The organism is Vicinamibacterales bacterium (assembly GCA_035699745.1).
Classification (GTDB): Bacteria; Acidobacteriota; Vicinamibacteria; order Vicinamibacterales; family 2-12-FULL-66-21; genus JAICSD01.
On sequence record DASSPH010000042.1, the window covers coordinates 1 to 57,671 of the forward strand.

The 57,671-nt window shown below is 69.1% G+C and carries 45 protein-coding genes (1 of these 45 running past the window's edge); 29 read left to right on the forward strand and 16 right to left on the reverse strand.

Features of this window, described 5'->3' with window-relative positions; translation table 11 throughout:
• Window positions 1–166: 166 nt before the first annotated feature.
• Window positions 167–604 carry a hypothetical protein gene (locus VFK57_08555; protein ID HET7695742.1) on the reverse strand — a complete coding sequence of 146 codons (438 nt, stop codon included), beginning with the start codon at window positions 602–604 and terminating at the stop codon, window positions 167–169.
• Between the two features lie 30 nt (window positions 605–634).
• Here VFK57_08555 and VFK57_08560 point away from each other — a divergent pair, with 30 nt between their 5' ends.
• The gene (locus tag VFK57_08560; protein ID HET7695743.1) at window positions 635–2,581 is read left to right on the forward strand and encodes an ATP-binding cassette domain-containing protein; all 1,947 of its coding nucleotides are present in this window, start codon (window positions 635–637) and stop codon (window positions 2,579–2,581) included.
• Window positions 2,582–2,638: 57 nt separating this feature from the next.
• On the opposite strand, the gene VFK57_08565 is transcribed toward VFK57_08560, so the two are convergent.
• Both VFK57_08565 and VFK57_08570 read right to left on the reverse strand, forming a co-directional pair.
• Window positions 2,639–4,336: a hypothetical protein gene (locus VFK57_08565; protein ID HET7695744.1), complete on the reverse strand. Its 1,698-nt coding sequence runs from the start codon at window positions 4,334–4,336 to the stop codon at window positions 2,639–2,641.
• Window positions 4,337–4,440: 104 nt separating this feature from the next.
• Complete coding sequence (locus tag VFK57_08570) at window positions 4,441–5,007, reverse strand: sigma-70 family RNA polymerase sigma factor (GenBank protein HET7695745.1); 567 nt, start codon at window positions 5,005–5,007, stop codon at window positions 4,441–4,443.
• A gap of 34 nt (window positions 5,008–5,041) precedes the next feature.
• On the opposite strand from VFK57_08570, the gene VFK57_08575 reads away from it, so the two are divergent.
• The 3 genes from VFK57_08575 to VFK57_08585 all read left to right on the forward strand — a co-directional run bounded on the left by VFK57_08575 (window position 5,042) and on the right by VFK57_08585 (window position 10,090).
• On the forward strand, window positions 5,042–7,864 hold the full coding sequence (locus tag VFK57_08575) for a serine/threonine-protein kinase (GenBank protein ID HET7695746.1): 2,823 nt from the start codon (window positions 5,042–5,044) through the stop codon (window positions 7,862–7,864).
• Window positions 7,865–8,577: 713 nt separating this feature from the next.
• A complete protein-coding gene (locus tag VFK57_08580) occupies window positions 8,578–9,477 on the forward strand; it encodes a hypothetical protein (GenBank protein ID HET7695747.1) in 900 nt (299 codons plus the stop codon).
• Window positions 9,478–9,544: 67 nt separating this feature from the next.
• Window positions 9,545–10,090, forward strand: coding sequence for a GyrI-like domain-containing protein (locus VFK57_08585; protein HET7695748.1), 546 nt, complete (start codon window positions 9,545–9,547; stop codon window positions 10,088–10,090).
• 31 nt (window positions 10,091–10,121) lie between these two features.
• Here VFK57_08585 and VFK57_08590 read toward each other — a convergent pair whose 3' ends face one another.
• From VFK57_08590 to VFK57_08600, 3 genes are read right to left on the reverse strand one after another with little or no spacing between them, the layout of a single operon-like run.
• Window positions 10,122–10,676, reverse strand: a complete 555-nt coding sequence (locus VFK57_08590; protein ID HET7695749.1) for a hypothetical protein — start codon at window positions 10,674–10,676, stop codon at window positions 10,122–10,124.
• A complete protein-coding gene (locus VFK57_08595) occupies window positions 10,673–11,470 on the reverse strand; it encodes a DNA polymerase ligase N-terminal domain-containing protein (protein ID HET7695750.1) in 798 nt (265 codons plus the stop codon). The genes VFK57_08590 and VFK57_08595 overlap by 4 nt, the downstream gene beginning before the upstream one ends.
• A gap of 12 nt (window positions 11,471–11,482) precedes the next feature.
• Complete coding sequence (locus VFK57_08600) at window positions 11,483–12,988, reverse strand: peptide MFS transporter (GenBank protein HET7695751.1); 1,506 nt, start codon at window positions 12,986–12,988, stop codon at window positions 11,483–11,485.
• A gap of 24 nt (window positions 12,989–13,012) precedes the next feature.
• Here VFK57_08600 and VFK57_08605 point away from each other — a divergent pair, with 24 nt between their 5' ends.
• The 3 genes from VFK57_08605 to VFK57_08615 all read left to right on the forward strand — a co-directional run bounded on the left by VFK57_08605 (window position 13,013) and on the right by VFK57_08615 (window position 17,483).
• The gene (locus tag VFK57_08605) at window positions 13,013–14,608 is read left to right on the forward strand and encodes a beta-N-acetylhexosaminidase (protein ID HET7695752.1); all 1,596 of its coding nucleotides are present in this window, start codon (window positions 13,013–13,015) and stop codon (window positions 14,606–14,608) included.
• A 61-nt stretch (window positions 14,609–14,669) separates the two neighbouring features.
• Window positions 14,670–15,998, forward strand: a complete 1,329-nt coding sequence (locus tag VFK57_08610; protein HET7695753.1) for a CUAEP/CCAEP-tail radical SAM protein — start codon at window positions 14,670–14,672, stop codon at window positions 15,996–15,998.
• A 198-nt stretch (window positions 15,999–16,196) separates the two neighbouring features.
• Window positions 16,197–17,483 carry an ATP-grasp domain-containing protein gene (locus VFK57_08615; GenBank protein ID HET7695754.1) on the forward strand — a complete coding sequence of 429 codons (1,287 nt, stop codon included), beginning with the start codon at window positions 16,197–16,199 and terminating at the stop codon, window positions 17,481–17,483.
• A gap of 35 nt (window positions 17,484–17,518) precedes the next feature.
• On the opposite strand, the gene VFK57_08620 is transcribed toward VFK57_08615, so the two are convergent.
• Window positions 17,519–17,809 carry an oxidative damage protection protein gene (locus VFK57_08620; GenBank protein HET7695755.1) on the reverse strand — a complete coding sequence of 97 codons (291 nt, stop codon included), beginning with the start codon at window positions 17,807–17,809 and terminating at the stop codon, window positions 17,519–17,521.
• Between the two features lie 349 nt (window positions 17,810–18,158).
• Here VFK57_08620 and VFK57_08625 point away from each other — a divergent pair, with 349 nt between their 5' ends.
• The 5 genes from VFK57_08625 to VFK57_08645 all read left to right on the forward strand — a co-directional run bounded on the left by VFK57_08625 (window position 18,159) and on the right by VFK57_08645 (window position 27,115).
• Window positions 18,159–18,419, forward strand: a complete 261-nt coding sequence (locus tag VFK57_08625) for a KGG domain-containing protein (GenBank protein ID HET7695756.1) — start codon at window positions 18,159–18,161, stop codon at window positions 18,417–18,419.
• A gap of 88 nt (window positions 18,420–18,507) precedes the next feature.
• The gene (locus tag VFK57_08630) at window positions 18,508–20,244 is read left to right on the forward strand and encodes an OmpA family protein (protein HET7695757.1); all 1,737 of its coding nucleotides are present in this window, start codon (window positions 18,508–18,510) and stop codon (window positions 20,242–20,244) included.
• An 87-nt stretch (window positions 20,245–20,331) separates the two neighbouring features.
• Entirely contained in the window at window positions 20,332–20,520 is a 189-nt protein-coding gene (locus VFK57_08635) for a hypothetical protein (GenBank protein HET7695758.1), read from the forward strand.
• A 67-nt stretch (window positions 20,521–20,587) separates the two neighbouring features.
• The gene (locus VFK57_08640; GenBank protein ID HET7695759.1) at window positions 20,588–22,501 is read left to right on the forward strand and encodes a BamA/TamA family outer membrane protein; all 1,914 of its coding nucleotides are present in this window, start codon (window positions 20,588–20,590) and stop codon (window positions 22,499–22,501) included.
• A 3-nt stretch (window positions 22,502–22,504) separates the two neighbouring features.
• Window positions 22,505–27,115, forward strand: coding sequence for a translocation/assembly module TamB domain-containing protein (locus VFK57_08645; GenBank protein ID HET7695760.1), 4,611 nt, complete (start codon window positions 22,505–22,507; stop codon window positions 27,113–27,115).
• Between the two features lie 92 nt (window positions 27,116–27,207).
• Here the strand turns inward: VFK57_08645 and VFK57_08650 are convergent, their stop codons facing one another.
• Both VFK57_08650 and VFK57_08655 read right to left on the reverse strand, forming a co-directional pair.
• Entirely contained in the window at window positions 27,208–29,232 is a 2,025-nt protein-coding gene (locus VFK57_08650) for a molybdopterin-dependent oxidoreductase (protein HET7695761.1), read from the reverse strand.
• Between the two features lie 34 nt (window positions 29,233–29,266).
• Window positions 29,267–29,506, reverse strand: coding sequence for a hypothetical protein (locus tag VFK57_08655; GenBank protein HET7695762.1), 240 nt, complete (start codon window positions 29,504–29,506; stop codon window positions 29,267–29,269).
• Between the two features lie 82 nt (window positions 29,507–29,588).
• Here VFK57_08655 and VFK57_08660 point away from each other — a divergent pair, with 82 nt between their 5' ends.
• The 3 genes from VFK57_08660 to VFK57_08670 are packed head-to-tail and all read left to right on the forward strand — an operon-like array spanning window position 29,589 to window position 34,078.
• Window positions 29,589–30,137: a YIP1 family protein gene (locus VFK57_08660; protein HET7695763.1), complete on the forward strand. Its 549-nt coding sequence runs from the start codon at window positions 29,589–29,591 to the stop codon at window positions 30,135–30,137.
• A 51-nt stretch (window positions 30,138–30,188) separates the two neighbouring features.
• The gene (locus VFK57_08665) at window positions 30,189–30,875 is read left to right on the forward strand and encodes an energy transducer TonB (GenBank protein ID HET7695764.1); all 687 of its coding nucleotides are present in this window, start codon (window positions 30,189–30,191) and stop codon (window positions 30,873–30,875) included.
• Window positions 30,872–34,078, forward strand: a complete 3,207-nt coding sequence (locus tag VFK57_08670; GenBank protein HET7695765.1) for a tetratricopeptide repeat protein — start codon at window positions 30,872–30,874, stop codon at window positions 34,076–34,078. Before VFK57_08665 ends, VFK57_08670 begins: the two co-directional genes overlap by 4 nt.
• On the opposite strand, the gene VFK57_08675 is transcribed toward VFK57_08670, so the two are convergent.
• Window positions 34,079–34,345, reverse strand: a complete 267-nt coding sequence (locus tag VFK57_08675; GenBank protein ID HET7695766.1) for a hypothetical protein — start codon at window positions 34,343–34,345, stop codon at window positions 34,079–34,081.
• Window positions 34,346–34,390: 45 nt separating this feature from the next.
• Between VFK57_08675 and VFK57_08680 the strand changes: the two genes are divergently transcribed.
• Window positions 34,391–35,635, forward strand: coding sequence for an NAD(P)/FAD-dependent oxidoreductase (locus VFK57_08680; protein HET7695767.1), 1,245 nt, complete (start codon window positions 34,391–34,393; stop codon window positions 35,633–35,635).
• Window positions 35,632–36,645, forward strand: a complete 1,014-nt coding sequence (locus tag VFK57_08685) for a DUF3810 family protein (protein ID HET7695768.1) — start codon at window positions 35,632–35,634, stop codon at window positions 36,643–36,645. Before VFK57_08680 ends, VFK57_08685 begins: the two co-directional genes overlap by 4 nt.
• A 32-nt stretch (window positions 36,646–36,677) precedes the next feature.
• Here the strand turns inward: VFK57_08685 and VFK57_08690 are convergent, their stop codons facing one another.
• On the reverse strand, window positions 36,678–36,920 hold the full coding sequence (locus VFK57_08690) for a hypothetical protein (GenBank protein HET7695769.1): 243 nt from the start codon (window positions 36,918–36,920) through the stop codon (window positions 36,678–36,680).
• Window positions 36,921–36,963: 43 nt separating this feature from the next.
• On the opposite strand from VFK57_08690, the gene VFK57_08695 reads away from it, so the two are divergent.
• Window positions 36,964–38,058, forward strand: a complete 1,095-nt coding sequence (locus VFK57_08695; protein HET7695770.1) for a hypothetical protein — start codon at window positions 36,964–36,966, stop codon at window positions 38,056–38,058.
• On the opposite strand, the gene VFK57_08700 is transcribed toward VFK57_08695, so the two are convergent.
• Entirely contained in the window at window positions 38,039–38,845 is an 807-nt protein-coding gene (locus VFK57_08700) for a DUF4097 family beta strand repeat-containing protein (protein ID HET7695771.1), read from the reverse strand. The genes VFK57_08695 and VFK57_08700 overlap by 20 nt on opposite strands.
• Before the next feature lie 72 nt (window positions 38,846–38,917).
• Between VFK57_08700 and VFK57_08705 the strand changes: the two genes are divergently transcribed.
• The 4 genes from VFK57_08705 to VFK57_08720 all read left to right on the forward strand — a co-directional run bounded on the left by VFK57_08705 (window position 38,918) and on the right by VFK57_08720 (window position 43,528).
• On the forward strand, window positions 38,918–39,370 hold the full coding sequence (locus VFK57_08705) for a hypothetical protein (GenBank protein HET7695772.1): 453 nt from the start codon (window positions 38,918–38,920) through the stop codon (window positions 39,368–39,370).
• An 8-nt stretch (window positions 39,371–39,378) separates the two neighbouring features.
• Window positions 39,379–42,207: a prolyl oligopeptidase family serine peptidase gene (locus tag VFK57_08710; GenBank protein HET7695773.1), complete on the forward strand. Its 2,829-nt coding sequence runs from the start codon at window positions 39,379–39,381 to the stop codon at window positions 42,205–42,207.
• Window positions 42,204–42,611 (forward strand): VOC family protein, encoded by a 408-nt coding sequence (locus tag VFK57_08715; GenBank protein ID HET7695774.1) that lies wholly within the window; start codon window positions 42,204–42,206, stop codon window positions 42,609–42,611. Before VFK57_08710 ends, VFK57_08715 begins: the two co-directional genes overlap by 4 nt.
• Window positions 42,612–42,868: 257 nt before the next feature.
• Entirely contained in the window at window positions 42,869–43,528 is a 660-nt protein-coding gene (locus VFK57_08720) for a transposase (protein ID HET7695775.1), read from the forward strand.
• Window positions 43,529–43,572: 44 nt separating this feature from the next.
• On the opposite strand, the gene VFK57_08725 is transcribed toward VFK57_08720, so the two are convergent.
• The gene (locus VFK57_08725; protein ID HET7695776.1) at window positions 43,573–44,535 is read right to left on the reverse strand and encodes a threonine/serine dehydratase; all 963 of its coding nucleotides are present in this window, start codon (window positions 44,533–44,535) and stop codon (window positions 43,573–43,575) included.
• Window positions 44,536–44,570: 35 nt separating this feature from the next.
• On the opposite strand from VFK57_08725, the gene VFK57_08730 reads away from it, so the two are divergent.
• A complete protein-coding gene (locus tag VFK57_08730) occupies window positions 44,571–45,128 on the forward strand; it encodes a hypothetical protein (GenBank protein HET7695777.1) in 558 nt (185 codons plus the stop codon).
• A gap of 20 nt (window positions 45,129–45,148) precedes the next feature.
• Here VFK57_08730 and VFK57_08735 read toward each other — a convergent pair whose 3' ends face one another.
• Complete coding sequence (locus VFK57_08735; GenBank protein HET7695778.1) at window positions 45,149–45,292, reverse strand: hypothetical protein; 144 nt, start codon at window positions 45,290–45,292, stop codon at window positions 45,149–45,151.
• A gap of 57 nt (window positions 45,293–45,349) precedes the next feature.
• Window positions 45,350–46,099 (reverse strand): ABC transporter ATP-binding protein, encoded by a 750-nt coding sequence (locus tag VFK57_08740; GenBank protein ID HET7695779.1) that lies wholly within the window; start codon window positions 46,097–46,099, stop codon window positions 45,350–45,352.
• Window positions 46,100–46,257: 158 nt separating this feature from the next.
• Between VFK57_08740 and VFK57_08745 the strand changes: the two genes are divergently transcribed.
• From VFK57_08745 to VFK57_08755, 3 genes are read left to right on the forward strand one after another with little or no spacing between them, the layout of a single operon-like run.
• Window positions 46,258–48,681: a fused MFS/spermidine synthase gene (locus VFK57_08745; GenBank protein ID HET7695780.1), complete on the forward strand. Its 2,424-nt coding sequence runs from the start codon at window positions 46,258–46,260 to the stop codon at window positions 48,679–48,681.
• A gap of 60 nt (window positions 48,682–48,741) precedes the next feature.
• On the forward strand, window positions 48,742–49,644 hold the full coding sequence (locus tag VFK57_08750) for an alpha/beta fold hydrolase (protein HET7695781.1): 903 nt from the start codon (window positions 48,742–48,744) through the stop codon (window positions 49,642–49,644).
• A gap of 5 nt (window positions 49,645–49,649) precedes the next feature.
• Window positions 49,650–51,506, forward strand: coding sequence for an amidase family protein (locus tag VFK57_08755; protein ID HET7695782.1), 1,857 nt, complete (start codon window positions 49,650–49,652; stop codon window positions 51,504–51,506).
• A 141-nt stretch (window positions 51,507–51,647) separates the two neighbouring features.
• On the opposite strand, the gene VFK57_08760 is transcribed toward VFK57_08755, so the two are convergent.
• Window positions 51,648–54,119: an ABC transporter permease gene (locus VFK57_08760; GenBank protein HET7695783.1), complete on the reverse strand. Its 2,472-nt coding sequence runs from the start codon at window positions 54,117–54,119 to the stop codon at window positions 51,648–51,650.
• A gap of 157 nt (window positions 54,120–54,276) precedes the next feature.
• Here VFK57_08760 and VFK57_08765 point away from each other — a divergent pair, with 157 nt between their 5' ends.
• The 3 genes from VFK57_08765 to VFK57_08775 form a co-directional block, all read left to right on the forward strand.
• The gene (locus VFK57_08765) at window positions 54,277–55,695 is read left to right on the forward strand and encodes a serine hydrolase domain-containing protein (GenBank protein HET7695784.1); all 1,419 of its coding nucleotides are present in this window, start codon (window positions 54,277–54,279) and stop codon (window positions 55,693–55,695) included.
• A gap of 99 nt (window positions 55,696–55,794) precedes the next feature.
• Window positions 55,795–57,198, forward strand: coding sequence for a M48 family metallopeptidase (locus VFK57_08770; protein ID HET7695785.1), 1,404 nt, complete (start codon window positions 55,795–55,797; stop codon window positions 57,196–57,198).
• Window positions 57,199–57,671: the 5' portion of a metallophosphoesterase gene (locus VFK57_08775; protein HET7695786.1), read on the forward strand. The gene runs 385 nt beyond the window's last position; the window shows 473 of its 858 coding nt (coding positions 1–473); its start codon is at window positions 57,199–57,201; the stop codon falls past the right edge of the window.

Consider the following 57,671-nt stretch of genomic DNA (forward strand, 5'->3'; position numbering starts at 1 on the left):
GCCGGTAGCCGGTAGCCGGTAGCCGGTAGCCGGTAGCCGGTAGCCAGTAGCCGGTAGCCAGTAGCCGGTAGCCGGTTACCGGCAACTGGCAACTGGCAACTGGCAACTGGCAACCGGCAACTGGCAACCGGCAACTGGCAACCGGCAACTGGTTACCGGCAACTGGTTACCGGACGACTGCTCCTGTTGCGGTGATCTGGTAATCGGCGGACGCTTTCGCATCGTGCCTGGCGTGTTCGGCCGCGGCGTCCTTCGCATGGGCGTCCTGGGCGCCGATCGCTTCGAACCGGCCTTGCGCGGACACCTTCCTGCCCTTCGCGGTCATCGGGAACTTGATCGTGCCCTCGTGCTCGACCTTGAGGCGGATCGTCGGCGCGTTCTTCTCGCCGCTCTCCGCGACCGCCATCCAGCATCCCATGGCCTCGCACACGGCCGTGGCGACACCGTCGATGCGGACGGTCTTGCCGGCGTAGTCCTTCGGTGCCGCGATGATGGCGCTGATGGGCGTGGCGGTGTCGAGCGTGACGCCGGCGCCGATTTTCTCTTCGGCGGCCGCGGCCGCCGGCAACGCCGCCGCCAGCACGGCGGCGAGTAATACCTTCATCGAACCTCCTGATATTCTGCGACTTACGTCGTGCCCATTCTACATCTGCAGCAGGGATCGCTGGCCTTCGGCCACGTGCCGCTCTTCGAAGACGCCGATCTCCGGATCGAGGCCGGCGACCGCATCGCGCTGATCGGCCGCAACGGGACCGGGAAGTCGAGCCTGCTGAAAGCGCTCGCCGGTGAAGTGCCGCTCGACGCCGGGACCCTCTGGCGCGCGCCGGGCCTGCGCATCGCGCGGCTCGAGCAGGATGTGCTCGGACGGGAGCCCGCCGGCGGCGCCTCGGCCGCGCCGCGCGGCGACGGCGAATCCGTATTCGACGTCGTGTCCGGCGGCCTGGGTGCGCTCGGCGACCTCGTCGCCCAGTACCATCACGCCGCCGTCGACGTCGCGGAGCACGCGGGCGACGCGGCGCGGCTCGCGCGCCTGTCGGCGCTTCAACACGCGCTCGAGCTGCAGGACGGCTGGCGTCTCGAACAGCGCGTCGAGCTGGTGATCGATCGGCTCGGGCTGCCGGCGGATCGCCCGATCGGCGAGCTGTCGGGCGGGTGGCGCCGCCGCACGCTGCTGGCGCGCGCGCTGGTGTCCGAGCCGGATCTGCTGCTCCTCGACGAGCCGACCAATCACCTCGACGTCCAGGCGATCGAGTGGCTCGAGGCGTTCCTGCGCGACTTCCGCGGCGCGGTCCTGTTCGTCACGCACGACCGCGCGTTCCTGTCGAGCCTCGCCACCCGGATCGTCGACATGGACCGCGGACGCGTCACATCGTGGCCGGGCTCGTACGCGGCCTATCTCGAGAAGAAGAGCGCCGCGCTCGACGCCGAAGAACGCGATCTCGATCGCCTGGACAGGAAACTGGCGCAGGAGGAAGCGTGGCTGCGGCGCGGCGTCAAGGCGCGGCGGACGCGCAACGAGGGACGCGTCAAGGCGCTGCTGGCGCTGCGCGCCGAGCGGGCGGCGCGCCGCGCGCAGGTCGGCAGCGCGCGCATGGTGATCGACGGGGCCGCCCCGACCGGGAAGATGGTGTTCGAGGCCAAAGGGGTCAGCAAGTCGTACGGCGGCGTCCCGGTCATCCGCGACTACTCGCAGCGGATCCTCCGCGGCGACCGGGTCGGCCTCATCGGACCGAACGGTTCCGGCAAGTCCACCCTGCTGCGCCTGCTGGTGCAGGAGATCGAACCGGACGCCGGAACGATCCGCCACGGCACGCGCCTCGAGATCGCCTATTTCGATCAGCAGCGCGAGCAGCTGGATCCCGATCGGACGGTGGCCGACACGATCAGCGACGGCAACGATGTCGTCATCATCAACGGCGAGCCGAAGCACGTGATCGGCTATCTCGGCGACTTCCTCTTCCCGCGGGAACGGGCGCAGTCGCCGGTGCGTTCGCTCTCGGGAGGGGAGCGCAACCGGCTGCTGCTCGCGCGCCTCTTTGCGCGCCCGGCGAACGTGCTCGTGCTCGACGAGCCGACCAACGATCTCGACATCGAGACGCTGGAGCTGCTCGAGGAGCTGGTCGGCAGCTTCGACGGCACGGTCCTGCTCGTCAGCCACGATCGCGTGTTCCTCGATCGCGTCGTCACCAGCACGCTCGCGTTCGAAGGGGAAGGCAGGGTCGTCGAATACGTCGGCGGTTATGGGGATTACCTGCGCCAGCGCCGCGCCGGGGGCGCCGAGCACGCGGCCGCCGCCGACACGGCCAAGAGTGCGGCAGGCGGGGAGCGCCGGCGAGAGCGGCCGCGCAAGCTGTCGTTCAAAGAGCAGCGCGAGCTGGACGCGCTCCCCGATCGGATCGCGGCGCTGGAGGAGGAGCAGCGGCGGCTGAAGGAGGAATCCGCCGCGCCGGAGTTCTATCGCGCCGGCGCGGCGCACATCGACGCGGTGCTCGCGCGCATCGATGCGGTGCAGCGGGAACTGGATGCGGCGCTGGAGCGATGGATGCAGCTGGAGGCGGTGAAGGAAAGCTCTGCACGCTGAAGCCGCACCGCGAACGACTGCCCTGACACAGGCTCGTCAGGGCAGTCGCCTCGGCCATCACTTGGCCAGCAGCGTCTTGGTGAATGACGGTCCGCCGATCACTTTCACCTCGACGACGAGCTCCTCCGTGTCGTAGAGCGCGCGCCACGCATTCAGCGCCAGCCTCGCCGCATCCACCTTCTCAGAGGTGTGGAGTGACAGCGGATCGTCATCATTGGTCGGCAGCAGCGCCATCCACCCCTTCGGATCCTGAACCGGGTCGAGCGTCAGGGCGATCCGCATCGTCTTGCCGGGACGAATGGGCGGGATGAAGAACAGCTCGTCCTTGTAGCGGCCGCTCGGATCGTGGATCCGCAGCGTGTCCGTCATCGACAGATGCTCGCTGCTCGGGTTCGTCAGATTGAGCACGACGATCGGACCGTGGAACTGGTAGCTGACGTCGGGAATCAGCTGTTCCGAGCCGTCGCCTCCGGTGAACACACTTGCGACCGCGTTGTCGATCAACTTGGCCGCCTGCTTCCGCAGCTCCTCCCTGACTGGCTCTGGCACCGGGACACCCTGCGCTTCGGCGTAATTGGCGACGGCATCGACGAGGTACCCTTCACCCATCGCCTTCAGCTGCTCGACGTCGGGAATTTCCGGCGGCATCCCGGCCGCGGCCATCGCGGTGCTCAAGGCGATCGACGCGCACGTCTCGTTGCAGGGAATGCCGAGATCGGTCAGAACGCCCGACATCTGCGACGCCGCCTCCGCCTTGATGTCGCTGTAGGTGTCGGCGACCCAGTCGGCGAAGTCGGCGGCGAATTCGAAGAAATCGGCAAACGCCCCGAACACGTCTTCGAAAATGCTGGAGTCGTCGTCACAAATGTTTGCTGTGGTGCCTTTCTCGATGACACCGCCGAGGTAGGGGACGTCCCTGCTGTAGATGACATGGCAAGTCCAGTCGAACGTGTAGGGACGCACCGGGTAGTACTCGACAAGGTCGACCCACGGGTGGACGAACACGACGGGGGGCAGCACGTTCGTCGGATCCGGTTCGAAGAACTCCAGGATGACGACGTTGCTCGGCGGCCCGCTGGTTTTGCCGTCGGCATCCAGCGGGACGACGCGTGCGTACAGGGACATCGACTGGGCGATGACCGGATCCGCCTGGACGGCGTAGGCCTGCGCCGATGCGCGCGAATCATCCGGGATGATGGCGCCGGGGAACCGGACGTTGAGAGCGCCCGATCGCGTGATCCGCGTGGTCGGCGTAATCTCCGTGGGCGGCAAAGCGATTCCGCCCGAAGTGAACGCCCCGGCCAGTCCCTGGAAGGCGAGCTTCGGGGTCCAGTTCGGCGGCCGCGGCGCCAGCAGATTGAGATCGACGAAGAACAACTGGGTGGACGACGTTCCGGTGAGACCAAAGCCTGGCGCCGGGACGAAGTCGCCGGCGGCCGGGAACGGGTACTTCGAGAGCTCCCAGCGGACGGATGTGACCGCCGTGGTGTTCGCGCTCCAGAGGAACCGCCAGTCGAGATCGGTCCGGTTCCAGTCGATCTGCACCGGCCCGGCGACCAGATTGAACTCGTGATCGGGAAGAAGGTGGCCGTCCCAGGCCCGCAGCGTGACCTGCGGGGGCGGAGGAGCGAGGAACGAGAACTTCAGGACTTCGGTCGGCAGGCCGGTGCCTTGCGCGAAGGCCGCAGCGGTGGTCAGCCCGATGGTCGCGACCGTCAGCGCTGCGCGCTGCGAGAGACGGGTACATGGCTGCATGAGACCTCCAATGGCGGCGCGTCCGCAGTCGCGCCGTCATCAGGACAAACGCAATCGGCGAGCGGGACGGGCCACGTGGCCCCGCCGTCTCGTGAAATGCGTTCTTACAGGCGGGGGGTCAGTTCGGCGTGGAGCAGCGCGCGCGCCTTGCGCCAGTCTCGTTTCACCGTGCGCTCGGAACACCCGAGGACAGCGGCGGTTTCTTCCACCGAGAGACCGCCGAAGTAGCGGAGCTCGACGACCCGGCTGAGCCATTCGTCCAGCTGTGCGAGACGCTCCAGCGCGGCATCCAGTTCGACGATCTGCTCGGCGCGCTCGACGGCCGGCAACTCGACATCGTCAGCCGGCACGAGATGGACGCCGCCTCCGCGCTTGTTCGCCGCGCGCCGCCGGGCGTAGTCGACGGTGAGCTGGCGCATGGCCCTGGCCGCCAGCGCGAAAAAGTGATGACGATCGTGCACCTGCAGTTGCGACTGGTCGGCCAGCTTCAGATAGACTTCGTGGACCAGCGCGGTCGTCTGGAGCGTCTGGTCGCGCCCGTCCCGGAATCGACGACGCGCCAGCGATCGCAGCTCCTCGTAGACGAGCGGCATCAGCCGGTCGATGGCGTCTCGATCGCCATGGCGCCAGGCGGCGAGCAGGCCGGTGATCGTCGTCGCGTCAGGCGACATCTTCTGGACTCTGACAGGATTCTACGGCGGCTTCATGCAGCCTGCTGATGCGGATCGCTGGCGGCGTCTCCAGTCCCTGCTGGACGGGGCTCTCGATCTGCCCGCCGAGCAGCGGGCCAGCTGGCTCGCGGCCGCCTGTCCGGCCGACCCCTCGGTGCGGGAGGAGGTCGAGCGGATCCTGGCCCAGGACGCGGCGACCGGCGGCATCCTGGATGTCAGCCCCGACCCGCTCCTCCAATCGGCGCTCGATGAACACAAGCGCGACGATACCGGCGGGGGGCGCTTCATCCCCGGTGTCGTCCTCGCCGGCCGCTACCGTGTCGTGACGCTGCTCGGCCGCGGCGGCATGGGTGAGATCTACCGCGCCGACGATCTCAAGCTCGGGCAGCCCGTCGCCCTCAAGTTCCTGCCGTCCCGGCTGACGGACGACGAGCGCCTGCTGGCCGCACTCGTCCGCGAGGCGCGCATCGCGCGGCAAGTGTCGCACCCGAACGTCTGCCGGGTGTACGACATCGGCGAGGCCGATCGGCACACCTTCATCACGATGGAGTTCATCGACGGTGAGGACCTCCGATCGCTGCTGAAGCGCATCGGGCAGCTGCCGGCCGCGAAGGCGCTCGACATCGCGCGGCAGTTGTGTGCGGGGCTGCAGGCCGCGCACGAGCTCGGCGTGCTGCATCGCGATCTCAAGCCCGCCAACGTGATGCTGGATGCGCGCGGGCGCGTGCGGATTACCGATTTCGGGATCGCCGTCGCCGCCGGCGACCGTGCCGCGGACCGTTTCGCGGGGACGCCCGCCTACATGGCCCCGGAGCAGCTCGATGGCCGGCCGGCGAGTCAGCGGAGCGACGTCTATGCCCTCGGCCTCGTCATCTACGAGTTGTTCACCGGCGTGCGCGCGTTCGACGCCGCGAACGTCGATGACGTGCGCCGCCTGCACGAGTCCGCTGCGCCGGCGAAGCCGAGCGCGCTCGTCGCGCATCTCGATCCCCGGATCGAACGCGCGCTGCTCGCCTGTCTCGAGACGGATCCGGAACTGCGTCCCGCTTCGGCGCGCGCGCTGCTCGCCGCGCTCCCCGGCGGCGATCCCATCGAGGCGGCGGCGGAAGCCGGCGAAACACCGTCGCCGGAGCTGATCGCGCTGTCCGGTCCGGATGGATCGCTCCGGCCGGCAGTGGCGTTCAGTGTCCTCGCGGCATTGGTGATGGCGATGGGCGTGTCGTGGCGGCTCGCCGATCGCGCGTCGGTGCTTGGCTGGGTGCAGTTTCCGCGCGGGGCAGAGGTGCTCGAGGATCGCGCGCGCGGCATCCTCCAACGATTGGGATACGCCTCGGACCCGCTGGACCGTGTGGGTTTCATCATCGCCGGCATCGATCGCTACCGCCGGTACGTCCGCGCCCATGACCGGTCGCCGCGGCGCTGGGATCCGCTGCGCGAGCCGGGGCAGTGGGACGTCCTGTTTGGCTATCGCGAGTCACGTGGAACGCTGCTGCCATGGAATCCCGACGGTCAGGTCAGGGGCGATGATCCCGCGCCGCGCCCGGGGGATGCGCAGGTGCTCACCGATGTGCGCGGCCACCTCGTCGCGCTGCTCGTGCACTCTGACGCGGCGGACGCGCCGGCGCCGAATCCCGCCGCAGCCGACTGGACACCGCTGTTTCAAGAGGCCGGCCTCGACCCGTCATCGTTCCAGCCCGCCGCGCCGACGCGAAATCCTGAGGTGTTCGCCGAGACGCGTGCCGCGTGGTCGGGCACCGGCGCCGGCGGGTATCCGATCCGCGTCGAAGCGGCGGCGCATCGCGGGCGGCCGGTGTATTTCGAGCAGGTGGTTCCCTGGGATGCGTACTGGGATCCGTCGAACCCACTCGAGGGGGCCGCTATTCTCAACCGCCAATCGACGCTGATGCATCGCGTGCTGGCGCTCCTGTCACTGATCGCCATGCCGCTGGCGGCGGCGGTGCTCGTGGCGCGGAACTGGCTCAACGGCCGCGGGGACCGGGCCGGCGCACTCCGGGTCGCCGCGCTCGTGTTCGCGCTGCGGATGACCTCCTGGTTTCTCGGCGCGCACCACGTTCCGAGTGTGCGCGACGAATGGATCCTGTTCACCATCGGCCTGGGCAAGGCGCTCGTCGATGCCGCGGCGGGCTGGGCCCTGTATCTGGCAGTCGAGCCGTACGCCCGGCGCCTGCACCCGCGGTTTCTCGTCTCATGGACGCGGCTCCTGCGCGGCCGCTTTCGGGATCCGCTCGTCGGTCGAGACCTGCTTTGCGGCATCAGCCTGTCGGCGGCGACCGTGTTGTTGACGGTGCAGCTGCCTGTCGTGCTGCCGCACGCGCTCGGCGCGGAGGCGCCGCCGCCGCCGATGTTCCACCCGATCGGCAACCTGCCCTATCTCTTCGTGCTGAACGCGCCTCCGCCTCAGGCGCTGCTCGGCGGCCGCCACGCCCTCGCCGCCGTCAGCTCGGTCGGCTTGATCACGCTCGGGATCGCGCTCGCCTTCCTGGTCGTGCTCCTGGCGCTGAACATCCTGTTGCGGCGGCTCTGGCCGGCGATCGCGGTCTTCGCCGGGCTGTTGATCGCAATCAACCCGATCGCGGAAGCCTCCGGCTACAGCGCCGTCAGCGTCGCGGCGTCGCTCGCTTCGACCCTGGTCTTCGTGCTGGCCTTGCGTTTCGGGCTCGTCGGTGTCCTCGCACACTGGTTCGGCGCGATGATGTGGATGAACTTTCCCGTCACGAGCCGAGTCGACGCCCCGTATTTCGCCATCGGCCTGTTCGGCCTCGCGGTCGTTGCCGCAGCCGGCGCATATGGGGCGGTGATCGCCTCGCGTCTCTCTTCGTCACGACGCGCTGCGTGAACCGAGAAGGGCGCGCGGGGCAGTAGATACACCCCGTGGCTCAGGTCACCATCGAAAGCCCGATCCTGAATTCCCCCTTCGAGGCGCCCCATACGGCACTTCAAGTTCGATCACGGCGGCATCACGACGGACGTCGAGATGGACGCTCGATCGGATCAACCCGAACACGGAGATCAACCGCATCCGGGAACGCGTCGATCGCTGGCGGCAGGGTGGATACGTCGACGTGACACCGCCGACGCGCCGGCTGCTGGCCTGCTGGAACGACCCGGCGAGAGAGCGGAAGCTGTTCTTCTGCCAGCGCGAAGCGGTCGAAACCGCGATCTATCTCTCGGAGGTCGCTGCGCGCTACGGTGACGCCTGGATCGAGAACTACCTGCGCGACACCGACGCCGAGTACAATGCGTCGACCGAGAAGCCCTCGGGCCCCTGCGCAAGCCACTCCGCGATGGCGACCCCGTCGTTTTCTGAACGTCGCCCCAGTGCTCATCGCGCTTTTCGTCGCCGTTGCACTGCTGCAGTCCTTACGCCTTCGAGGGGGCGGCAAGCGAGGCGAACATCCAGCTGCGTTGCCGCGCCCACAACCAGCACGAGGCGCGCGAGGTGTTCGGTCCCTTCGTGCTGCGCGAGCGGGCGGCGGAGGGTTACGATGTCGCCAAATCAGGGACGTCCGGCTGGCCCGTAAGCGGCGGGTATGGAGCGAGCGTCGGGCCATGAAATTGATCCTCAGCCGGAAGGGCTTCGATTCGTCGCCGCAGTACGGCGCCTGCGCGAGTCCGATTCTGCCCGACGGCCGGATGGTCTCGCTGCCAATCCCGCACGCGAGCGGAACGACAACGTTTGGCGAGCTGGGCTACGTGCGGCTGGATGTCGGCCAACTCGTTTCAGACCTGACCGGAGGGAAACTGACGGGGGCGGAGCGCGCGCATCTCGACCCCGATCTCGATCCGGCTGTCCGCCCGAGACGTCGTGGTTGGCGAGCCGCGTTCGGCCAGGCCGGCGCGGCGCAGCGACATCTCGAACGGCAGGGCGTCGGCGTCGGCGACCTGTTTCTGTTCTTTGGCTGGTTTCGTCGAGTCGAGAAATCCGGCGAGTGCTATCGCTATCGAGATGCGCCCAGCGGTGCGCACGTAATCTTCGGCTGGCTCCGCGTCGGCCACGTTCTGCGAGTCGGCCTTGACGATCTTCCCGACTGGCTCGGCGACCATCCCCACGCCGGGCGGGATTGGGCGCACAATACGATTTACGTGGGGGAGCCCTCCGGCGGTGGTGGTTCGTTCGAACGATTCCACCCCTGCCTGCAGTTGACCGATCCGGCCGCGACGCGCCGATCGATCTGGCGGCTCCCTTCTGACTTTCTGCCGGGATCGCGGCCGCCACTGACCTATCACGGCGATGCGAGGCGATGGGTGGACGATGGCGATTCCTGTCGGCTGCAGAGTGTGGCGAAGGGGCAGGAATTCGTGCTGGACCTGGCCGACTATCCCCGCGTCCGACAATGGGCAGGGGATACCATTCGAGGCGGGAGCAGCAGCTCGCCGGCGTCGGCGCCGGTCTTTACCGCACGACGAGCCGGCCGTTCGCCGCGCCGGAGTCCGGCAGGATTGCCGTGAAGGTGATCAACCACTACGGGGACGAGGTGCTCAAGGTCTACGACGTCTGACACCGGCGGAGCCGTGCATGAGTGAACCGGCCCTCCACACCATCAAGCTCGAACGCCTCGCTGCCGTGCCGCTCGCCGTCGTCCGGCGGCAGGCGCAGGGCGCCGCCCTCGCGCGCGTCGTGCCGGAGTGCTGCGGACTGGTGTGGAACGCGTTGCGCGCGCAAGGCCTCCGCGGTGGACGGCACGTCGCGGTCTACCGGGACGACGCGATCACGCTGGATGTCGGCGTCGAGTTCGACGGGCCGTTCGACGGCGCCGGTGAGGTCGTGGCGTCGGCCACCCCGGCGGGATTGGCCGCTTCGACGATCCACCTCGGCCCGTATGGCGGCCTTGGCGCCGCGCACGACGCGGTCCGCCAGTGGTGCGAGAGCCACGGCCATCGGCTCGCGGGTCCTCGGTGGGAGATCTACGGCCACTGGCAGCCCGAGTGGAACGAACATCCGTCGCGCATCCGCACGGATGTCTTCTACCTGCTGGGCGAGTCGCCGATCGTGAACGCGATCGAGACCACGTCCCGGCCGGAGGCGGGGCGCCACACAACGAGGCTTGCGTCCGGCGCGTAACCTGCGCGAACCTCGAACCTCGAACCTCGCCCTACTTGAAGCTGTTCGCGAACAGCGCTTCGATCGCGCCCTTCCCGTTGTCATGAATCTTGCGCGTGCCGGTGCCCGTGAAATGCGCGTGCGTGATCGTCGGCACCCCCTGCGCTTTCCAATCGCGCCCCGTCCAGCAGAACCAGCTGTCCTTCTCCTCGTCGAACACGCAGAGCGGCTTGTTGCACAGCTTGGCGAATTCCGCCCCCCAGCCGGTGCCGCCGCGGACCGTGCCGTCTTCGAGGATCACCCCGACCACGTAGACTTCCTGGCCGTTGTTGACCTGATACCAGATCGACTGCAGCACCTTCCGCAGCGTCGGGCTGTCGGTGTAGCGCCGGTTCATCAACCGCCCGACGTATTCGAGGCTCACATCGCCGGCCTGCAGTTCCTCGTGGTTGAGGACGCGGATCCCGCGGCGCCGCGCTTCGGCGTGTCCGTCGAACGTGAAATTGACTTCCTCGATGCCGTAGCGCTCGGCGCAGGCGCCGAACTCCGCTTCCGCGCCCGGCGCCGCGCCGCTGAACAGGATGTAGTCGCTTCTCTGCATGATCACCGCTTCTTCGTGGACTTGGTCGAGGTCCTGGCCGCGCGCGGACGGGCTGCCGCCTTGCGCCTGGCCGTCTTCGCGGGCGCCGCCGGTTCCGGCGCCGCCCCTTTCATCTCCAGCGCGCGCCGGACGATCTTCTCGAACATCGCGCCGGTCTCGCCGCCCTGTGCCGGACGATTCGAGATCCAGATCTCCGGGTCGCCGTCGGCGAGGATGTCGGCGAAATCCCCGTCGCTCTTCACGCTCTTCGGCGCGAACTCGGTGATGTCGACGTCCCCCGCCCAGTCATCGCGGTGCTTGATCAGCAGCCACGAGCGCGCTCCGTCGCCGCCGCGCGCGCCGGGGTACCGGCCGCCGGTCCGCACCAGCACCCACGATCCCTTGAGCTTGTAGCCGTCCAGCGTGAACTTCAGATCCCCCTTCTTCAGCGCCGCATCCACATCGTCGACCTGCGGCGTCCACGTGCCCTGATCCCACAGCATCACGATTCCGGCGCCGTAGCCGGACGGGATCACCCCCTCGAAGGTGCCGTACTCGATCGGATGATCCTCGACGTGCATCGCGAGCCGCTTCGTCTTCGGATCGAGCGACGGACCCTTCGGCACCGCCCACGAGAGCAGCACGCCCTTGTATTCGAGGCGGAAGTCGTAGTGCAGATGGCTGGCGAGGTGCTTCTGCACGCAGAAGAACAGCCCCGCCGCCGGCTCGCGTCCGGCACGCTCGGCCGCCAGCGTCACGTCGCCCGCGGGCTCGGGCGTGGAGGTGAAGTTCCGCTTCTGTTTGTATTTCTCGAGAACCATGGCGCGCCCGCTTCAGTTGACGCGGCCCATGAGCCGCTTGATGGGCGGCGTCAGCGCGAACATCACGATGGCGACCGCCAGCCCGAAGCTCGCCACGGCGCCGAACAGCGAGGGCAGCGGAAACGATTCGTAGAAGCCCGACACCCGCCCGCCGATGTAGTTGCCCACCGAGGTCGCCAGGAACCAGATGCCCATGACGAGGCCGGCAATGCGGACGGGCGCCAGCTTCGTCATCGCGCTCAATCCGACCGGACTGAGGCAGAGCTCGCCGATCGTGTGCAGGATGTAGGTCGCCGTCAGCCACATCGGGCTGACCTGGATCCCCTGCTGGGACATCTGCGCCGCAGGGATCAGGATCGCGAACCCGGCTGCCACGAACACCAGCCCGATCGCGAACTTCGCCGGACTGGAAGGTTCCTTGTCGATCGCCCCGAGGCGAATCCAGATCCAGGCGAAGACGGGCGCGAGAAGCCACAGGAACAGCGAGTTCGCCGACTGGAACCAGCTGCTCGGGAACGGCATCCCGGCGAACGAGGTCCGCGTGTTGCGATCCGCGAACAGATTGAGCGTCGAGCCCGCCTGCTCGAACACCGACCAGAACACGCCGGCCGCCAGGAAGAGCGCGGCGATCGCGTAGAGCCGCCGGCGTTCCTCCGGCGTCCACTCGCTGGTGCTGAAGAGCCATCCGAAAAAGCCGAGCGTCAGGAACAGCAGGAAGTAGCCCGCCGCATCCGAGATCTGCGTGGCGGTCACCGGCAGCGCGCCGGTGTACGTCCCGATCGCGAAGCCGGCCGCGAGCGCCAGCAGGATCGCGCCGAAAATCAGGGCCCGCGTGCGGAGGCGGGCAGCGGCAGCCGGGCTCTCCGACGGCGCCGGCCTCAGGCCGACGTCTCCGAGGTGCTTGCTGCCGAGCACGTACTGGATCAACCCCACGGTCATTCCGACGCCCGCCGCGGCGAAGCCGATGTGCCAGCTGATGTTCTGTCCGAGATATCCGCAGATGATCGGCGCGAAGAACGCCCCCATGTTGATCCCCATGTAGAAGATCGAGAACCCGGCGTCCCGCCGTTTGTCCTCCGGGGCGTAGAGATAGCCGACGATGACGCTGACGTTCCCCTTCAGCAGACCGGTGCCGATCACGATGAGGAACAGGCCGAGATAGAACGTGGCCAGCGACGGGAACGCCATGCAGAAATGCCCCGACGCGATGAGGATGCCGCCGTAGAGCACGGCGCGTCGCTGCCCGATCAGCCGGTCCGCCACCCACCCTCCGGGCAGCGTCATCATGTAGACCATCGAGGTGTAGAGGCCGTAAATCGCCCCGGCGGTCGCGGTGTCGAAGCCGAGCCCGCCCGCCGCGAGCGGCGCCGTCATGAACAGGATGAGGAGCGCGCGCATCCCGTAGTAGCTGAAGCGCTCCCACATCTCCGTGAAGAACAGCGTCGAGAGCCCGCGGGGGTGCCCGAAGAACCGGGTGTCGAGCGCGACGGCCGCGGCATCCTTCACTGGGGTCGGCATCCGGGCGAGTGTAACCTATAGCCAATGGCGATTGACCATCGCACTCTGGCGATCGCGCTGGTCCTTGCACTCGCGGCCGGCGCCTGCGCGCGCGCGCCGCGCCCGAACATGCCGCGGCCGTCGCCGGTCCGCGAGCCCGCCGCTCCGGCCATGCAGCAGCTCATTCCGCTCCCGAAACAGCTCGACCTCGCCAGTGGCGCCCCCTTCGCGATCGGCGCGTCCACCGTCATCGGCGTGACCTCGGCGGATCCCGCGGCCGCGCGCAGCGCGCGCGAGCTCGCCGAATGGATCCGCCGCGCCACCGGACTGCGCCTCGGATCGCAGGCATCGGCCGGCAACCGGATCGACATCGCGATCGATCCGGCGCGGCAGGCGCTCGGCCCGGAAGGGTACGAACTGACCATCGAGGCGCAGCGCCTGGCGCTGAGCGCCGCGGCGCCGGCAGGGCTCTTCTACGGCGTTCAGACGCTCCGGCAGCTGCTGCCGCCGTGGGCCGAGCACGAGGCGGTGCTGTTCCCGCAGCCGCGCACGGTGACGCTGCCGGCGCTCCGCATCGTCGACACGCCGCGGTTCGCCTGGCGGGGCGCGATGCTCGACGTCGCGCGCCATTTCTTCGCCCCGGACGACGTCAAGCGGTACATCGACCTGCTGGCGCTCCACAAGATGAACCGCCTGCACCTGCACCTCTCGGACGATCAGGGCTGGCGGATCGAGATCAGGAAGTGGCCGGATCTCACGGCGAAGGGCGGCGCGACCGAGGTCGGCGGCACCCCGGGCGGGTTCTACACGCAGGAGCAGTACAAGGATCTCGTCGCCTACGCCGCCGAGCGGTTCATCACGATCGTGCCCGAGATCGACATGCCCGGGCACACCAACGCGGCGTTGTCGTCCTATCCGGCGCTCAACTGCAACCGCCAGGCGCCGCCGCCGTTCACCGGCACCGACGTCGGGTTCAGCTCGCTGTGTGTCGACAACGAGGACACCTACCGGTTCATCGACGACGTGGTGGGGGAGATCGCCGCGCTCACGCCTGGTCCGTACTTCCACATGGGCGGCGACGAGGTGAAGACCCTCGAGCCGGAGAAGTACCGCGCGTTCGTGGAGCGGGTGCAGAGCATCGTGCAGAAGCACGGGCGCGAGATGATCGGCTGGGACGAGATCGCGGCGGCCACGCTGCTGCCGACGACGATCGTGCAGCACTGGCGCCCGGACGCGGCGAGGACCGAGCTGGCGCGCGCGCCGCGTCTGATTCTCTCGCCGGCGAACCGCCTGTATCTGGACATGAAGTACGACGCCGACACCGCGCTGGGCCTGCGGTGGGCGGCGCTGATCCCGGTGGAGGCGGCGTATGGCTGGGATCCGGCGACGCTGCTCCCCGACGTCCCGCCCGGCAGGATTCTCGGCATCGAGGCGGCGCTCTGGTCCGAAACGCTCGCCACCATCCGCGACGTGGAGTTCATGGCGATGCCGCGGCTCGCCATCGCCGCCGAGAAGGCATGGGCGAGTCCGGTGGAACAACAGGGGTGGCCGCAGTTCCGCGAGCGCCTCGGCGCGCAGGGCCCGCGCTGGACCGCCATGGGGATCAACTTCTACCGTGCCCCCGGCGTGCCGTGGAAGTGACGGTGTCGGCTCCCAGTCGCCAGCGTCCGCGGGACGTGACAGGATCACGAGTGTCACGCGAATGAACGTGGTTCTGATCAGCACCTACGACCTCGGACGGCAGCCCTTCGGCCTGGCCTCGCCGGCGGCGTTCCTGCGCGGCGCCGGGCACGAGGTGCGGCCCGTCGACGTGACGCGGGAGAAGCTCCGCGAGGACGACATCCGGCAGGCCGGTGTGGTCGCGTTCTACCTGCCGATGCACACGGCGACCCGCCTCGCGCTGCCGGTGATGGATCGGGTGCGCGCGCTGAATCCGTCGGCGCATCTCTGCGCCTACGGGCTGTACGCGCCGCTGAATGCCGACGTCCTGCGCGAGCACGGCGTACACACGATCCTCGGCCCCGAGTTCGAGCGTGCCCTGGTCGATCTCTGCTCCCCCGGCGGCTTTCGCGTTCAGCCGGACGATCCGCTCCCGCGGATCACGTTCGTCACACCCGATCGCTCCGATCTCCCGCCGCTCACACGCTATGCCTCGCTGCAGATTGGCGACGAGCGCCGCGTCGCCGGCTACACGGAAGCGACGCGGGGGTGCAAACACCGCTGCCGGCATTGCCCGATCGTGCCCGTGTACGACGGACGGTTCCGCGCGGTGGACGCCGGCGTGGTCCTCGCCGACGTCCGCGCGCAGGTCGCCGCCGGGGCGCAGCACATCACGTTCGGCGACCCGGACTTCTTCAACGGCCCGACGCACGCGCTGCGCATCGTCGAGGCGCTGGCGCGCGAGTGTCCGGGTGTCAGCTACGACGTGACCATCAAAGTCGAGCACCTGAAGAACCATGCCGCGGTGCTGCCGCGGCTCCGCGACACGGGCTGCGCGTTCGTGACCTGCGCGGTCGAGTCGTTCGACGACGAGGTGCTCGAGAAGCTCGAGAAAGGGCACACCCACGCCGATTTCGCCGCCGTGGTCGAGCACTGTCGCGCGATCGGCCTCACGCTGTCGCCGACGTTCGTCGCGTTCACGCCGTGGACGACGCTCGACGGCTACGCCGCGATGCTGCAGGAGATCGATCGGCTGCACCTGGTGCCGGCGGTCGCCCCGATCCAGTACGCCATCCGGCTGCTGATTCCGCAGGGCTCGCGGATGCTGGAGCTGCCGGAGGTGCGTCGGGTGGTGACCGGCTTCAACCCCGCCTCGCTGGCGCATGGCTGGCGCCATCCCGATCCGCGCGTCGACGCGTTGCAGCAGGAGATAGAGCGGCTGGTCGGGTCGCGCCTGAACGCACCGCGGGACGAGATGTTCGGGCGGGCCTGGGATCTCGCGCACGCCGCGGCGGCCTCGGTGCCCCCGGCGCGCGAACCGCTGGTGTCCCGCGCCGCGGTGCCCTACTTGAACGAGCCTTGGTACTGTTGAGCGGAGCCCAGCACAGAGCAGGTGGCTCTGATATAACCAATTGCCGATGGCCGATTGCAGATTGCCGATCGAAAGCTGCCGATTGCAGAGTGCCGATCGACGGAGTGACGACTGCCGATTGGCCAATCGCCAATCCGTCGATCTTCAATCCCCCAATCTTCAATCCGTCGATCTGCCGTCTGCAATCGTCGATCGGCAATGACACGAGTTCTCCTCTTCTCTCACACGACCGGATACCAGCTGCGCGCGTTCGACGACGCGGCGGCGCGGCTCGGGATCGAACTGGTGTTTGCGACCGATCGTTGTCATCGGCTCGATGACCCGTGGCAGGACCGCGCAATTCCGGTGCGGTTCTACGACATCCCGCTGTCGCTGGATCGGATCTTCCGCCGCGCGCGGGAGTTTCCGGTCGGCGGCATTCTCGCCGTCGGCGACCGTCCCGTCGTCCTCGCCGCGCACGTTGCGCAGGCGCTGGGCATCCGGTGGCACTCCGTCGCCGGCGCCGAGGCGAGCACCGACAAGTGCCGGTCGAGGGTGCTGCTCGCGACCGCGGGGCTGCCCGCGCCCCGCTTCGCCATCCGCAACCTGCGCGCCGCGCTGAGAGACCTGCGACCCGGCCTCGGCGATCCGCGGCCGGACGTCAGCTTTCCCGTCGTCTTGAAGCCGGTGGGGCTCTCCGGCAGCCGCGGCGTCATTCGCGCGAACGACGACGAGGAGTACGCGGAGGCGTTCGACCGGATCAGGGCGCTGCTGGCGCGGCCGGACGTGCGCGCCGCGCGGACCGGCCTCGAAGACGAGATCCTGGTCGAGCAGTACATCGACGGCGACGAGTTCGCGCTCGAAGGCGTCCTGACCGACGGCGTCCTGCGCGTGTTTGCGCTGTTCGACAAGCCCGATCCGCTCGTCGGGCCGTTCTTCGAGGAAACGATCTACGTGACGCCGTCGCGCACCGCACCGGAGCTCCAGTCCCGCATCGCGAAGGCGGTGGAGGCGGCGGCCCACGCGCTCGGCCTCGGACACGGCCCCGTTCACGCGGAGTGCCGTATGACACCACAGGGTGAGATTTACATACTCGAGGTGGCCGCACGTCCGATTGGCGGACTCTGTTCGCGCGTGCTGACGTTCGCGTCCCCCCCGGTTTCGCTCGAGATGGTGCTGCTGCAGCACGCGATAGGGCAGTCGATCGATCGCTACACGCGTGAACCGGACGCCGCGGCGGTGATGATGATTCCCATCCCGCGGCGGGGCATCTTCAAGCGGATGAACGGCGTCGAGGCCGCGTCGCGGGTGGCGGGCGTGAGCGAGATCCGCATCACCGCCAAGGAGGGACAGATGCTCGAACCGCTTCCGGAAGCAGGCAGTTATCTCGGCTTCCTCTTCGCGCGGGGCGGGCGCCCCGAAGACGCGGAGCGTGCGGTTCGCGACGCGCACGCGCTGCTCGATCCCGAGATTGCGCCGGCGCTGTTGGCCGACGCGCGGGGGTGAGTGCGATTCGCCGGGCCAGGGCAAGCCTGGAGCTGCTACTGTTTGCCTTGTTGTGGAACGTATCCGGGCGGGAGCGCCGCGCCTTCGCCGAAGAAGAAATCCTCCATGTGCTTGGCCACGAGCTGCTGCGCCTCTTTCTGCCAGGGCATGAGGCGGTACTCGTTCAGGATCATCTTCATCCGCTCTTCCCACATTTTCCACGCGTCCGCGGAAATATTCTCGTAGACGCGCTGACCGAGCTCGCCTGGCCAGGGCGGGGTGTCGAGTCCGGGAAGTTCACGCTGCAGTTTCTTGCACATCACGATGCGGGGCGCCATGCCGCCCATGGTACCCCATCCCGAACCTCATGTATTGCCTTACAGCCGCAGGTGTAGCGATTCGCTCCAGCGTTCAGTCGGCTCCGTACGGGTCGTCCGCTATCCCCGCGATTTGCTTCGACTTGCGGGAGGCGCAGCCCCTCCGCGCCGGCCTTCGGCTGGCACAGCCTTTGAACTACAGCCCGGCCGGAAGGTTTGTGTGATGGAGACCAGACAGGGCGGGGACCCGTCGAAGGAACCCCAGGACGCCCCCGAGACGCCCCCGACCGAGCCGGAGCCCGCGCCGGTCCAAGATCCGCCGGCAGAACCGAACCCCGCTCCGTACGTTGTGCGGGGCACGAACGCAAAGGACCGTATGATGAATAACGGAGAACGCAAGGAACGCCGCGGCTTCGCCTCGATGTCCCCGGAGAAGCAGCGCGAGATTGCCAGCAAGGGGGGACGCGCCGCGCACCAGAAGGGAACCGCGCACGAGTGGACGTCCGACGAGGCCCGCAATGCCGGGCGCAAGGGCGGACAGATCAGCCGCGGCGGCCGCGGCCGCCTCGTCGAGCCGGCTCCGGAGCCCTCGCCGGCACCGGTGAGCATGACCGACGAGACGATGCGGAGCGGCGAGTAGTGCGCCGCGGGCCGGAACGCTGATCCGGCCCGTGAACGGGGCCGGCATGGGCCGGCCTGTGCGAGTTTGTTGGGAGGCAGATGTGCGCATGTTGAATCGGGTAGCGATCGCCGCCGCGTTGACCGTGGCCGTCGCGTCAAGTGCCGCCGGCCAGAGCACTGCGACGACTCAGAGCGGCACCACGGGCGGTACCACCGCCGCGCAGCCGGCCGCGTCCACCACCACGTCGGACAGCGAAACACGTCCGGCGACGACGACGTTCATGGGCGATACCGGCCTGTGGTACGTGCCCACCGGCGAGGTGCTGCCGCGCAAGAAGTGGTCGCTCAGCGCCTACCGCGTCAACTTCGACGACAACCAGGGCTTCACCGACGTCTCCAACTGGCCGCTGACGTTCGGCGTCGGCGTCGGCGATCGGGCGGAGATCTTCGGCTCGTGGGTGCTCGTCTCGCGCATCGATCGCGACATCCGTCCGCTGTTCCTCTCGTCGATGCCGCGCGCCGGCGGCGTCGTCCCGCAGCATCCGCTGATGAACGACACCTGGAGCGGCAACCAGCTCGGCGATCTCTGGCTGGGCGCGAAGGTGAACTTCACCTCGCAGTGGCGGCAGCAGCCGGCAGCGTTCGCGCTGCGCGGCATGGTCAAGGTGCCGACCGGTGACAAGGACGGCGGCGTCAGCACCGGCAAGGCGGACTTCGCCATCGACGCGATCCTGAGCAAGGAATTCAACCAGCGCGTCGAGTTCTCCGGCTACGGCGGCTACATCGTCCGCGGCAGCCCGGCCCAAGTCGAGACGACCAACGCCTTCCGCTGGGGCATCGGCGCCGGCATGCCGTCGCGCCGCTCGCTGCGCCTCACCGCCGAACTCGATGGCGAGCTCTACGCGGACGACACGCTGCGCACCAAGCAGGTGATGCTCGCGACGGACGGATCGTTCCTCCCCGTCGGCTTCGAGTCGGACGTCAAGAACCCGCTCAACTTCAATCTCGGGCTGACCTGGCAGGGCAGCAACGGCGTGTTCGCCGGTCTGGGCTGGACCTATCGCTTCACCGTCGACAAGCGCGACGAATACCTCGGGCAGTACACCAACGGCGCCGGCGATCGCATGGACATCGTCGGGCGCATTGGGTATCACCCCGGCGTGCGCGTCTACGTCCCGCCGCCGCCGCCCCCCCCGCCGCCCCCGCCCCCGCCGCCGCCCACACACGATCTGTCGGTGCGCGCCAACTGCAATCCGTGCACGGTGGAAGTCGGCAAGACCTCCACGGTGAGCGCGGTGGCGAACAGCTCGATCGGCTGCACGGTCACCTACGCGTGGACCGCGCCGACCGGCACGTTCACCAACCCGAGCGGCCAGAGCACGCCGTGGACGGCGCCGAACCAGGAAGGCCCGGTGCCGGTGACCGTGACGGTGACCTGTCCGAGCGACGGCAAGACGGCGCGCGACACCGTCAACATCCAGGTGGTGCGCCCGGTGGTCCAGCAGGTCACATTCGAGGACGTGCACTTCGACTTCGACCGCTACAGCCTGCGGCCGGAAGCGGTGCGCGCGCTCGACGAGGCGGTCGCGGTGCTGCAGAAGAACGCGGACGTCAACGTCGAGATCGAAGGCCACACCTGCAACATCGGCACGGCGGAATACAACCTGGCCCTCGGCGAGCGCCGCGCCAACGCGGTCCGCGACTACCTGTCGAGCCGCGGCATCGCGGCGAGCCGGTTCCGCACCGTGAGCTACGGTGAGGAGCGGCCGAAGCACGACAACTCCCGCGAGGAGACGCGCCGGCTGAACCGCCGCGCGGCGCTGGTGGTGAGGCTTACCAAGTAGGACGCTGGCAACCGGCGGTGGGCGGTCAGCGGTCCGGCGATGGACCGCTGGCCGCCGGCCGCCGGCGCCGAACAACCGAGAGGTACCATGCGCTTCATCAACATGTATCTGATCGGGTATTTCATCCTCCTGGGGGGCGCGGTGGCCGCGCTCTGGTACGGAGGTGTCCTCAGCCAGGTGTCCCCCGTCTGGGTCGTCATCGGCCTCGTGATTGCCGTCGGGCTCGGCATCATGCTCTCGGTCTCGGGCGGAAAGCCCGAAATTACGCGCGAATAGCCGGCCTGCCCGGGGCAGACCGGAAGGCTCCCCAGCCTTGGCACGTGATGTGGTAGCACCCCATCACGTGCCTTTTTTCTTTGCCCGCCGCAGCCTCGCGGTTCTCTTTTTCGCGCTGGCGGCGGCCACCGCGGGCTGTGTCGAGGGGGAGCAGGGGGCCGTCAGGGTCAATTCGGTGAAATTCACCGGGGTCAAGGCGGTCAAGGAAGGGCAGATCAAGGACGTCCTGGCCACGATCCAGAGCTCGAAGCTCCCCTGGGGAGCCAGGCACTACTTCACCCGCGAGCAGTTCGAAGCCGATCTGAAGCGCATTGTCGCCTTCTACCGCGATCGCGGCTTCCCCGATGCCAAGGTCGCGTCGTTCGACGTGAAGATGAGCGACAAGCAGGATGCCGTCGACGTCACCGTGAACATCGAAGAAGGTGAACCGATCGTCGTCGAGGCGCTCGAATATCAGGGCTTCGAGGTGCTGCCGCCGGGGGAGCTGGACGAGTTGAAGGGGCGGCTCCCGCTCAAGACCAGCGCGCCGCTCGATCGCGCGCTGGCGCAGGCGTCGCGCGAAACCGCGCTCGACGAGGTGAAGGATCACGGGTACCCGTATGCGACGGTCCGGTTGACCGAGCGTCCCGGCACCACCGAGCGCGCCCGCGTCGTCACGCTGGCGACCACGCCGGGGACGCTGGCGCGCTACGGCGAGATCGACGTCGAGGGGAACACGTCGGTGTCCGACAACGTGGTCGTGCGCCAGTTGACGTTCCGCCCGAACCGTCGCTTCCGCCTGTCGCAGCTGCAGGAGAGTCAGCGCCGCCTCTATTCGCTGGAGACGTTCCAGTTCGCGAACATCGAGCCGGTGATCCGCGAGGGGGAGCAGCCGGAAACGGTGCCGGTGAAGGTGACGGTCACCGAAGGCAAGCACCGCAAGGTGAATTTCGGCCTCGGCTACGGCAGCGAAGAGAAGGGACGCGCGTCGATCGACTGGCGCCACGTGAACTTCTTCGGCGGCGCGCGCACCCTGCAGCTCGAAGGCAGCTACTCGGCGCTGAGCAAGGGAGGGCGGGTCAATTTCCGCCAGCCGTACCTGTTCGGGCCGCGCTACAACATGGTCGCGACCGCGCAGTCGTGGTTCCGCGACGAGCCCGCCTACACGCTCAACACGCGCGGCGGCCGCGTGTCGTTCGAGCGCACGTTCGCGCGCCGCGGGCCGCTGTCGCAGCGCCAGGGGCAGACTTCGCTGTCGCTGACCTACACGAACGAGTTCCAGAGCTATGACGTCGCGGAGATCGCCTTGCGCGATCCGACCGCCCACGATCTGCTGATTTCGCTCGGCCTCGATCCGTTGAACGGGAAGGCGCGCGGGCGGCTGTCGTCGGTGGACCTGGACGTCCATCGCAGCACGGCGGACAGCACCGTCAACGCGCGGCGCGGCTACACGCTCGACGCGCACCTCGAACGCGCCGGCAGCCTGCTGCGCGGGGATTACGACTTCGCCGAGTTGATCCTCGAGGGGCGCTACTACCTGGCGCTGGGGGATCTCGCGGTGATTGCGGTGAAGGCGCGGGGCGGATCGATCGGCACGCCGCGGGGCGAGAACCTGCGGGTGCCGTTCTTCCGCCGCTATTTTCTCGGCGGCTCGAGCAGCCTGCGCGGCTGGGGCCGGTTCGAGGTCTCGCCGCTGTACAACGGCTTCCCGATCGGCGGCCACACGATGTTCGAGAGTTCCGCCGAGCTGCGCGCGCCGGTGTGGGGGAATCTCAGCGCCGTGCTGTTCGCCGACGCGGGCAACGTGTGGAACAACGCGTGGGACTTCAACGTGAACCAGCTGCGGTACGACGTCGGCCCGGGGCTGCGCTACATGACGCCGATCGGGCCGATCCGCGCCGACCTGGGGTATCAGGTCAATCCGGTTCCGGGACTGCTCATCGACGGCAAGGAGCAGTCACGCCGGTTCCGCTTCCATTTCTCCATCGGCCAGGCGTTCTGACCCATGCTGCAACGGCGCATCACTCCGGCGAAGAAATACATGCGGCGCACGCTGCAGATCGTGGCGCTGGTCGGCACGCTGTTCATCGGCATCATCGCCCTGGCGCTGATCGTGTCGCAGACGCCGTGGTTCCGCGACTGGCTGCGCAAGTACGTCGTCCGCCAGGCGGGGCAGTACGTCAACGGCACCGTGTCGGTCGGCAGCCTCGGCGGCAATCTCTTCTACGGGGTGCGGCTCGGCGACGTCGCCATCGACGTGGACGGCGAGCGCGTGCTCACGCTGAAGTCCGTCGAGATCAAGTACAGCGTCGCCGAGCTGGTGTCGCAAGGCGTCACCGTGCGCGAGATCCGGCTCGAGGAGCCCTACGTCCTCGCCCGGCGTGATGCGCGGGGCTGGAACCTGGCGCGGCTGCCCAGGAAGCAGGCGCAGGAAGCGGACCGGCAGGGACCGCGGCGCCCGGTCTCGCTGCCGTCGATCGAGATCGTCAACGGCAGGGCGGTGGTCGACGACCGCGCGCCGTCGCCCTCCTTCCGGATTCCCTCGCGCATCGACGCCCTCAACGTGAAGGCCGGCTTCGAGTACGCGCCGGTGCACTACAGCGTCACGCTGGATCACCTGTCGTTCAGCGGCAAGGCGCCGGACCTGACGCTGCAGAAGCTCGCCGGACGGGTGGGGACGCGAGACGACGATCTCAACGTCGAGAAGCTGTTCGTGCAGACGGGGCAAAGCTCGCTGACGGTGGACGGCGTCGTCCGCAACTACCTGAGCGCGCCGTCGCTGCAGATCACCGCCTCGTCGCCGTCGCTGTCGCTCCCCGAGTTCGGCGGCGTGCTGCCGGTGGTGCAGGGATACGACCTGCACCCCTCGTTCGACGTCAGAGCCGACGGACCGCAGGATGCGTTGAAGCTCGCGCTGAACGTCAAGTCCGAAGCGGGCGACGTGAGCGGAACCGTGACCGCCGACGTCAAGGCTCCGGACCTCGGCGTCAAAGGACACGTCACGACGCAGCACCTGGACCTGGCGCCGCTGCTGAAGAACCCGGCGCAGAAGAGCGACATCACCGGCCGTGCCGAGGTCGATCTCCGCGTCGCCAGCGCCCCGGCGCAGGCGCCGGCCCTGGATCGGCTGCGCGGACGCGTCGTCTTCGAGGGGCCGCGGGTCGTCGCGGCGGGATACACGGCCAGCGGCGTCCGCGTCAGGGCGGACCTTGCCGGCCGGCGCATCGGGCTCGACGGCCGGGCCAACGCGTATGGCGGGAGCGCCACCACGAGGGGGTTCATCCTGCTGCCGCCGGCCGCCGGGCAGCCGCTCCAGTTCGATCTCGCCGGCAGCGCGTCGCGCATCAACCTCGCCGGACTGCCGCGGAACCTCAGCGCGCCGCGCATCGCAACCGACCTGAACGCCACGGCCTATCACGTCAAAGGGTCCGCCGGCCGGACGACGGCGATCGAGGGCAGCGCGACGCTGGCCGAGTCTTCGCTCGCCGGTGGAACGATCGTCAGCGGCACGTCCGCCGAATTCGCGATGACATCCGGGCCGGGGAAGGCGGGATTGCAGTCGCTGGCCTATGCGGCGCGCGGCGAAGTCCGCAACGTCAACCTGCGCCGGGTCGGAGAAGCGTTCGAGATCGCGGCCCTGGCGAAACCGGAGTACGACAGCCGTCTCGACACGACATTCGAGGTGAAAGGCGGCGGAGCCGGACCAGGGCAGGCGCGAATCGATGCGAGCGGCACCGCGACGGACTCCGAAGTGTTCGGCGGTTCCCTGCCGCGCATGCAGTACGAGGCGCACGTCGCCGGCACCCGCCTCTCCGGCCGCGCGAACGGCGAGTTCCGCGGGTTCGACCCGGGGCGCATCGCCGCCAATCCGCGATACCACGGCAATGTCAGCGGCACCGTCGACGCCAGCTTCTCCGTCGCCGACACGTCCGCGCCGATCACGCCCGACGCGGTCACCGCGGACGGACGCGTCACGCTGGCGAAGAGCGAGGTCGGCGGCCTGCAGATCGATACCGCCGACGTCCAGGGGCAGTACGCGAACCGCCGCGGCACGCTGCGTCAGGCGAGCGTCAAGGGGCCCGACATCGAGGTCACCGCGTCCGGGCCGATCGCGCTCGATCAGAACGGGCAGTCGAATCTCCAGTACCACGTGTCCGCGGCGAATCTCGAGCGGCTCGGCGCCCTCGCCAACCAGAAAGGGCTCGCCGGATCCGCCGTCCTCGACGGCACCGTCACCGGCAACGCCTCGTCGCTGACGATCGCGGGCACGGTGAACGGGTCGAACGTCGGATACGAGGACAACAAGGCGCTCGACCTGAACAGCCGTTACACCGTCACCGTGCCGAACCTCGAGTTCCCGCGCGCCAAGGTGCAGGCCGAGACGAGCGGCACGTTCGTGCAGCTCGGCAACGTGCAGATCAATACGCTCACCGCGACGACCACGTACGCCGACAGGACGCTCGATTTCACGACTCACGTCGCGCAGGGGCCCTCGGGCGGCGCCGCGGCGGCCGCGGCAGGCGGCGACGCGAGCGGCACGCGGGAGCTCGACGCGTCCGGCAAGGTCATCTTCCATCCCGATCACCAGGAGCTGCACCTGCCATCGCTGGCCCTGCGCACGCAGGGAGTCGAATGGCGGACCGCGCCGGGCGCGGAGGCGACGGTCAAGTACGGCGCCAATCGCGTCGAGATGCTCGGCGTGAAGCTGGTCAACGGCGATCAGTCGCTCGACGTCGACGGCAGTTTCTCGCTCGGCGACAATCCCGAGATTGGCGCCATCAAGGTCCGCGCACAGAACGTCGACGTCGCGCAGATCGAAAAGCTCGCGCTGCAGAACCGCGGCTTCACCGGCCGGTTGAATGCCGACGCGACGATTGCCGGATCGGCGAACGCGCCGTCGGTGACCGGGCGCGCCTCGATCCTGGACGGCGCCTTCCAGCGGTTCACGTATCAGTCGCTGACGGTGGACGGCACTTTCCAGAACGATCGCATCGGCGTGGACGCGCGGCTGGTGCAGGGGCCGGGAGTCGAGTTGACCGCGAAGGGCACCGTGCCGATGAGCGCGCTGCGATCGCAGCCCTCCGCGCCCGGCGCCCACGTGGCGACGGCCCCCGGCGATCAGATCGATCTGCAGGTGCAGTCCTCGCGGATCGATCTCGGCCTGATTCAGGGGTTCACCAATCAGCTCACCGGCGTCACCGGCACGCTGCAGGCCGACGTCCGCGTCACCGGATCGGGCCGCGACCCGCATCTCAACGGTTACGTCGACATCCAGAACGGCGCGTTCCAGGTGGTGCAGTCCGGCGTCGGCTTCAGCGGCCTGACGACCCGCGTCGATCTCACCGGCGACCGGGTGCGCGTCGCCAACCTGCGGGTGCTGGACGAGAACGGACACCCGCTGACGATCAGCGGCGAGCTCGCCGTGCACGAACGCCAGCCGGGCGCGGTGAACATGTCGATCGACTCGGACGACTTCCAGGTGCTCGACAACGAGCTCGGCGAGCTGAACGTGCAGACGCGCCTCAAGCTCACCGGCGAAGTGCGGAAGCCGCGCCTCGAAGGGGAGATCCGGACCGATGCGGCGCGCATCGAGCTGGACCGGGTGCTGCTGCTGTTCAGCAACGCCTACTCCGAGGAGGCGCTGCCCGACGTGGTTTCGGCGCAGGAAACGGTCGTCAGCCACAAGGGGGCCGACGAGGCGACGCGCGAGGCGTTCGCGCGCGGCCGCGACATCGGCGCCGGCGCCGCGCCGGCGCAGGAGGCGAGCGCGCCGGCGGTTGCGCCGCAGACCGGCATCTTCTCGGCGCTGGAGCTGAACCTCCGGGTCATCGCGCCGGACAACTTCATCGTCCGCGGCGACGACATCCGGCCGGGCGGGGCGAATGCGTCGCAGGTCGGCAGCGTCAACGCGACGATCGGCGCCGACCTGCAGGTCGACAAGCGCGAGAACGGACCGCTGCTGGTGCGCGGCACCGCCAACACGGTCCGCGGCTTCTACGAGTTCCAGGGGCGGCGCTTCACCATCCAGCGCGGCGGCGAGGTGCGCTTCGACGGCCTGCCGCAGATCAATCCCGACCTGAACCTCACCGCCGAGCGGCTGATCCCGAACACCGGCGTCACCGCCCGGATCAACGTCACCGGCACCGCCCGCGCGCCGCAGATCGCGCTGAGCAGCAACCCGCCGCTCGACGAGGCCGACATCCTCTCGCTGATCGTCTTCAATCGATCGGTGAACGAGCTGGGCACCGGCGAGCGCGCCTCGCTGGCGGAGACCGCCGGCGGCATCGCCAGCGGTTTCGTCGCCTCGTCACTGGGCAAGTCGATCGGCCGCGCCCTGGACGTGGACCTCTTCGAGATCACGACGTCGGACCCGGAGACCGGCGAGACGGCGGGCGGCGTGACGCTCGGCAAGCAGGTCGGCGATCGCGCCTTCGTCCGCTTCCGGCAGCAGTTCGGTCAGCGCAGCTTCACCGAGTTCATGCTCGAGTACCAGCTCGCGAGGTTCCTCCGCGCCGAGACCCGCATCTCGCCGGAAACCAGCGGCGTCGCCAACCGGTTGACGCAGCGCCGCGTCGAGCGCGCCGGGATCGATCTGATTTTCTTCTTCAGCTATTAGGGAATCGCAGCGCCGTTCGCGGTCGCGACCTGGCCTCGGATCGGTGGCAGTCGTGATCGCGATCGCACTCAGCGCCCGCGCTCACGACGTGCTCAGTGCCGGCCGAGCAGCGCGACCTGGACGCGGGCGTCGTTGAAACAGGCGCCGCCGCCCAGATCCGTCAGCGTGTCCGGCACCAGCGCGTTGGACGTCGATCCGTTGTAGGTGTTCTTGCGCCAGACGCCTTTGGAGAAGGCGACCGTGCCGGGGCGCACGTCGGCGGTGATGTTGGCCGGGCAATGCAGCTCGCCAAGGTGATTGAAGACGCGCACCGCGTCGCTCTGCGAGATGCTGCGCGCCGCCGCGTCCTCCGGGTTCATGTGCAGCACCGCCGCGCGCTCGCGCAGCTCGCCCAGCGTCGACGAGATCGTCTTCTCGGACGCCGGCGAGATGAGCGCGAGCGGGAAGCGCTCGGTCGCCGGATCGCTCTGATACCCGTACAGCCCGGCGGGCGCATCCCCGGCGATCGCCTCCGGGAACAGGTGCACCTTGCGATCCGGCGTGAGCGGGAACACGTCGACGAACTGAACCGGCGCGCCGTCGTGCGGCGGGGTCGCGACGCCGCGCTCCATCAGCTCGCGGCCGGCGGTTCCCATCCGCGACGTGATCCGCAGCAGGGTGTCGATGTCGTCCTCTTCGGTGCCGATCCCCAGGCGCTCCGCGATGGCGGAGAACACCTGCGCGTTGGTGCGCGCCTCGCCGCGCGGCTCGATCACCGGCCGCACGAGCTGCAGGCTGATCGGCCCGTACGATTTGGCGATGTCGTACTGCTCGAGGAACGTCGTCGCGGGCAGGACGACGTCGGCGTAGCGCGTGGTGTCGGTGAACACCTGCTCGAACGCCACGGTGAAGAGATCCTCGCGCTTCAGCCCCTCCAGCACCCGGTTCTGGTCCGGCATCGTCGCCAGCGGGTTGCAGTTGTAGGCGAACAGCATCTTGACCGGCGGATCGGAGTACTCGGTCAACGCGCGGCCGAGGTGGTTCATGTTCACGAGCCGCGTGTCCGGCTCCGGGGTGTCGATCCACTGCGCCGCCTTCAGGCCGAAGGCGAGGGAGTTGCTCATCGAGAAGCCGCCGCCGCGCACGCCGAACTTGCCGCCGACCGCCGGCAGCGCGAGCACCGCCGCGGCTGCGCTGCCGCCGTTGCGGTTGCGCTCGAGGCCCCAGCCGCAGCGCACCAGCGCGGGCGACGCCGCCACGTACAGGTCGGCGAACCGGCGCAGGACGGCAGGGTCGATGCCCGCCTCGGCCGCGGCGCGTTCGATCGTCCACGGCGCCGCCGCCGCACGCAGCCGCTCGCCGCCGTCCGTGTGCCGGGCGAGGAACGCCAGGTCGGCGTGCCCCTCTTCGAACATCACCCGGTGCAGCGCCAGCGCGACGGGCAGATCGGTGCCGGGACGGATCGCGAGGTGCAGATCCGCCTTTTTCGCCAGCGACGTGGTCCGCGGATCGATGACGACCAGTGTCGCGCCGGCCGCCTGTGCTTCCTTCACGTACGGGACGAGATGGATGCCCGAGGCCGAGGGGTTGACGCCCCATAGCACGATCAGCCTGGCGTGCGGATAGTCCTGATAGACGACGCCGGCCATCTTGCCGTACAGCGCCAGATTCGCCGCGCCGGTCGGCGCCGCGCAGACGGTGGTGGCGAGTCGCGACGTTCCGAAGCGCCGCCACAACTCGGCGTCGTTGGTGTTCTGGGTGAGCGGACCGTTCGAGCCGCCGTAGTAGAACGGGAGGATCGCCTCCCCGCCGTACTGCGCCTTGATCTCCGTCATCCGCCGCGCGATCAGGTCGAGCGCTTCCTCCCAGGTGACGCGGACGAACGTGCCCTGTCCCTTGGCGTCCTTGCGGACCGCCGGGTAGAGCACGCGGTCTTCGCCGTAGATGCGGTCGGCGAACCGGCGGACCTTGGCGCAGATGAAATTGCGGGTAACCGGATTGTCGTCGCCGCCGTCGATCTTGACGATGCGGCCGCGCTCGACGGCGACGTCGAGCGTGCAGGCGTCGGGACAGTCCAGCGGGCAGGCGGTGCGGACGGTGGAGTTGCCCCAGGTTTCCGGCGGAGCAGTGCGGGCCATGCCCGATTATATCGGGCCGGCCCCGCCGTCTCCTCTATTCGATGCCGGTACCCTCGCCCCCGCTGCCCATGTCGATGCCGGCGGCGCCCCCCTGGCCGCGATCCGGAGTGGTTCCGGACGCGGTCGGCGTCACTTCGTCGGCCCCTTCGTTCATGCGGCGCCGCCGCTTCGCCTCTTCGCTCGCCAGACCGGTCACGTCGTGCTCGCGGCGCGTCAGATCGTCGTTCGGATTGATCGGGCCGCCGAGCCCGAGGATATCGCCTTCCTGTGCCATTCGTCCCTCCTGCCCGATCCAGAGCAAATCCCGTGCTCGGAAGAACGGCTGGGTTCATAATGTGGCACCCAAGGAGGGATGGATGGCGGATCTGACCGGACGAATGATTGGTGCGATGCAGGCCGACGTGAAGACGTTCAACGAGATCGAAGCCGACCAGAACGCGATGGGGCAGGCGATCACCGTCATCGTGATTGCGGGCGTCGCGTCGCTGATCGGCAACATCTTCCGGTCGGGGCCCGTCGCCGGGGTGATCGGCCTGATCGGCTCGCTCTTCGCGTACGCGGTGTTCGCGTTGATGGTCTTCCTCATCGGCACCAAGGTCATGCCCGAGCCTGCGACCAAGGCCGACTTCAACGAGACCTTCCGCGTCGTCGGGTTCGCGGCATCGCCCGGCGTGTTCTACGTGCTCGCGATCGTGCCGTATCTCGGTCCGCTGATCTCTCTGCTGGTCGGGTTGTGGAGCCTGGTGATCGGCGTGATTGCCGTGCGCGAGGTGCTCGACTACTCGAACACGGGGCGGGCGATCATCGTGGCGCTGATCGCCGGCGTCATCTGCATCGTCATCTGGTCGATCGTCATGCTGCCGATTCTCGGGGCGATGTTCGTGGCGCGCGCGGTCACCGGCTGACACGGAACCGGCGCGGGCCGCTGGTGTCAAACGTGGGTGAGGGAGGCACCCATGCGAGAAGGGCTGCGGCGGTACTTGACGGGCAGCGTGCCGATTTCGATCGGTCTGCACCTGCTGGCGCTGTTCCTCGTCTTCGTCATCCCGCTGACGGCGAACATCGTGCTGCCGATCGTCACCGTGGAGCTGCCCGAGTACGTGCGGATCGCGCCGCTGCCGCCCCCGCCCGAGGTGGCGGCACCGGCGCCGCCGCGGACGGCGGAGGTTGCGCCGGTGAGCTCGGCGGCGCCGACCTCGGCGCCGCCGACCATCGAGGAGGAACGCCTCAGCCCGCCGTACGTCGCTGCCGGTCCGCCTGATCTCACGTCGGGCATACCGTCGACCGGTCCGGGGATCGGCACGACGCTGGATGCCCCGCGGGTCATCCTCCCGCCGCCGGTGCAGAAGCCGGCCGGTCCGGTGCGCGTCGCCGACCTGCCGGTGCCGCCGCGCAAGACCGTGGACGTGCGTCCGATCTATCCCGAGATCGCGCGGCAGGCGAAGAAAGAGGGGACGGTGGTGATCGAAGCGGTGCTCGATACCACCGGGCGCGTGACCCAGGCGCGCGTCATTCAGTCGGTGCCGCTGCTCGATCAGGCGGCGCTGGATGCCGTCCGTCAGTGGCGCTACACTCCCACGACACTCGGCGGCCACCCGGTATCGGTGCTGATGACGATCACGATCCGATTCACGCTGCAATGAGCAGTCTGGCAGCCCTGCTCGCGTGCAGCCTGCTCGCCGGGGGCCAGCTCGCCCAGCCCCCGGCGGAGCCCTCGCCGGAGGAAACCGCGCTGCGCGCGGCGGTCCAGCAGTACTACGACGCGCAGGCGAGCAAAGACGCCGACGCGGCGCTGGCGTTCTGGAGCGCGTCCGCGAATCCGCGGCCGACCCGCGAGGCGTTCGCCGCCGTGTTCGGCGAAGGCGAGGATCAATTCACCGTCAACGTCCAGCGCGTCACGATCCAGGGGGCCGACGCGCGCGTCCGCGTCCTGGCCGTGCGCACGCGCCTGGTCATGCGGGACGGCCGCGCGGTGACGTCCCGCACATCACTGCAGAACTCGCAGTCGTGGCGGAAGGAAGACGGCGGCTGGAAGCTCCTGCGCGACGCTCCGTTTGCCGCGGAGATCGCCGACGAGATCATCGCCGCCGCCCCTGGCGACCGTCCCGCGCTGTTCAGCAGGCATCCACGCGCCGATCTCGTGCAGGCGCGGCTCGCGATTTCCGAGCGCGCGACCATGGCGATCACGCTCCAGCGCGATTACGTGCGCGGCAAGGAGCTGTTCGGGCTGGCGCTCGACGTCTCGCGCGCCGCCGGCGATCGCGTGGGGGAGACGAATTCGCTGCACAACATCGCGCAGGCCGCGTACTTCCTCGGCGACCGCCGGACCGCAACCGAGTTCTACCAGCAGGAGCTCGCCGTCGGCCGCGAGGTCGACGATCAGACCGCCATCGCCGCGGCCTCGTTCGGCCTCGCCACCGTCGCCTATTCGCGTGGCGAGTACACGCCGGCCCTCGGTTTCTACCGCGATGCGCTGGCGGTGTACGAGAAGCAGGATCACGGCTCGGCGATCGGGCGGGCGGTCGTGAGCATTGGCAACGTCCAGTTCCTGCAGGCCGACTACGATGCGGCCACGGCGTCGTACCGGCGCGGACTGGCCGTGCTGGTGGAGAGCCAGGACATGCAGGGGGCGTCGCTGGCCCGCAGCGGCCTGGCGCGGGTCTACGCCGCGCAGGGGGATCTCGCCGCCGCGCTCGACGCCTACCGCCAGGTCCTCGCCGACGCACGCACCCGGCTGAGTCAGGACGCGAGACTCAGGAGCGAGGTGGCCAACGCGCTCGAGAGCATCGGGGAAATCTATTTCCGTCTCGGCAGCTCCGAGCAGGCGCGTACGAACGTCGAGGAGGCGCGGACGCTGTCGGCGGCGGATGCCGTGGCCGTCGGACGGTTGTCGGCGACGCTGGGACTGATCGAACTGTTCGCCGGGCGCTTCGATGCCGCCCTTGCCGCGTACATCGAGAGCCGGACGCGGTTCGATCAAGCGAAGATGCCGGACGGCGCCGCGCGCGCCTGGGTCGGCATCGGGTTCAGTCACGCGGCGCGGGACCAATGGGGCGACGCCATCGCCGCTTACCGCACCGCGATCAAGATGTTCGACGAGCAGAAGCTCGACGAGGACGGCGCCCGCGCCTGGCTCGGGCTGTCGATGGCCGAGTCCGGGGCAGGCGATCACACCGCGGCGCTGGCCAGCGCACGGACGGTCGGCGCCACCGCGGAGAAGATTCGCAGCGAGGATCTCACCTGGCGTGCCGCCGTCCGCAGCGGCGAGGCGCTCCGCAAGCTGAGCAGGCTCGACGAGGCTCGCCGTGAATTCCAGCGAGGCATCGCCACGATCGATCGGCTCGCCGCCGAGGCGCCGATCAATCCCGGCGCCCGCGGTCAGCTCGACGACAGCGCCACCGCCTGGACCGGCCTGGCGATGACCTTCGCTTCGGCGGGGGATCCCCTCGCGGCGCTCGCGGCCGCGGAAGCGCGCCGCGCGCACGTGCGCCGGGTGCAGCTTGCCGCGTTCCAGCGCGACATCACCCGAGGCATGACGCCCGACGAGCAGAGCGAGGAGCAGACCATCGTCCGCGAGCTGATCTCGACGAGAGCGCAGGTGCGGGCGGAGCGCGATCAAGGCGGTCCGGACTCGGCGCGTCTCGCGCAGCTGCAGCAGCAGCTTGCGGCGCTGGTGGCCAGGCGCACCGAGCAGCAGAATCGCCTCTATGCACGCCTGCCCGAGCTGCAGGTCTGGCGCGGACTGCGCGCCGGTGCCGGCGCAGATGATCTCGCCGCCCTCGTCCCGGACGACAAACATATCGTCATCGAGTACCTGCTCGGCGACGACGAGCTGCTGATCCTCACGGTCGTGAAAGGAGAATCGACGCCGGACGTGAAAGCGGCGGTGGTGTCGATCGATCGCCAGAAGCTCGCCGAACAGATCGGTGAGGCGATGAAGCCGGCGTCGCTGCGGGACGCGGCGTCATGGAAGGCGCAGGCGGCCCCGCTCGCGGGCTCGCTGTTGACGCCGGTTGCCTCCCGTCTGGCGGGACGGGAGCGGTGCGTGATCGTCGCCGACGATCTGTTGTGGAAGCTGCCGTTCGAAGCACTGCCCGTCGCCGATGCGCCGCTGGCCGCGGCGCTTCGCGTCAGCTACGCGACCTCGCTGGCGACGCTCGCCGCCCAACGGCGGGTCGCCGCCGATCAGCCGGCGCAAGCGTCCGTGAGCGCGGCGATTTTTGCCGCGCCGGTGATCCCGGAGCCGATTCGCGCGCAGATCGCGCTGGCGCAGCCGTCCTGGAAGGAACCGGATGTGGAGACGGCGCGCGCCGCCGCCGATGCGCTGCGGTCGTTGTATGCGGAGGCCGCGACGTTCCGCGCGGGAGCCGACGCCACCGAAGCCGCGGCCCGCGCCGCGTTCGAAGCGGCCGACGTTCTTCATACATCCGCCCCGTTTCAGGTGAGCGGCGCGACGCCGCTGTTCTCGTACGTCGTATTCAGCGGCTCCGGCGACGCGGCCGCGACCGATGGGCGATGGGAAGTCCGGGACTGGTTCGGCGCGACATCCCACGCGCGCGTGCTGATCCTGGCCGATGCGACGTCGTTCGCGGCGTCCGGCGCGGGAGGCGCGCTCGACATCATCGCCTGGGCGGCGGCGTCCGCGGGCGTGCCCGCGCTGATCGTGCCGCGCGCGCCGGCGGACGGATTCGTCCTCGACCCGGTGCTGACTGCCTTCCACGCCGCCATCAGCAAGGGAACCGCGGTACGCGACGCGTGGATGCAAGCCCTGTCCAGGGCGCGGGACAGTAAAGGCGCGGCGCCGTCCGAGTGGAGCGGCGCCCGGCTGATTGGTGCGGCCCGCTAGCTAGCGGCGGCGCGCGGGACGGCCGACGATTTCCCGATCAGGGAAGAAGTCCCGCCCGCGGACCAGCTCGACCGTGTTCTTCGCCGCGCCCACGAACGGAATCGCATTCAATCCCGTGTCCATCATCCCGCCGAAGACGCCCTTGCGCCTCATGGTCGAGACGACCGTCGCCAGCGCGATCGCCCCGCCGATCCACGGCACGCTCCGCGAAAGCCGGCGCGACAGCCTTGCTCCTCCCCAGCGCACGAGTCGATCGGTCGTAGCCATACCTGCCATCCTAGCAATCCCCGTTCCTCTTCATATACTGAACTCATGCCGCACGTGCTCATCGTCGGGGGCGGATTCGGCGGTCTTTATGCGGCGCGGGCGTTCCGCGGTCAGCCCGTCGACGTGACGCTCGTGGACAAGCGGAACCATCACGTGTTCCAGCCATTGCTCTACCAGGTGGCAATGGCGGCCTTGTCGCCGGGGGATATTGCGTCTCCCATCCGGTGGATCCTGAGGAAGCAGTCGAACGTGCAGGTGCTGCTCGGCGAGGTCGCGCGCATCGATCCCGCGGCGCGCAAGGCCTGGCTGACCGACGGCGCGACAGTGACGTTCGATTACGCCATCGTCGCGCCGGGGACGACGCACGCGTATTTCGGGCACGAGGAGTGGCGCCCTCGCGCGCCGGGCCTGAAGACGCTGGAGGATGCGCTGGAGATCCGGCGCCGCGTGCTGCTGGCGTTCGAGCGCGCCGAGCGCGAGCCGGATCCGGCGCGCCGCGGTCCATTGTTGACGTTCGTGATCATCGGCGGCGGGCCGACCGGGGTCGAGATGGCCGGCGCGATGGCGGAGATTTCGCGCCACTCGCTGGCGCGCGACTTCCGGCAGTTCGATCCCGGATCGGCAAAGATCATCCTGCTCGAGGGTGGCCCCTGGGTGCTGGCGAACTTTCCGGAACCGCTCCGCGATGCCGCGCGGCGCGATCTCGAGCGCCTCGGTGTCGAGGTGAGGACCAGCGAAGCGGTGACCGACGTGGCGGACGGGCGCGTGCGCACGAGCAAGGGGGAGATTGAGTCGGAGACGATCCTCTGGGCCGCCGGAGTGGCGGCGTCCCCGCTCGGCGCGACGCTCGGCGTGCCGACGGACCGCGCGGGACGGGTGCTCGTCCAGCCCGATCTCACCATTCCAGGCCATCCGCATGTGTTCGTGATTGGCGATCTCGCGTCGCTCACCGGGCCGAACGGACGTCCGCTGCCGGGCGTGGCACAGGTCGCGATGCAGGGGGGCGTGCACGCCGCGCGCAACATCCTGCGGTCGATTGAAGGGCAGCCGCTGCGGCCGTTCGTGTACCGCAATCTCGGCGACATGGCGACCATCGGCCGGGCGTCGGCGGTGGGCGACCTGCCGGTGGTTCAACTGAAGGGGCTGTTGGGCTGGCTGGTCTGGCTCTTCATTCACATCTTCAATCTGATTGGCTTCAGGAACCGGCTGGTCGTGATGGTGCAGTGGGCGTGGTCGTATTTCACCTATCAGCGCGCCATACGCCTGATCACCGGCGGCCCGGCGACATGAAGCGGGCCGCCTGGATGGCGGCGTTCGCGATCGCGCTGATCGCGGCGCTGCTGCCGCTGCCCCCTGCCGCGGTCGAACGATGGTACTCACACGGCATCTTCCCGCCGCTGCAGCGCGTCCTGACCGCCGTTTCGAATCTGGTCCCGTTCGCCCTCTTCGACGTGCTGTGGATCGGCGGGGCGGCGGCCGCCGGCGTGCTCGTCTACCGCAGCCGCGCATACGGCTGGAAGAAGGGCACGCTGCACGTCGCGACCGTGCTTGCCTGCGTTGCCGCGGCGAGCTACCTCGCGTTCCTGGCGGCGTGGGGACTCAACTACCGCCGCCTGCCGCTGTCCGACAAGGTGGTCTTCGAGGAGGAGCGCATCACGGCGGAGGCGCACGCGGCGCTCGGGGACCGCGCGGTGGCGACGCTGAACGCGGAATACGTGCGGGCGCATGAACGTCCGCTCGATCGGGACCGGCTGCTCGCGGCGTTCCAGGACGCGCACCGGGTGCTGGGCGGATCGCCGATCGTCCCCGGCGTGCCGAAGCCGACGCTGCTCGGCTGGTATTTCCACAAAGCGTCGATCGCCGGCATGACCAACCCGTTCCTGCTCGAGACCCTGCTCGCGCCCGACCTGCTCGACGTCGAGCTGCCGTTCGTCATCGCGCACGAATGGGCGCACCTGGCCGGCTATGCGGATGAATCCGAAGCCAACTTCGTCGCCTATCTCACCTGCCAGCGTGCCGACGCGGGGGCGCGCTACAGCGCCGCGCTCATGTTGATCGGCTACGCGCCGGGCACGCGCCCGCTGAAGGACTCGCTCGACATCGGTCCGAAAATCGACCTCGTCGCCATCCGGACGCGGTACGCGCAGACCAGCGGCGTCCTGCGCTTCGCGGCGCGGGAGAGCTACGACCGTTACCTCAAGGCGAATCGCGTCGAGAAGGGAATCGAGAGCTACGACGCAGTGGTGCAGCTCATCCTGGGCACGCCGCTCGATGCCGCCGGAAACCCGCGCCTGCGCTGACGCGGGCCCGCCGCTTGCAGCCGCATCCGGTGCTATGCCGGATCGAGCGTATCCACGTCCGACGAAGTCACCGGCGCCACACCGCGGCCGGTCCGGAGGTCGTCGGGGCGAACGTCCGGGTTCCTGCTCAGGAACTCGACGTCGCGCCACTTGCGCCAGCCGCACTCATGACAGCGATACGGCTGCCGATCCGTCAGCTTCTGGCGCAACTGTTCGGCGACGCCGCGAAGCCGTGAGGGGTAGACGCGGGTGGACGCGCAACGCGGGCATTTCATGGCCGGCCTCAGGGGAGGCCCCGATTCTAACACGGCAGGCGCGATGGCTCGGGCGCTGACGCTTGCCGCGGCAAAGGACCCGCTCGTCTCCGCACGTGCGGCCGGGCTCGTCTACACGGCCAACGCGCAGCCCGGGATCACGAGGGTGAAGCGCGGCAAGGCCTTCGCGTATCTCGACGCGCAGCGGCGCGCCGTCCGCGACAAGGAGACGCTCGCGCGCATCCGCTCGCTCGTCATCCCGCCGGCCTGGGCCGACGTGTGGATCTGCACCAATCCCCGCGGCCACCTGCAGGCGACCGGGCGCGACGCGCGCGGCCGCAAGCAGTACCGCTATCACCCGAAGTGGCGGGAAGTTCGCGACGACACCAAGTACGGACGGATGATCGCGTTCGGCCAGGCGCTGCCGGTGATCCGCCGGCGCACCGAGGCCGATCTGCGCCGCGACGGCCTGCCGCGGGAGAAGGTCCTCGCGGCGGTGGTGCGGCTCCTCGAGAAGACCTTCATCCGGGTGGGGAACGACGAGTACGCGCGCGACAACAAGTCGTTCGGCCTGACCACGATGCGCGACGGCCACGTCAAGGTGTCGGGGTCGACGGTGCGCTTCATCTTCCGCGGCAAGTCCGGCGTCGAGCACGCGCTCGCGCTCGACGATCGCCGGCTCGCGAAGATCGTCAAGCAGTGCCGGGATCTGCCTGGCCAGGAGCTGTTTCAGTACAAGGACGACACGGGCGCGGTCGTCGACATCGGGTCGGGCGACGTGAACGCCTACTTGAAGGAGATTACCGGCGAGGACTTCACGTCCAAGGACTTCCGCACCTGGGCGGGAACGGTGCTCGCCGCGCAGCTGCTGCGCGCCTACGAGCGCGTCGATTCGCAGGCGCGCGCCAAGAAGAACGTCGTTGCCGCGATCGAGCACGTGGCGAAGCAGCTGGGGAACACGCGCGCGGTCTGCCGCAAGTGCTACGTGCACCCGGCGGTGATCGACGCGTACCTGGACGGCACGATGATGAAGACCGTCGCGCAGCGGGCGCGCGCGGTGCAGGCGGTGGGGAAGCTGACCGCGGCCGAGACCGCGGTCCTCTCGCTGCTTCAGCGCCGATCGGCGAGCCGCTCGAAGCTCAGCGCGCGGTCAGCGTGATCCCGCCGTTGACGCCCTCGATCTGAACCCGCGGGCCGCCGCCGTTCAGCCGCCCTTCCAGGCGCCGGCGGTTCTTCTCGCCAGTGATGTCGATCGGAAGATCGCCGGGGCTGATGCCGCCGTTGGCGATGCTGGCGGAGATCGTCGCCCTGGCGTCGCGGGGCAGCCGCACCTTGATGCCGCCGTTGGTGCATTCGAGCTTGACGCCGCCGTCTGCGATCGCCGCCATGTCGATGTCGAGGCCGCCGTTGGTGCTCGCGGCTTCGAGCTGACCGGTGAGGCCGCGCGCTTCCACCCCGCCGTTGGTGGTCTCCGCGAAGACCCGTCCCTTCAGCCCCGCGATCTCGATTCCGCCATTGACCGTCGTCAATCTGACCTCGGCGCCGGCCGGGACCCTCACCGTGTACTCGACCTGCAGGTTGCCGCCGTTCAGGACGATGCCGGTCATGCGCGCGACCTTGGTCTCGAGCTTGACGCTCCCGGCGGACACGGTTTCGACGATGCTGGCGCGTTCCAGCGACGCCTTGGCCTGCTCCGGCGTCGCGCCGCGCGCCTTCTTCGTGGCGGTGACGTCGACGGTGTTGCCCGACGACGGTTCGACGCGGATCCTGCCGTTGACGTTGCCGATCTCGACGCGGCCGTTCGCGTCGAGCGGATAGGACTTCTGCCAGGTGGCGCTTTCCTCCGACCGCAGATCGGCGGTGACGATGTCGCAGCCGCTGCCGAGGATGGCGGCGAGCGCGATGGCGGCGGCCGGAGCGAGGCGTGTCTTGACCCGTGAAATCATGGGCGTCTCCCTCAGGCCACTATACGCGCTCGCCGGGCGGGCCGTTCCGCGCTACAATCCCCCCCGTTTCCCATGTCTGAGCGCAAGTATCGTCAGCGCGGCTACCAGGACGAGCCGCGCGAGCCGCGGGAGCGCAAGCCCGAGCAGGCCAGGAAGGAATACGCGCCGCGCGGCCAGCCGCCGATCGCGCCCAAGACCTTCAGCATGCCGGGCTTCCGCGAGGTCGTGAAGTGCGCCCGCTGCGGCGCCGAGCTCACCGTCGCCGTCGCCTGGAGCGCCGCCGGCCAGTGCCCGCGCTGCCAGAGCGATCTCCACAGCTGCGCGCAGTGCGCCCACTTCGACACCAGCGCGCCGTTCGAGTGTCAGCGGCCGATCGCCGCCCGGGTCTCGCCGAAGGACGCGCGCAATACCTGCAGCCACTTCGAGCCGCGCACGACGGTCGAGCGTGAAACGAAGTCCGCCCCCTCCAGTTCCGGCGGCAGCGCGTCGAGCGCCAAGAAGGCGTTCGACGATTTGTTCAAGTAGGACTCGCCATGAAGCTCGCGACCCTGGCGCTGGGGCTGATGCTCCTCGCGTCCCCCTTTGCGGTCTCGCCGGCGGGACAGGGCGTCCCCGCCGCAGCATCCCCGGCCCGCGCCGCGCTGCTGCCGCCGAAGCCCGCGGACTTCGGGCAGTGGGAGCGGCTGCAGACGACCGGTGAGCGCGGCGGGCTGTCGGCCGATGGGCGCTGGCTCGTGTACGCGATCAACCGGACGAACGGCGACAACGAGCTGCGCGTCGCCGCCGTCGCGGACGGCGCGACGAGGACGATCGCGTTCGGCAGCGCGCCGGTGTTCTCGGCCGATTCGCGCTGGCTGGCCGCCTCGGTCGGCTACTCCGAAGCGCAGCAGGACAAGCTGCGCAAGGAGAAGAAACCGATCCGCCGCAAGCTCGCGCTCATGAATCTCGGTTCCGGCGCGGTGACGGCGCTCGACAACATCGAGACGTTCGCGTTCAGCGCCGACGGCCGTCACCTCCTGATCCGCCACTACGCACCCGAACGCACCCCGGCGCGCAGCGGCGAGCCCGATCCCGCCGCGGCACTGGATCCGGACGAGTCGCCCGGCGTCACGGTGATCGTGCGCGATCTCGCCAGCGGCCGCGACACCACGTTCGGCAACGTCGCCGAGGCCGCGTGGCAGCACAAGGGGCGGCTGCTCGCGCTGTCGATCGCCGCGGAGGATCGCGCCGGCAACGGCGTCCAGATCTTCGATCCCTCGTCCGGCACCCTGCGCGTGCTGGACTCCGCCCCGGCGCGCTATCTGGCGCTCGTCTGGCGCCGCGACGCGGACGATCTCGCCGCCCTCAGGTCGCAGACGGACGACAAGCGCGACGGCGCGAACTATTCCGTGCTGGCGTGGACCGGCGTCGGCGGCGCGGAGAAGCGCCACCAGTACGATCCGGCGGCAGACACCGCGCTCGGTGCGGCGCGGCGCGTCGTCGCATTCCGCCGGCCGGCCTGGTCCGACGACGGCGCGCGGATCTTCGTGGGGATCGCTCCGTGGCCCGAGAAGGCGCCGAAGAAAGACAAGGACGCCGACGCGGCCGACGCGCCGACCGTCGACGTCTGGCACCCGCGCGACGTCGACGTGATGCCGAAACAGAAGGTCGGCGCGGCGCGCGATCGGCAGCGCAGCCTGCTTGCCGCGTGGGCGCTCGACACGCCGTCCGTCGTCGTGCTCGGCAAGGATTATTTCGAGCAGGTGACGCCGCTCAAGGGGACGGCCCTCGCCTGCGCGGTGAGCTGGACGGCGTCGGCGCTCGATCGCAGCTGGGGGCGGTTCGGCTCGGCCTCCATCGCGCTCGTCGACGTGGCGACCGGGCAGCGTTCGGTGGTGGTCGAGCGCGCCGACGACCGGTTCGTGCGCGCGAGCCCGGACGGCAAGTACATCCTGTTCTTCCTCGACGGGCATTACTCGACGATCGATACGGCCCGGCGGATCGTGACCAACATCACCAGGACGATCGCGACGTCGTTCGCCGATCGCGAGTCGGATTCGACCGACGTGCAGCGTCCGTGGTTCGGTGTCGCCGGATGGACGACCGGGGACCGCGACGTCCTGCTCTACGACAAGTTCGACGTCTGGCAGGTGGCGGCGAACGGATCGCGGGCGGTCAAGCTCACCGACGGCGCCGCCGAGCAGATCACGTTCCGCTACGCCGATCTGGATCCGCAGGAGGAGGCGATCGATCTGACGCAGCCGTCGTATCTCGAGATGTTCGGCGCGTGGACGAAGAAGTCGGGCTACGCGCTGCTCGCGCCCGGCGCGGCGTCGCCGCAGCGGCTCGCGTGGATGGACAAGCGCGTGACGGCGCTGGCGAAGGCCAAGGACGCGGACGTGTATCAGTACGTCGTCCAGAGCTACGACGACTCGCCCGATGTCTTCATTGCCGGCCCGCGCCTCGCCGATGCGAGGCCGGTGACCGCCACCAATCCGTTCCAGGCCAAGTACGCCTGGGGACGCGCCGAGCTGGTCGAGTTCAGGAGCGAGAAGGGGCAGCGGCTGCAGGGCGTGCTGCGGTATCCGGCGAACTACGAGCGCGGCCGGAAGTATCCGATGATCGTCTACGTGTACGAGAAGGTCTCGGACGGCGTGCACCGCTACATCGCGCCGTCCGAGCGCGAGTACTACAATGCGACCGCGTTCACCAGCGCGGGCTACTTCGAGTTCGAGCCGGACATCGTGTTCCGTCCGCGCGAACCGGGGCTCTCGGTGATCGAGTGCGTGCGGCCGGCCGTCGCCGCCGTCGTGCAGATGGGCGTGGTGGATCCGAAGCGGATCGGCATGATCGGGCATTCCTGGGGCGGGTTCGACACCGCGTATCTGGCCACGCATACCGACATCATGGCCGCGGCGGTCGCCGGGGCGCCGATCACGAACCTGGTGAGCAACTACGGCAGCCATCACTTCTCGTCCGGCATCGCCGAGACCGACCACATCGAGACCGGCCAGCAGCGCATGCAGGTGCCGCTCTGGGAAGATCTCGCCGCCTACACGCGCAACTCGGCGGTCTTCGGCGTCAGCACGATGACCACGCCGCTCCTGATCGAAGTCGGCGACGCGGACGGCACCGTCTACTGGCATCAGGGGGTCGAGCTGTACAACGCCGCGCGCCGCGCGAAGAAGGACGTCGTGCTGCTCGTCTACGGCGGCGAGGACCACGGCCTGCGGCAGAAGGCGAACCAAATCGACTATCACCAGCGGATTCTGGCGTGGTTCGGCCACTACCTGAAGGGAGAGCCGGCGGAAGCGTGGATCAAGGAGGGCGTGAGCTTCCTGGACAGAGACCGGGCGCTGAAGACGTCGGGATCGTCGGATTGAGCGCCTACCTCCACCTGGTCGCGCTGGTCGTGCACGAGTACGATCCGGCGATCCGGTTCTTCGTCGACGTGCTCGGGTTCGACCTGGTCGAGGACTCGCCGTCGGTGACGTCGGATGGCGCGCCGAAGCGGTGGGTCGTGGTGCGCCCTCCGGGCGCACAGACCGGCCTGCTGCTCGCTCGTGCCGACGGCGCCAGCCAGTCCGCCGTCGTCGGCCGCCAGCACGCGGGCCGCGTCGGCTTCTTCCTCCGCGTGGACGACTTCGCGTCCGCCTGGCAGCGCCTGACGGCGGCCGGCGTCGAGTTCCTCCGTCCGCCGACCGACGCGCCCTACGGGCCCGTCGCCGTGTTCCTCGACATCGCCGGGAACCGCTGGGACCTGATCGGCCCGCCGCCGCCCGCCTAACCCCACCCTCCCCCGCGCACGTCCGCGCGAGAGGACAGAAGGGGTCAGACCCGGGTCTGGCTCCTTGTTCGTTTGACGCGTGGCGATTGCTGCGCGGTGGCGCCGTTTTCACCAGCGCAATGAACGCGTACTTTCTGGGCGGACACCCGCGATTCGCGCCGTTTTCCTAAGGATCTCGCTTGGCTCGATTCGTGATCGCGAGGTCGATCATGCCGAGGCCGCTCCGGATCCGAGATGCCGGATTACTGCACCACGTGATGTCACGCGGAACCGGGAGGATGAAGATCTTCCTCGACGACGGCGACCGTCACATGTTCATGCTGCTGCTGGCGGACGTGGTCACGGAGTATGCGCTCGACTGCTATGACTTCTGCCTGATGAACAACCATTTCCATCTGTCGATCCGCAACCGCCGCCGCAATCTCTCCGAAGCGATGCAGAAGCTGAAAGGAGAGTACGCTTCGAGCTGGAACGCAAAACGCGGACGGGTGGGGCACACGTTCGAAGGGCCATTCAGGGATCAGATCGTCCAGGACCAGCGGTATTTCCGGACGCTGGCGCGATACATCGCTCGCAATCCGGTCCGCGCTCACCTGGTGCTCAGGCCCGTAGACTGGCGGTGGAGCAGTTACCGGTATCACGCCGGCGTCGAGGCCGCGCCGGAGTTTCTCGCCAGCGCCCGCTTGCTCGAATCTTTTGCCGCGGGCGATCCTGAGGCGGCACGCCGCGCCTACATCGCACATGTCAACTCGATGTCCGACGGAGAAAAGGACACGGAGTTGTTTCGGGCACGCCGCCGGATCGTCGGGGATGCGGCGTTCAGGAACGCGATTCGGGCCAAGGAGAAGGCATTACGGGCAGCAGCACGGCCGGCGATGTTCGGCACGGACGCGGCGTTCGCCAACCTGCCGGTGTAACCGAAACAGGACAAAAGGGGTCAGACCCGGGTCAGGCTCCATTCTCAGTTCCACCGCAGGCCTTTCAGCTGATCGAGGTTGACGTTGCCGCCGCTGAGGACGCACACCACTTTCGTCTTCGGCGGCGCGCTGATGAGACCTTGCAGGAGCGCCGCGACCGGCGCCGCCGCGGCCCCCTCGGGGACGACCTTCAGGTGCGACATGATCCAGACGACGCCCTCGAAGATCTGTTCGTCGGGCAGCGTCACCAGATCGTCGACGTACTGCCGGACGATCTCGTAGTTCAGCGTCCCGACCCGCTTCACCCGCAGACCGTCGATGATGCAGTCGACGCGCTCCAGCGTGACGAGCCCCCCTTCGCGGACGCTCCGCGTCATGCCCGGCGCGCCGGACGATTCGACGCCGATGACCTTGATCCCCGGATTGCACGCCTTCAGCGCGGTCGCGACGCCGGCGATCAGTCCGCCGCCGCCGATCGGGACGATCGCGAGCTCGACGTCCGGCCAGTCCTGGTAGATTTCGAGTCCCACCGTCCCCTGGCCGAGGATCAGCTGTTCGTCGTCGAACGGATGGATGTAGGTATAGCCCTTCTCCTCGACGAGCTGTTTCGCCTTCTCGTTGGCCTCGTCCCAGATCGTGCCGTGCAGCACCACCTCGGCGCCGTAGGCCCGCGTGGCCTCCACCTTCGATCGCGTCGCGTTCTCCGCCATGCACACCACGGCCTTGATCCCGTAGTGCGCCGCCGCGAGCGCGACCCCCTGCGCGTGATTGCCGGCAGACGAGCAGATGACGCCGCGGCGCTTCTGCTCCTCGGTGAGCTGCGCGAACTTGTTCATCGGACCGCGGATCTTGTACGAGCCGCCGCGCTGGAACATCTCGGCCTTGACGCGCACCTCGAACCCGGTGCGCTCGCTGAGCAGCCGCGAGGTGAGCAGCGGGGTGTGATAGACGAAATCGCCCATGCGGGCGCGCGCCTGCTCGAATGCGGCGCGGGGATACCGAGACATCCGGCGAGTATAGCCGCTATAGTGAAGGCGATCCGATGACCGCCGACGTCCTGTGCCGCTACGCCACCGACGGCGATGGCCGCCTCGTGTTCGTCGACGAGGCGTGGTGCGCGTTCGCCGCCGCCAACGATGCGCCGGAATACGCCGCTCCCGAGCGGCTCTACGGCCGCATGCTGCTCTCGTTCATCTCGGAACCGACCACGAAACTCATCTACGTCGCGTTGATGCAGCGGGTAGTCGAGCAGCGCCAGCCGGTAAGCGTCCCCTTTCGCTGCGACGCGCCGGCGCTCCGCCGCTGGCTCGAGCTGACGATGACCGCGCGTGACGACGGCGGGATCGATTTCGTCAGCCGGCAGCTGCACAGCGAGCCGCGCGATCCGCCGTTCGACTTCCGCGGCGCGCCGCACGGCGCCTCGACGCTGGTGCGCATGTGCAGCTGGTGCAAGAACGTCGAGCTCTCGCCGGACACGTGGGGCACGGCGGAGGAGGCGGTGCGCGCGTTCGGCCTGTTTGGCGCGGCGTCGGTCCCGCAGGTCACCCACGGGATCTGCCCGCCGTGCGTCGCCCGCTTCGAACTGGACCTGCGGCGGTAGCCTCGCGGCCGCCGCAAGGCTCACAGCTCGATCCGTTCGCGCGCGCCGCCGCTGTAGAATGCGGTCGTCGCCGGCTGCCACCTCCAGCCGCGGAGCCGCGCGTGCGCGTCGTCGAGCGCTGCGGCCAGCCGCGCACGCACCGCGGAGATCGAGTACGCCTTCATGACTGAACACCGGCCGGGCGGCAGCGCCTTACGTGCCGAGCGGTGCGCCGCCCGCAATCAGGAGACGGGTTCCGCGACGACGCGGCCGTCGAACAGGTAGATGCGGCGGCTGGTGCGGGCGATGTGCCGCGGATCGTGCGTCGCCAGGCAGATGGTGGCGCCGCCCGCCCGCAGCTCTTCGAGCATCTGCATCACCGCTTCGCCGGCCTTCGAATCGAGGTTGCCGGTTGGCTCGTCCGCAAGGACGATCGGCGGCCGTCCGGCGATGGCGCGGGCGATGGCGACGAGCTGCTGGTGGCCGCCGGACAGCGATCCCGGCCGCTGCTTCCGGCGCGCGGCGAATCCCACGCGGTCGAGCGCCGCCTCGACGCGCGCCTGCCGATCGGCGGCGGCGACGCCTCGCAGCGTGAGCGGATACTCGACGTTCTCGTACACGGTCATGTCGCCGATCAAGTTGAAGCTCTGGAAGATCAAGCCGACGTCGACGTTGCGCATCCGCGCCTTCTCCGCGGCGGCGAGCCGATCGACGCGCCGGCCGGCGAACCAGTAGCGTCCGCTGGTGGGGGCGTCGAGCAGCGCCAGAATCGACAACAGGGTCGATTTGCCGCAGCCCGACGGCCCTGAAATCGAGATGTATTCTCCCCGGTCGATGTCCAGCGTCACGCCGTCGAGCGCCCGCGTGCTGCCGTCGGGACCGTCCTCACCGCCGAAGATTTTGCCGATGCCGTCGAGCCGGATGAGCGGCATGGCCGGATCCGGCGCCGTGGCGTCTTCCTGACTCGATCTGCTGCGTTTCCACCAGCTCACTGGGCCCTCCGCGAATACCAGTATTGGACGCATGGCGGCCTGCCAACGTTGGCACGATCTGCGGGAACCGGGTAAGCGCGGCCCCCCCGGTCCACGTATTACGCGTGATAACATCCCCGTTTTCCCAGGATGACGACGAACCCAGAAAGGGCCTTTCGATGACGCCGCGTCGGTTCCTCCCCGCGCTGCTGCTGCTGTTCGTCGGCAGCGGCTGCGCGGCCTTGATATATGAAGTGGTCTGGTTCCAGTTGCTGCAACTGGTGATCGGGTCCTCGGCGGTGTCCATGGGAGTGCTGCTCGGCACGTTCATGGGCGGCATGTGTCTCGGCAGTTTCCTGCTGCCGCGGTATGTCGGCCGCGGCCAGCACCCGTTGAAGGTGTACGCGTTCCTCGAGCTCGGGATCGCCGTGTTCGGGCTGGTGATCCTGTTCGGGATGCCGCTCCTGAACAGCGTCTACGTTTCGATTTCCGGCGGCGCCGGCGTGTTCGGCATCCTGATGCGCGGCATCGCCGCCGGCGTCATTCTGCTGCCGCCGACGCTCCTCATGGGGGCGACGCTGCCGGCGATGTCGCGCTGGGTCGAGTCGACGCCCGAAGGCGTCTCGTGGCTCGGGTTCTTCTACGGCGGCAACATCGGCGGCGGCGTGCTCGGGTCGCTGCTCGCCGGCTTCTATCTGCTGCGCGTCTACGACCTGTTCGTGGCCACGTTCGTCGCCGTCGCGCTGAACATCGCCGTCGCCGTGATCGGCCTCGTGATCGCGAAGTCGGCGCCGATGGTCGAGACGCTGCCGTCGGATCGGGCCGAGCGGCCGGCGAAGCCGGTGTCGGGCGGCTGGGCGATCTATGTCGCCATCGCGCTGTCGGGCGCGACGGCGCTGTCGTCGGAAGTGATCTGGACGCGTCTGCTGTCGCTGCTGTTCGGCGGCACCGTCTATACCTTTTCCCTGATCCTGGCCGTGTTCCTGCTCGGTCTCGGCATCGGCAGCAGCGCCGGTTCGGCGATTGGGCGCGGGTCGGCGCGGCCGCGCGTGCTCTTCGGCTGGTGCCAGATGCTCTTGTGCGGCGCGATCGCGTGGGCCGCCTACATGCTCACCCAATCGATGCCGTTCTGGCCGGTGAATCCGTCGATCAGCAGCGATCCGTGGTTCAACTTCCAGCTCGACTTCGTCCGCTGCATGTGGGTGGTGCTGCCCGGTTCGATCCTGTGGGGCGCGAGCTTCCCGCTCGCGCTGGCGTCGCTCGCGTCGCGCGGGCAGGATCCGGCACGGCTGGTGGGCGGCGTGTATGCGGCGAACACGGTGGGCGCGATCGTCGGATCGCTCTGCGGCAGCCTGCTGCTCGTCACGTGGCTCGGCACCCAGCACGCCACGCAGTTGCTCATTCTGCTGTCGGCGCTGTCGGGATTGCTCGTGCTGTCGACCGGATCGAGCGAGGAGCCGGCGGGGCGCTTCGCCTTTGCCGGCACCATCACGATCATCGTCGCGGCGGCGATCGCCGGGCTGCTCTCGCGCAGCGTCCAGCCGATTCCCGGCATCTTCGCCGCCTACGGACGTTACGCGGCGACCCGCGTCGGCCAGGCGGACGTCATCTACATGGGTGAGGGCTGGAACGCGACCGTCGCGGTGACGCGCCTCGGCGGCAACGTGCTCAACTATCACAACGCCGGAAAGGTCCAGGCCTCGAGCGAGCCCCAGGACATGCGGCTGCAGCGGATGCTCGGTCACTTGACGACGCTGATCCCCAAGCAGGCCAGGAAGGTCGTCGTCATCGGCTGCGGCGCCGGCGTGACCGCAGGCGCCGTGTCGATCGACCCCGTCGTCGAACACCAGACCATCGCCGAGATCGAGCCGCTGGTGCCGCAAGTCGTCGCGAAGTACTTCGGCGAGCACAATTTCCACGTCGTCGACAACCCGAAGGTCCACGTCCGGATCGACGACGCGCGGCACTACCTGCTGACGACCGACGAGAAGTTCGACGCGATTACGTCGGATCCGCTCGATCCCTGGGTGAAGGGGGCGGCGATGCTCTACACCGAGGAGTTCTTCGAACTGGTGAAGTCGAAACTGAACCCGGGCGGCGCGGTCACGCTGTTCGTGCAGCTCTACGAGAGCAATACCGAGGCGGTGAAGAGCGAGATCGCGACGTTCATGAAGGTGTTCCCCAACGGCATCGTGTGGGGGAACACCAACAACGGCGCCGGCTACGATCTCGTCCTGCTCGGCCAGGTCGAAGACACCAAGATCGACGTCGACGCCATCCAGGCCAAGCTGCAGCGGCCGGAGTACGCGCCGATGGCGCAGTCGCTCCGGGAGATCGGCATGAATTCCGCGGTGGATCTGTTCTCGACGTTCGCGGGCCGCGCCAGGGATCTGCAGCCCTGGCTCGCCGACGCGACCATCAACCGCGACCGCAACCTGCGCCTGCAGTTCCTCGCCGGCATGGGCCTGAACCTCTATCAGAGCGACGTGATCTACTCCGGGATGCTGGCGCACGCCACGCGGTTCCCGGACGAGCTGTTCATCGCCTCGCCGGAGACGATGGATGCCCTTCGCGCCGGCATCCGGCGCGAGCAGGGGCGGTAGGCGGCGGGGTGCCGGGTGCGGGGTGCTTGGGTACGAGTGCTGGGTGCCGGCTGCGCAATCGTGGGCGCGCTGACGCCCGCGTTCGCGCAGCCGGCGCCGCGCCCCCCCGGGCCCATCAAGCACGACGTCGTCGCTGACGACGGCCACCATCTGACCGTCTGGCAGCGCCGGGGGGCGCTGCCGCGGGCGACCAGGATCCTGCTGATTCACGGGCGCACCTGGAGCAGCCTGCCCAACTTCGACCTGCGCGTTCCGGGGGAAGAGCGATCGTTCATGGAGGCGCTGGGGACCGCCGGCCTGGACGTGTTCGCGCTCGATTTGCGCGGCTACGGATCCACGCCGCGCGATGCCAGCGGATTCCTCACGCCGGACCGCGCCGTCGCCGACGTTGCCGCGGTCGTCTCGTGGATGCAGCAGCAGGACGCGCGCAAGGGGGGCACCTACGTGTTCGGGCTGTCGCGCGGCGCCATGATCGCCGCGATGACGGCGCAGAAGCACCCCGAGAAGGTGGCGGGGATCGTCCTCCTCGGGTTCGGTTTCGATCCGGACGTACGGGCGGCGCCGTCGGATCCCGGCGTGCGTCCCGGCCGGGTGCGCAACACCAGCGACGCGGCGATTTCCGACTTCATCACCCGCGATGCCTACACCGGCGCGACGATGAGCGCGTTCGTCCGCGCCGCGCTGCAGACCGATCCCGTGCTGGCCGACTGGCGCGACGAGCAGCAGTTCAATGCGTTCGTGCCGGCGCGGGTCCAGGTGCCGGTGCTGCTGGTGCACGGCGATCGCGATCCCCAGGCGCCGATGTCCATCGGCACGAAGCTGTTCAACCGCTTCGGTACACCCGACAAGTGGTGGATAATCCTGCCCGGCGCCGACCACGCCGCGCACCTCGAGAAGTCCGCGCCGCTGCTGGTGCGCACCGTCGTCAATTTCACCCGGCGCCACGAGACAGGACGTCCGTGACCATGATGAACATGCCCCGTATCGCATTGGCCGCCGCCGCGCTGTTGACCGCCGGCGCGACGCTGCCCGCGCAGCAGACCTCCCGGCCGGCCCGCCCGGCGGCCTTCACCGTGTTCGAGGCCAGCATTCCGGAGATGCAGGCGGCGATGAAAGCCGGGCGCACGACGTCGCGCGAGATCGTGCAGCAGTACCTCACCCGCATCGCGATGTACGAAGACAAGCTGCGCGCCGCGATCACCGTGAATCCGAAAGCGCTCGAGGAAGCGGACGCGCGCGATCGCGACCGCGCGCGCGGCCGGATCCTCGGGCCGCTGCACGGTATTCCGATCGCGTTGAAGGACAACATCCATACGACCGGCCTGCCGACGACGGGAGGCGCGCTCGCCTTCGAGCACCTCGTCCCGCCGTACGAAGCGACGCTGACCAGAAACCTGCGTGACGCCGGCGCGATCATCATCGCCAAGACCGGCATGACCGAGCTCGCCAACTACGTGACCGCCGGCATGCCCACCAACTACAACGCCGTGCACGGCTACGGGATGAACCCCTACGATCCGCGCCGCGATCCGCGGACCAGCGCGGATGGCCGGCCGGTGCTGATGACCGGCGGATCCAGCTCGGGGATCGGCACCGCGGCGAACTTCTGGGCCGGCAACGTGGGGACGGAAACGTCGGGGTCGATCCTCAGTCCGTCGAATCAGAACATGCTGGCGGCGGTGAAGCCCACCGTCGGCCGCATCAGCCGCTACGGCGTCATTCCGATCACCGCGGATCAGGACACGCCCGGGCCGATGGCGAAGTTCGTCGCCGACGTCGCGATCATGATGGGAGTGCTCGAAGGGGCGAAGCCGGATCCGAACGATCCGGCCACCAAGGCGTGCACGCCGCCGCCCGGCAACGATTACACGAAGTTCCTGCGCGCCGACGGGCTGAAAGGGGCGCGGATCGGCATCCCGCGCAAGAACTACTACGAGCCGTTCACGATTCCCGGCACCGAGCGCCCGCGCGGCGGCCTCAACCCTGCGCAGACGAAGGTGATGGACGAGGCGATGGCGGCGCTGAAGGCGGCCGGCGCGACGCTGATCGACGTCGACATTCCCAGCATCATGAACAAGGAGCCGAAGGAGAACCTGCTGCTGTCGGGCAACTCCGTCGTGCTCAGCTACGGGATGAAGCGCGACTTCAACGCGTGGCTGGCGTCGCTCGGCGCCGCCGCGCCGGTGAAGAACCTGACCGAGCTGCGCGAGTGGAACAAGGCGCACGAACGGATGGGGGCGATCAAGTACGGGCAGACGCTCCTCGATGCGTCGGATGCGCTCGATCTCGAGAAGGACAAGGCGCGCTACGAGGAGGATCGCGCGCGCGACGTCCGCCTGGGCGGCACCAACGGCATCGACGCGGTCGTCAAGGCGCACAACCTCGACGCGCTGCTGTTCCCTGGTCCGAGCTCGGCAGGGATCGCATCCAAGCCCGGGTACCCGACGGTGCTCGTGCCGTTCGGCATGATTCCGAATACCCCGGGCAATCCCGGCGGACGCGGCGGCGGCGCCGGCCGCGGGGCCGCTCCTGCGACCCCGCCGGCGGCGCCCGGCACGACCCCGGGGGCCGCGCCTGCACCGTCCGCCCCTGCCACCACGACGGCGCCGACGACTGCCGCGCCGGCCACGGGCACGACCGCCGCGACGCAGACGTCGAGCACGCCGCCGCCGCCCGCACCGCTCCCGCCCGGCTTCGATCCGAAGCCGCAGCCCTACGGTGTCGGCTTCACCGGGCCGGCGTGCAGCGAGCCGAAGCTCCTGCAGCTCGCCTACGCATTCGAGCAGGCGACGAAGAAGAGGACGCCGCCGCCCGGACTGCGCTGAACCGCCGATACCGCGCCGGGATTTGCCTGCCCGCTGAGACGCGCCACGGCCGAGGCTGCAAAGATCACAGAGGTCACAACGATAACGAAGAAGACCAGTTCCTTGTCGCCCGTCTCAGTCAAGGCGGCGAGCGGCCGCCACTCAGCGGATCGCCGCCAGCGGGTCCACCCGCGTGGCGCGATACGCCGGAATGAGCGCGGCAACGGCGGCGACCACGGTCAGCAGCAGCGCGACGGCCGCGAAGACTGCCGGATCGTAGGTGCGGACGCCGAACACCAGTGACACCATCACCCGCGTGAGCACCAGCGCCGCGCCGACGCCGAACACGACTCCCGCCGCCGCCAGCCGCAATCCCTGGACCAGGATCATGTTGCGCACGTCTTCGGGCAGCGCGCCGAGCGCCATCCGGATGCCGATCTCCTGCGTGCGCTGCTGCACCGAGTACGACATCAGGCCGTAGAATCCGACCGCCGCCAGAATCAGCGCCGCCACGGCGAACGCCGTCATCAGCGTCACGTGGAACGCGGCGCGGCGCGCCGGGCCTGCCAGAATCTCGTCCATCGTCCGCGTCCGCGCGACCGGCAGCCCTCCGCTGGCATCGCGCAGCTCGCGTTCGACCGCGGTCCGCAGGAGCCGCGGCTCGATCTCGGTGCGCACCGACCACGTGAGCGGAAACAGCCGGTTGTTCCGCAGCGTCATCGCGTCGGAGACCTGCCCGAGCGGCACGTACACGGTCGGCTCGGGATTGCGGTTCTGCTCCTCGTCCCGCGGGTCCGCGACGACGCCGATGATCCGGCGCGGACTGTCGCGGAACTCGGGTCCGGCGCCGGGCCCGATCGTGATCGTCTCGCCGACCGGATCGTTGGTCTGCCAGTAGCGGCGGGCGAGCGCCGCGTTCACGATCACCACCGGCTCGCCGTCTCGATCGTCGTGATCGACGAACACGCGGCCGCGAAGCAGGGGAATGCGGAACACGTCGAAATAGCCCGGCGACACCCCGCGCCAGGCGACCGTCCCCTCGAAGGGCGCGTTCACCGGACGACGATCGATGACGAACGGCAGCGCGAAGGCCGGCTCCAGGGGCAGCGACCGCGATGCCGCAACCGCGGCGATGCCGGGCACCCCCGCGAGGCGCTGACGCGCGTTCCTGAACACGGCGTCCACCGCATCGGCCTGCTGGAGCGGCGTGCCGCTGAGGGAGGTGTCGAGCACCATCACCTGCCGCGGATCGAACCCGCGATCGACGTCACGCAGCGCCGACAGCGTGCGCACCATCAGTCCGCAGCCGACGAGGAGCACGATCGCGAGTGCCATCTCGGCCACCACCAGCGCCGACTGCGTTCGGTGACGGCGCCAGCCGCCGCCGCTGGCGATGCCCCCATCCTTGAAGGCGGAGCTGAGATCGACGCGCGAGGTCGTGAGCGCCGGCAGCACGCCGAAGAGCACGCCGGTCGTGAGCGCGATGCCGGCCGTGAACCAGACGGCCGCCGGATCGAGGACGATGGCGGCGGCGTCGCGCGCGAGCGACGGGATGGCGTGCGCCCCGGCGCGGACGATCGCGCGCAGCCCGATCGCTCCGGCGGCGAGCCCGAGCAGTCCGCCGCCGGCCGCGAGCAGCGTGCTTTCGGTGAGCAGCTGCCGGATCACCCGTGAGCGCTGCGCGCCGAGCGCGGTGCGCGTCGCGATCTCGCGCCGCCGCCGCTGCCCGCGCGCGAGGAGCAGCGTCGCGACATTGGCGCAGCCGATCAGGAGCACGAACGCGACCGCGCCGGTCAGCATCCGCAGCGCCGGCTTCACATCGCCGATCATCGCGTCGCGAAGCGGCACCGCCCAGAAGTCCTCCCACGGGCCCATCGAGAGCGGGAACTTCACCCGGAACTCTGCCGAGGTGTTCGCCAGCTGCCCGCCGGCGCGCGCCGCCGTGACGTTGCGGAACATCCTGCCGACGACGCGGACGGAGTTGGCGAAGTCCAGACTGAACGGATCCGCCTGGAGCGGCAGGTAGACGTCGGCCGGCGGATCGGGCCGGAACGCCGCGCCGAGCACGCCGACGATCTCGTACGACGCGCCGCCCAGCGGCAGGACGCGCCCGATCACGCCGGGGTCCCCGCCGAACCGGCGCATCCAGAAGCCGTGGGAGAGCACGGCCACGTGCGGCCCGCGGGGACGATCCTCCTGCCATCGGAAGGTGCGGCCGAACAGCGGCCGGGCGCCGAACACGCCGAAGTAGTCCTGCGACACGTGCAGCGCCGAGAGATGTTCGGGAGGTCCGGCGCCGATCAGGTTCACGCCGGGATCGGCCGCTTGGTACGCGGCGAGGTGGCTGAAGATGCGAACGCTCTGCTTCCAGGCGAAGAACTTGGGGATCGAGGTGTCGAGCGTGTAGCTCGCTCGCGACGGATCGTGCGTGATGACCACCTGCACGATCTGCCCGGCGTCGGGGAAGGGCAGCGGCCGCAGCAGCAGCGCGTTGACCACGGAGAAGACGGCGGTGTTGGCGCCGATGCACATGGCCAGCACCGCGACCGCGGCGAGCGTGAAGCCGCGCGTCCGCCGCATCAGCCGCCACGCCTGGTGGATGTCGCGGATCACGTCGTCGAGGAACGTGCGCATCGGGACTTCGCGGTCGCCGGCGGCACCCGGACAGCAAGGGCGGCGCCATCCCGATCACCCGGAAAAGACTGGCGTTGGGCGCCGCCTGCCCCGCCGGGGTGCGCGCCCGCGGGACGCAGCGTTCCGGATCCGGCCGGCCGGGGTAAGATGCGCGCTCATGAAGCGCACCAACGTCCTGTTCGCGGCCGCGGTGGCGGTCGCTGCCGGTTCGCTTGCGTTCGGACAGTCCGCCACCAGGCCGGCGTCCGACAGCACGGTCGACGCCGTGTTCGCGCGCTGGACGGCCTCGACACCGGGATGCGCGGTTGGCGTGGGCAGAGACGGCCGGGTCGCGCTCGCGCGGGCCTACGGCATGGCGGATCTCGAACGCGACGTGCCGAACACGGCAGACACCATCTTCGAGGCGGGGTCGGTGTCGAAGCAGTTCACCGCCGCGGCCGTGCTCCTGCTGGCCAGGGACGGCAAGCTGTCGCTCGACGATCCCGTCCGCAAGTACGTGCCGGAACTTCCCGACTACGGCCCGGATCGGACGATCACCATCCGCCACATGCTGACGCACACCAGCGGACTGCGGGACTGGGGTGAAGTGGCCGGGCTCGCCGGATGGCCGCGCGGCCGCCGCGTGCACACGCACGCCCACGTGCTCGACATCGTGTCGCGGCAGAAGGGGCTCAACTTCGCGCCCGGCACCAACTGGTCCTACAGCAACACGGGCTACAACCTGGCCGCCATCCTGGTTGCGCGCGTCAGCGGGCAGTCGTTCGCGGAGTTCTCGCGCGACCGCATCTTCACGCCGCTCGGCATGACGCGCACGTCGTGGCGCGACGACTACACGCGGATCGTCAGGAACCGCGCCATTGCCTACGCGCCGTCGCCGGCCGGCTACCGCGAGGACATGCCGTTCGAGAACGTGCACGGCAACGGCGGGCTGCTGACGACGGTCGGGGATCTCCTGCGGTGGAACGAGAACTTCGCGTCGCCGACGATCGGCGACCTGCGGCTCGTGACCGCGCAGCAGACGCCGGGAACGTTCGCGGACGGCCGCGCGCACGAGTACGCGCTGGGGCTCTACGTCCGCACCTACCGCGGCGTGCGCGAGGTCAGCCACAGCGGGGCGACTGCCGGGTATCGCGCGTTCCTCGTCCGTTATCCGGATCAACGCCTGTCGATCGCGGTGCTGTGCAATGCCGGAAGTGCCAACCCGACGCAGTACGCGCACGCCGTCGCCGAGACCTATCTCGGCGCGGCGCTGACCGCGCCGCCCCCTGCGACCGCCTCGAACGGCCGCGGCGTTCAGTCCCCACCGTTCAGTCCCGCGAAGCCGGACGTCGACGCCTACGTGGGGCGGTATCGCAGCGACGAGGCGGAAGCGGAGCTGGCCGTCGCGCTCGACGGCAGCGAGCTGATCATCAAACGCCGGCCCGACACCGTGCTGCGCATGCGGCCCATCGCCAGAGATGTCTTCAGCGTTCCTTCACTGGGGACAGTCACCTTCCATAGAACGGGAAACGCCGTCACTGACCTCGGGGTGAAGCTCGACCGCGTCTGGGACCTGCGATTCGCGAGAATCCCTTAGCAGAACCGCGGCCGGGAAGTTGGTACGATTCCCGCAGTTCAACCCGTGACAGCCGCCAAGGCTGAGTTGGAGGGTCAGACAGTGATGTTGCGATCGCGGTTGAAGGTTGTCCTCGTCGCGGCGAGCCTGACGGCATGCGCCACGTCCGCCGCGGAAACGCGGACCGCGCCGGACGGCCAGACCGTCATAACGGCGCCGAAGAACAAGTACAGCCCGAAAGATGACGTGCAGCTCGGACGCGAGGCGGCGCAGCAGGTGGAGAAGGAACTCCCGGTCATGCGCGACGAGCAGGTCAACGCGTACCTGAACGAGATTGGACGCCGGCTGGTGGCGCGGATTCCGTCCGAGTTCGACCATCCCGAGTTCCAGTACACGTTCCGCGGGGTGAACCTGCGCGAGATCAACGCCTTCGCGCTGCCCGGCGGGCCGATGTTCGTCAACCGCGGCATGATCGAGAAGGCGCGGAACGAGGGGGAGGTCGCCGGCGTCATGGCGCACGAGATCAGCCACGTCGCGCTGCGCCACGGCACCGCGCAGCAGACCAAGGCGACGCCGTTCGCCATCGGCCAGATCGCCGGTCAGATCGCCGGCGCGATCATCGGCGGCACCGCCGGGCAGGTGATCGCCCAGGGGTCGCAGTTCGGCCTCGGCACGTATTTCCTCAAGTACGGCCGCGAGTACGAAAAGCAGGCGGACCTGCTGGGCGCGCGGATCATGGCGGCCGCCGGCTACGACCCGCGCGACATGGCGAACGTGTTCCGCACGATTCAGCAGGAGGGCGGGTCCGGCGCGCCGCAGTGGCTCAGCTCCCATCCGGATCCCGGCAACCGCTACAGCTACATCAACCAGGAAGCCAGCCGCCTGCGCGTGGCGTCGGCGACGCGGGACACCCGCGAGTTCCAGACCGTCCGGGCGCATCTGCGCTCGCTCTCGCCGGCGCCGTCGGCGGAGGAGGTGGCGCGCAACAGCCGCGCCGGCCGTACCACGGGCGGCGAGTCGCGTCCGGTGACGGGCAACGTGGAGCGTCCCGACTCGCGCTACCAGACGTACGACGAAGGGAATCTCTTCCGCATCAGCGTGCCGGCGAACTGGCGCGAGCTCGGGGACGCCAACTCGGTGACCTTCGCGCCGGAGGGGGCCTACGGGGCGGTCAACGGCCAGAGCGTGTTCACGCATGGCGTGCAGGTGGGGGTGGCGCGGCAGGAGACGCACGATCTGCAGACCGCGACCGACGAGCTGATCCAGGGGCTGCAGCAGGGGAATCCGCAGCTGCGCCGGCAGTCGAATTACGCGCGCGGCACGATCGGCGGACGTCAGGGTCTGCGCACGACGCTGACCAACGTCTCCGAAGCGACCGGCGGCCAGGAGGTCGTCGATCTCTACACGACCCAGCTGAGCGACGGCTCGCTGTTCTACATCGTCGGCGTGGCGCCGACGCGGGAGTACGACAGCTATCGCAACGTCTTCGGCCGCGTCGTCAGCTCGATCCGCTTCACTCGCTAGGTGGCCGGACAAGTCGTCATCGCGGTCGGCGACATGTGCGGGCCGGCGCGACGCAACCCGGGGGCCGGCGCGACCGCCGCGCTGGCCCGCCGCATCATCGCGCAGAACCCGGGGGCGCTGATCCTCGCGCTCGGCGACAACGCCTACAACCGCGGCAAGTTCGACGAGTATCGCGATCACTACACGCCGACGTGGGGTCAGCCGGATCTGCTCGGCCGCACGTATAGCTGTCCCGGCAATCACGATTACCGCACCGCCGCGGCGACGCCGTACTTCCACTACTTCGGCGAGCTGCGAGCCGGGACGCCGCAGCGCAGCTACTTCAGCGTGCCGCTGCCTGAAGCCGGATGGCACCTCGTGTCGCTGAACAGCGAAATCGACCAGGACGCGCACTCGCCGCAGCTGCAGTGGCTCCGGCGCGATCTCGCCGCCCGCCGCTTCCCGCCGATTCTCGCGATCTGGCACCGGCCGCG

Coding starts and splice junctions, on each gene's coding strand:
- VFK57_08630 (HET7695757.1), top strand. CDS start 18,508: ATGTTGAATCGGGTAGCGATCGCCGCCGCGTTGACCGTGGCCGTCGCG.
- VFK57_08765 (HET7695784.1), top strand. CDS start 54,277: ATGAAGCGCACCAACGTCCTGTTCGCGGCCGCGGTGGCGGTCGCTGCC.
- VFK57_08730 (HET7695777.1), top strand. CDS start 44,571: ATGACCGCCGACGTCCTGTGCCGCTACGCCACCGACGGCGATGGCCGC.
- VFK57_08650 (HET7695761.1), bottom strand. CDS start 29,232: ATGGCCCGCACTGCTCCGCCGGAAACCTGGGGCAACTCCACCGTCCGC.
- VFK57_08710 (HET7695773.1), top strand. CDS start 39,379: ATGAAGCTCGCGACCCTGGCGCTGGGGCTGATGCTCCTCGCGTCCCCC.
- VFK57_08675 (HET7695766.1), bottom strand. CDS start 34,345: ATGGCTACGACCGATCGACTCGTGCGCTGGGGAGGAGCAAGGCTGTCG.
- VFK57_08605 (HET7695752.1), top strand. CDS start 13,013: ATGGCGATTGACCATCGCACTCTGGCGATCGCGCTGGTCCTTGCACTC.
- VFK57_08685 (HET7695768.1), top strand. CDS start 35,632: ATGAAGCGGGCCGCCTGGATGGCGGCGTTCGCGATCGCGCTGATCGCG.
- VFK57_08700 (HET7695771.1), bottom strand. CDS start 38,845: ATGATTTCACGGGTCAAGACACGCCTCGCTCCGGCCGCCGCCATCGCG.
- VFK57_08745 (HET7695780.1), top strand. CDS start 46,258: ATGACGCCGCGTCGGTTCCTCCCCGCGCTGCTGCTGCTGTTCGTCGGC.
- VFK57_08610 (HET7695753.1), top strand. CDS start 14,670: ATGAACGTGGTTCTGATCAGCACCTACGACCTCGGACGGCAGCCCTTC.
- VFK57_08635 (HET7695758.1), top strand. CDS start 20,332: ATGCGCTTCATCAACATGTATCTGATCGGGTATTTCATCCTCCTGGGG.
- VFK57_08720 (HET7695775.1), top strand. CDS start 42,869: ATGTCACGCGGAACCGGGAGGATGAAGATCTTCCTCGACGACGGCGAC.
- VFK57_08625 (HET7695756.1), top strand. CDS start 18,159: ATGAATAACGGAGAACGCAAGGAACGCCGCGGCTTCGCCTCGATGTCC.
- VFK57_08665 (HET7695764.1), top strand. CDS start 30,189: ATGCGAGAAGGGCTGCGGCGGTACTTGACGGGCAGCGTGCCGATTTCG.
- VFK57_08690 (HET7695769.1), bottom strand. CDS start 36,920: ATGAAATGCCCGCGTTGCGCGTCCACCCGCGTCTACCCCTCACGGCTT.
- VFK57_08680 (HET7695767.1), top strand. CDS start 34,391: ATGCCGCACGTGCTCATCGTCGGGGGCGGATTCGGCGGTCTTTATGCG.
- VFK57_08585 (HET7695748.1), top strand. CDS start 9,545: ATGAGTGAACCGGCCCTCCACACCATCAAGCTCGAACGCCTCGCTGCC.
- VFK57_08655 (HET7695762.1), bottom strand. CDS start 29,506: ATGGCACAGGAAGGCGATATCCTCGGGCTCGGCGGCCCGATCAATCCG.
- VFK57_08660 (HET7695763.1), top strand. CDS start 29,589: ATGGCGGATCTGACCGGACGAATGATTGGTGCGATGCAGGCCGACGTG.
- VFK57_08565 (HET7695744.1), bottom strand. CDS start 4,336: ATGCAGCCATGTACCCGTCTCTCGCAGCGCGCAGCGCTGACGGTCGCG.
- VFK57_08595 (HET7695750.1), bottom strand. CDS start 11,470: ATGGTTCTCGAGAAATACAAACAGAAGCGGAACTTCACCTCCACGCCC.
- VFK57_08695 (HET7695770.1), top strand. CDS start 36,964: ATGGCTCGGGCGCTGACGCTTGCCGCGGCAAAGGACCCGCTCGTCTCC.
- VFK57_08760 (HET7695783.1), bottom strand. CDS start 54,119: ATGCGCACGTTCCTCGACGACGTGATCCGCGACATCCACCAGGCGTGG.
- VFK57_08755 (HET7695782.1), top strand. CDS start 49,650: ATGAACATGCCCCGTATCGCATTGGCCGCCGCCGCGCTGTTGACCGCC.
- VFK57_08670 (HET7695765.1), top strand. CDS start 30,872: ATGAGCAGTCTGGCAGCCCTGCTCGCGTGCAGCCTGCTCGCCGGGGGC.
- VFK57_08570 (HET7695745.1), bottom strand. CDS start 5,007: ATGTCGCCTGACGCGACGACGATCACCGGCCTGCTCGCCGCCTGGCGC.
- VFK57_08735 (HET7695778.1), bottom strand. CDS start 45,292: ATGAAGGCGTACTCGATCTCCGCGGTGCGTGCGCGGCTGGCCGCAGCG.
- VFK57_08555 (HET7695742.1), bottom strand. CDS start 604: ATGAAGGTATTACTCGCCGCCGTGCTGGCGGCGGCGTTGCCGGCGGCC.
- VFK57_08725 (HET7695776.1), bottom strand. CDS start 44,535: ATGTCTCGGTATCCCCGCGCCGCATTCGAGCAGGCGCGCGCCCGCATG.
- VFK57_08580 (HET7695747.1), top strand. CDS start 8,578: ATGAAATTGATCCTCAGCCGGAAGGGCTTCGATTCGTCGCCGCAGTAC.
- VFK57_08705 (HET7695772.1), top strand. CDS start 38,918: ATGTCTGAGCGCAAGTATCGTCAGCGCGGCTACCAGGACGAGCCGCGC.
- VFK57_08645 (HET7695760.1), top strand. CDS start 22,505: ATGCTGCAACGGCGCATCACTCCGGCGAAGAAATACATGCGGCGCACG.
- VFK57_08575 (HET7695746.1), top strand. CDS start 5,042: ATGCAGCCTGCTGATGCGGATCGCTGGCGGCGTCTCCAGTCCCTGCTG.
- VFK57_08620 (HET7695755.1), bottom strand. CDS start 17,809: ATGGGCGGCATGGCGCCCCGCATCGTGATGTGCAAGAAACTGCAGCGT.
- VFK57_08600 (HET7695751.1), bottom strand. CDS start 12,988: ATGCCGACCCCAGTGAAGGATGCCGCGGCCGTCGCGCTCGACACCCGG.
- VFK57_08615 (HET7695754.1), top strand. CDS start 16,197: ATGACACGAGTTCTCCTCTTCTCTCACACGACCGGATACCAGCTGCGC.